The 45,000-nt window shown below is 47.4% G+C and carries 40 protein-coding genes and 3 tRNA genes; 12 read left to right on the top strand and 31 right to left on the bottom strand.

Annotation, left to right across the window (positions count from 1 at the left end):
* The 8 genes from WB308_RS00225 to tlyA form a co-directional block, all read right to left on the bottom strand.
* On the bottom strand, window positions 1-424 hold a 424-nt coding region (locus tag WB308_RS00225), incomplete at its 3' end, for an NAD-binding protein (protein ID WP_424187801.1).
* Entirely contained in the window at window positions 421-1,980 is a 1,560-nt protein-coding gene (locus WB308_RS00220; protein WP_424187799.1) for an ion transporter, read from the bottom strand. The genes WB308_RS00225 and WB308_RS00220, both read right to left, overlap by 4 nt.
* Window positions 1,981-1,988: 8 nt before the next feature.
* The gene (gene gatB / locus WB308_RS00215) at window positions 1,989-3,416 is read right to left on the bottom strand and encodes an Asp-tRNA(Asn)/Glu-tRNA(Gln) amidotransferase subunit GatB (RefSeq protein WP_424187797.1); all 1,428 of its coding nucleotides are present in this window, start codon (window positions 3,414-3,416) and stop codon (window positions 1,989-1,991) included.
* 12 nt (window positions 3,417-3,428) lie between these two features.
* Window positions 3,429-3,983 carry a thiamine phosphate synthase gene (locus tag WB308_RS00210; protein WP_424187795.1) on the bottom strand — a complete coding sequence of 185 codons (555 nt, stop codon included), beginning with the start codon at window positions 3,981-3,983 and terminating at the stop codon, window positions 3,429-3,431.
* On the bottom strand, window positions 3,980-4,258 hold the full coding sequence (locus WB308_RS00205) for a hypothetical protein (protein WP_424187793.1): 279 nt from the start codon (window positions 4,256-4,258) through the stop codon (window positions 3,980-3,982). Before WB308_RS00205 ends, WB308_RS00210 begins: the two co-directional genes overlap by 4 nt.
* Window positions 4,259-4,267: 9 nt before the next feature.
* Window positions 4,268-4,945, bottom strand: a complete 678-nt coding sequence (locus WB308_RS00200) for a F0F1 ATP synthase subunit A (RefSeq protein ID WP_424187791.1) — start codon at window positions 4,943-4,945, stop codon at window positions 4,268-4,270.
* Between the two features lie 59 nt (window positions 4,946-5,004).
* Window positions 5,005-5,832 carry a bifunctional riboflavin kinase/FAD synthetase gene (locus WB308_RS00195; RefSeq protein WP_424187789.1) on the bottom strand — a complete coding sequence of 276 codons (828 nt, stop codon included), beginning with the start codon at window positions 5,830-5,832 and terminating at the stop codon, window positions 5,005-5,007.
* The gene (tlyA, locus tag WB308_RS00190; RefSeq protein WP_424187787.1) at window positions 5,813-6,523 is read right to left on the bottom strand and encodes a 23S rRNA (cytidine-2'-O)-methyltransferase TlyA; all 711 of its coding nucleotides are present in this window, start codon (window positions 6,521-6,523) and stop codon (window positions 5,813-5,815) included. The genes WB308_RS00195 and tlyA overlap by 20 nt, the downstream gene beginning before the upstream one ends.
* 74 nt (window positions 6,524-6,597) lie before the next feature.
* Here tlyA and WB308_RS00185 point away from each other — a divergent pair, with 74 nt between their 5' ends.
* The gene (locus tag WB308_RS00185; RefSeq protein WP_424187785.1) at window positions 6,598-7,791 is read left to right on the top strand and encodes an NAD(P)/FAD-dependent oxidoreductase; all 1,194 of its coding nucleotides are present in this window, start codon (window positions 6,598-6,600) and stop codon (window positions 7,789-7,791) included.
* Here WB308_RS00185 and ligA read toward each other — a convergent pair.
* From ligA to WB308_RS00160, 5 genes are all read right to left on the bottom strand, one after another.
* Entirely contained in the window at window positions 7,717-9,834 is a 2,118-nt protein-coding gene (ligA, locus tag WB308_RS00180) for an NAD-dependent DNA ligase LigA (protein WP_424187783.1), read from the bottom strand. The genes WB308_RS00185 and ligA overlap by 75 nt on opposite strands.
* 101 nt (window positions 9,835-9,935) lie before the next feature.
* The gene (locus tag WB308_RS00175) at window positions 9,936-11,591 is read right to left on the bottom strand and encodes a diguanylate cyclase domain-containing protein (RefSeq protein WP_424187781.1); all 1,656 of its coding nucleotides are present in this window, start codon (window positions 11,589-11,591) and stop codon (window positions 9,936-9,938) included.
* Between the two features lie 118 nt (window positions 11,592-11,709).
* Window positions 11,710-12,138, bottom strand: a complete 429-nt coding sequence (locus WB308_RS00170; RefSeq protein WP_424187779.1) for a hypothetical protein — start codon at window positions 12,136-12,138, stop codon at window positions 11,710-11,712.
* A gap of 217 nt (window positions 12,139-12,355) precedes the next feature.
* Window positions 12,356-12,646: a type II toxin-antitoxin system RelE/ParE family toxin gene (locus WB308_RS00165; RefSeq protein ID WP_424187777.1), complete on the bottom strand. Its 291-nt coding sequence runs from the start codon at window positions 12,644-12,646 to the stop codon at window positions 12,356-12,358.
* Complete coding sequence (locus WB308_RS00160; protein WP_424187775.1) at window positions 12,636-12,941, bottom strand: hypothetical protein; 306 nt, start codon at window positions 12,939-12,941, stop codon at window positions 12,636-12,638. The genes WB308_RS00165 and WB308_RS00160 overlap by 11 nt, the downstream gene beginning before the upstream one ends.
* 628 nt (window positions 12,942-13,569) lie before the next feature.
* Between WB308_RS00160 and WB308_RS00155 the strand changes: the two genes are divergently transcribed.
* Entirely contained in the window at window positions 13,570-15,270 is a 1,701-nt protein-coding gene (locus tag WB308_RS00155) for a protein adenylyltransferase SelO (protein ID WP_424187773.1), read from the top strand.
* A gap of 393 nt (window positions 15,271-15,663) precedes the next feature.
* Here WB308_RS00155 and WB308_RS00150 read toward each other — a convergent pair whose 3' ends face one another.
* From WB308_RS00150 to WB308_RS00110, 9 genes are all read right to left on the bottom strand, one after another.
* Window positions 15,664-16,164, bottom strand: a complete 501-nt coding sequence (locus WB308_RS00150; RefSeq protein WP_424187771.1) for a hypothetical protein — start codon at window positions 16,162-16,164, stop codon at window positions 15,664-15,666.
* Window positions 16,165-16,426: 262 nt separating this feature from the next.
* Window positions 16,427-18,646 (bottom strand): endonuclease MutS2, encoded by a 2,220-nt coding sequence (locus WB308_RS00145; RefSeq protein WP_424187769.1) that lies wholly within the window; start codon window positions 18,644-18,646, stop codon window positions 16,427-16,429.
* Window positions 18,643-18,972, bottom strand: a complete 330-nt coding sequence (locus WB308_RS00140; protein WP_424187767.1) for a hypothetical protein — start codon at window positions 18,970-18,972, stop codon at window positions 18,643-18,645. Before WB308_RS00140 ends, WB308_RS00145 begins: the two co-directional genes overlap by 4 nt.
* A 3-nt stretch (window positions 18,973-18,975) precedes the next feature.
* Window positions 18,976-20,286, bottom strand: coding sequence for a UDP-N-acetylmuramate--L-alanine ligase (gene murC / locus WB308_RS00135; RefSeq protein WP_424187765.1), 1,311 nt, complete (start codon window positions 20,284-20,286; stop codon window positions 18,976-18,978).
* Window positions 20,283-20,747, bottom strand: a complete 465-nt coding sequence (locus WB308_RS00130) for a hypothetical protein (protein ID WP_424187763.1) — start codon at window positions 20,745-20,747, stop codon at window positions 20,283-20,285. The genes murC and WB308_RS00130 overlap by 4 nt, the downstream gene beginning before the upstream one ends.
* Window positions 20,735-21,880 carry a succinyldiaminopimelate transaminase gene (locus WB308_RS00125; RefSeq protein WP_424187761.1) on the bottom strand — a complete coding sequence of 382 codons (1,146 nt, stop codon included), beginning with the start codon at window positions 21,878-21,880 and terminating at the stop codon, window positions 20,735-20,737. The genes WB308_RS00130 and WB308_RS00125 overlap by 13 nt, the downstream gene beginning before the upstream one ends.
* Before the next feature lie 84 nt (window positions 21,881-21,964).
* Window positions 21,965-22,666, bottom strand: a complete 702-nt coding sequence (locus WB308_RS00120; RefSeq protein WP_424187759.1) for a nucleotidyl transferase AbiEii/AbiGii toxin family protein — start codon at window positions 22,664-22,666, stop codon at window positions 21,965-21,967.
* Window positions 22,659-23,042: a helix-turn-helix domain-containing protein gene (locus tag WB308_RS00115; protein WP_424187757.1), complete on the bottom strand. Its 384-nt coding sequence runs from the start codon at window positions 23,040-23,042 to the stop codon at window positions 22,659-22,661. Before WB308_RS00115 ends, WB308_RS00120 begins: the two co-directional genes overlap by 8 nt.
* A 68-nt stretch (window positions 23,043-23,110) precedes the next feature.
* A complete protein-coding gene (locus WB308_RS00110) occupies window positions 23,111-23,905 on the bottom strand; it encodes a polysaccharide deacetylase family protein (protein WP_424187755.1) in 795 nt (264 codons plus the stop codon).
* A 149-nt stretch (window positions 23,906-24,054) separates the two neighbouring features.
* Here WB308_RS00110 and WB308_RS00105 point away from each other — a divergent pair, with 149 nt between their 5' ends.
* From WB308_RS00105 to WB308_RS00080, 6 genes are all read left to right on the top strand, one after another.
* Entirely contained in the window at window positions 24,055-24,516 is a 462-nt protein-coding gene (locus tag WB308_RS00105) for a MarR family winged helix-turn-helix transcriptional regulator (RefSeq protein WP_424187753.1), read from the top strand.
* Complete coding sequence (locus WB308_RS00100) at window positions 24,513-25,643, top strand: efflux RND transporter periplasmic adaptor subunit (RefSeq protein WP_424187751.1); 1,131 nt, start codon at window positions 24,513-24,515, stop codon at window positions 25,641-25,643. The genes WB308_RS00105 and WB308_RS00100 overlap by 4 nt, the downstream gene beginning before the upstream one ends.
* Before the next feature lie 2 nt (window positions 25,644-25,645).
* Window positions 25,646-28,777 carry an efflux RND transporter permease subunit gene (locus WB308_RS00095; RefSeq protein ID WP_424187749.1) on the top strand — a complete coding sequence of 1,044 codons (3,132 nt, stop codon included), beginning with the start codon at window positions 25,646-25,648 and terminating at the stop codon, window positions 28,775-28,777.
* Window positions 28,770-30,209 carry an efflux transporter outer membrane subunit gene (locus WB308_RS00090; RefSeq protein ID WP_424187747.1) on the top strand — a complete coding sequence of 480 codons (1,440 nt, stop codon included), beginning with the start codon at window positions 28,770-28,772 and terminating at the stop codon, window positions 30,207-30,209. Before WB308_RS00095 ends, WB308_RS00090 begins: the two co-directional genes overlap by 8 nt.
* Window positions 30,210-30,525: 316 nt before the next feature.
* Window positions 30,526-30,786, top strand: coding sequence for a hypothetical protein (locus tag WB308_RS00085; RefSeq protein WP_424187745.1), 261 nt, complete (start codon window positions 30,526-30,528; stop codon window positions 30,784-30,786).
* Window positions 30,787-30,903: 117 nt separating this feature from the next.
* Window positions 30,904-31,437, top strand: a complete 534-nt coding sequence (locus WB308_RS00080; RefSeq protein ID WP_424187743.1) for a c-type cytochrome — start codon at window positions 30,904-30,906, stop codon at window positions 31,435-31,437.
* Here WB308_RS00080 and WB308_RS00075 read toward each other — a convergent pair.
* From WB308_RS00075 to ileS, 9 genes are all read right to left on the bottom strand, one after another.
* On the bottom strand, window positions 31,434-32,111 hold the full coding sequence (locus tag WB308_RS00075) for a HesA/MoeB/ThiF family protein (RefSeq protein WP_424187741.1): 678 nt from the start codon (window positions 32,109-32,111) through the stop codon (window positions 31,434-31,436). The two genes, WB308_RS00080 and WB308_RS00075, sit on opposite strands and share 4 nt — an antisense overlap.
* 75 nt (window positions 32,112-32,186) lie before the next feature.
* Entirely contained in the window at window positions 32,187-34,139 is a 1,953-nt protein-coding gene (locus tag WB308_RS00070) for a sensor histidine kinase (RefSeq protein WP_424187739.1), read from the bottom strand.
* A gap of 2 nt (window positions 34,140-34,141) precedes the next feature.
* A complete protein-coding gene (locus tag WB308_RS00065; protein ID WP_424187737.1) occupies window positions 34,142-34,933 on the bottom strand; it encodes a carbon-nitrogen hydrolase family protein in 792 nt (263 codons plus the stop codon).
* Window positions 34,933-35,127 (bottom strand): exodeoxyribonuclease VII small subunit, encoded by a 195-nt coding sequence (gene xseB / locus WB308_RS00060; RefSeq protein WP_424187735.1) that lies wholly within the window; start codon window positions 35,125-35,127, stop codon window positions 34,933-34,935. The genes WB308_RS00065 and xseB overlap by 1 nt, the downstream gene beginning before the upstream one ends.
* Window positions 35,124-36,221 (bottom strand): homoserine O-acetyltransferase MetX, encoded by a 1,098-nt coding sequence (gene metX, locus WB308_RS00055; RefSeq protein WP_424187733.1) that lies wholly within the window; start codon window positions 36,219-36,221, stop codon window positions 35,124-35,126. The genes xseB and metX overlap by 4 nt, the downstream gene beginning before the upstream one ends.
* Window positions 36,222-36,229: 8 nt before the next feature.
* Window positions 36,230-37,495 carry an O-acetylhomoserine aminocarboxypropyltransferase/cysteine synthase family protein gene (locus tag WB308_RS00050; protein WP_424187731.1) on the bottom strand — a complete coding sequence of 422 codons (1,266 nt, stop codon included), beginning with the start codon at window positions 37,493-37,495 and terminating at the stop codon, window positions 36,230-36,232.
* A 172-nt stretch (window positions 37,496-37,667) separates the two neighbouring features.
* Window positions 37,668-39,113, bottom strand: coding sequence for an IMP dehydrogenase (gene guaB, locus WB308_RS00045; protein WP_424187729.1), 1,446 nt, complete (start codon window positions 39,111-39,113; stop codon window positions 37,668-37,670).
* Window positions 39,114-39,116: 3 nt separating this feature from the next.
* Window positions 39,117-40,457, bottom strand: a complete 1,341-nt coding sequence (gene gatA / locus WB308_RS00040; protein ID WP_424187727.1) for an Asp-tRNA(Asn)/Glu-tRNA(Gln) amidotransferase subunit GatA — start codon at window positions 40,455-40,457, stop codon at window positions 39,117-39,119.
* A 171-nt stretch (window positions 40,458-40,628) separates the two neighbouring features.
* Entirely contained in the window at window positions 40,629-43,385 is a 2,757-nt protein-coding gene (ileS, locus tag WB308_RS00035) for an isoleucine--tRNA ligase (RefSeq protein ID WP_424187725.1), read from the bottom strand.
* A 98-nt stretch (window positions 43,386-43,483) separates the two neighbouring features.
* On the opposite strand from ileS, the gene WB308_RS00030 reads away from it, so the two are divergent.
* From WB308_RS00030 to WB308_RS00015, 4 genes are all read left to right on the top strand, one after another.
* Complete coding sequence (locus WB308_RS00030) at window positions 43,484-44,575, top strand: CinA family protein (protein ID WP_424187723.1); 1,092 nt, start codon at window positions 43,484-43,486, stop codon at window positions 44,573-44,575.
* Window positions 44,576-44,712: 137 nt separating this feature from the next.
* Window positions 44,713-44,788, top strand: a tRNA-Lys gene (locus WB308_RS00025).
* Window positions 44,789-44,801: 13 nt separating this feature from the next.
* Window positions 44,802-44,877: transfer RNA gene (locus tag WB308_RS00020), tRNA-Glu, on the top strand.
* 46 nt (window positions 44,878-44,923) lie between these two features.
* Window positions 44,924-44,999: transfer RNA gene (locus tag WB308_RS00015), tRNA-Val, on the top strand.
* Window position 45,000: the final 1 nt, after the last annotated feature.

Genomic DNA, 45,000 nt, shown 5'->3' with positions numbered 1-45,000 from the left:
CTTCCGTTACCGTCGGTTTTTCGAGAATTTCGGTGATGACATTGGCGGTGATTTGCAAAATAGGCATCACCTTGTTGGCCCCGGCACTTTTCATTTTTGCCGCACTCTCGTGATCCCCCGCCAATGCGATAATCGGAAGATCCTCGAAAATGGAACGAAGCGATATCGTTAAAAATACATTCTCCGCATCATTCTCCAAAGCACAAAAAACAATCAGACTCTCCGTATCAAACCGTTCTTGAATCATGTTCCAATCTTCACTCAGATCAAACAGCTCTGCTTCAAATCCTGCTTCCTGCGCTGCGTGTTGTTCCGTTTCACTCAACACAAACACAACGAACGACCCATATTCAGGGGCGATCTGAAAAGCGATCTGCTTAGCGTATTCGTTAAAACCGAACACTATGGCACTTTTGTAACTCATCGTTTCCTCTTTTTGCGCATCAGTGCTTTGAATTCATCAATCAAGGAACGTGTCCCCACGACAATCGCCACATCTCCCGCTTCAATCGCAAGTGTATTGGAAGGGTTAAAGAAAAACGACTTACCCGTTTGTTTATAGACCCCCAAAAGAATAAGCCGTTTGTGAAAAAGGGGGAGTTTGGCACTCTCAAAAAGTCGTGTGGCCATGAGCGCATCCAAAATAACCTCTTCGATAAAAACACCGCTGTTTTCAGATCTGAGGGCATGAATGACCTCAAATGCTACCGGTCTGCCGCTCACCTCTTTAGACATCAGTCCAATCAGCTCTTGGGTATAGACGATCTCATTGATCCCGGCTAGAGCGAGTTTGCGACGGTTTTCATGATGGAGCAATATCGACAGTAACGGGACGTGCTTGGTGATTTCTCGGATCGTCAATGCCGTATAAACATTCAAGACATCGCTCTCTTCGAGCAAGATTGCGGCAATCACCTGAGATTCGAAATCGATCCTGAGCGCATGATAGGAGTGCAACGAGGCAGGGTCATACGCGAGTGCAAGAAATCCCTCTTTTTGTGCTTCGAGCACCCTCTCCTTGTTGCTCTCTAAGATGACCACCTTTTTATCATTTATCTGAAAACGGTGCGCTACCTGATGGGCTAAAGGGCCGTATCCGCAAATCAAATAAAACTGATCGATCTTGGATACGTCATCGATCAGTTTGTCCTCTTTGATTTCATCCAGCTTTTCGGTAAATGCCGATACCACGATCGAAGTGGCAAACGAAATGACGGCGATCCCCGCTACGATAATCACCATTGCTACCGTTCGCCCCTCGGTCGTTACGGGGACAAAATCACCGTATCCGACCGTAAAAATCGTCACCACCGACCAATACACCGCATCAAAGAGGGTATTGATCGGTGACGCGGGATTGTTTGCTTCCATCACGTAAATCAGGACGGAAGAGACGGCGATGATGACGCTGGCAAATACCCCGAGGGTCAAAATTTCAAATTTTTTGGAAGCGAGAATCGAAACGAACTGCGTCAGACTTTTCGCATACCGGAAAAGCTTAAATACCCGGAAGAGGATAAACACACGCAATAATCGCATTTCGTGGAAAAACGGCATGATGGCCAGCAGATCAATGATGGCCGCGGGAGAGAAGACAAATTCCGATTTGGTCACAATAATACGCTGTACGACGTGTAAAAGTTTAAACGGGCGCTGCAAAAACAGATCGTGCTCGTACTGCTCGATAATCGCTTTCGAATTATCGCTATATACCCACAATCGCACAAGATATTCCGCTAAAAAAATCAAAGAGATGACGTAGTTGTTGAAAAAAAGCCATTCCTGGCTGACGTCATATTTAACATGACGGATCAAAATATAAACACTGATGACAATCAGCATGATCATCGTGTAATCAAAAAACTTTTTGTAAGGGTACGCAGAGTTTTCGAGAAGGTTATAGAAAAATTTCTTGATATGCCGATAACGCGCGGACGCGTGGAGATAAAAAGCGATCCCGACGATCAACCGGCCTATCACACTAACTCTTATTGCGCTAATTTGGTTTGGAGAATTTCATTCAGTGTATTCGGATTCGCTGAACCTTTAGAGGCTTTCATCGCCTGACCGACGAAGAAACCGAACAGTTTATCTTTCCCCGACTTGTACTCGGCTACTTTATCGGCATTGGCATGCAAAATCTCATCGATCAACGCTTCGAGTGCACCGGTATCACTCACCTGTTTGAGCCCCAGTTTTTCGATCACATCGTCAATATCGCCGCCGTTTTCGAGGAGGTAATCAAGCACCTCTTTCGCCGCTTTACCACTGATAACGCTCTCTTCGATTCTTTTCACAAGAGTTCCGAGCATCACAGCACTGATCGACGAAGATGAAGGAGTTACTCCGCCGCTCAAACGCCCTTGGAGTTCAACGGTGAGCCATGTCACCGCGTTTTTCGCACTGATCCCCTGCTCCAACATTTCTTCAAAATAGTGTGCTGTCTCCAATTCTGCAGTAATAACCGACGCATTATAGTCGTTGATTCCAAATTCGTTTACGAAACGCTCTTTTTTCGCATCGGGGAGTTCGGGGATATTGCAGACATCGGCATACATCGCATCATCGACGATCACTTTAAGCAAATCCGGCTCCGGGAAATAGCGATAATCGGCTGCTTCCTCTTTACCACGCATGGAGCGGGTCTCTTGTTTCACTTGGTCAAACAAGCGGGTCTCTTGAACGATTTCACTCTCATAGGTACCGTCTTCCCACGCTTCCTTCTGACGTGCTACTTCCAGCTCGATTGCCCGTTGGATAAAGCGGAAGCTGTTGATGTTTTTGATCTCGACACGGGTGTAGAGTTTCTCATCTCCCTTAGGTCGGATAGAGACGTTAACGTCGACACGGAACGATCCCTCTTGCATATTGGCGTCACTGATGTCGATGTAACGGACAATGGAGTGAAGTTTTTTGAGATACAAAATCGCCTCTTCAGCGGAACGCATATCGGGTTCGGATACGATTTCGAGCAGCGGCGTACCCGCACGATTTAGATCGACTTTAGAGATCGACCCCTCGTGGATATTTTTCCCCGCATCGGCTTCGATATGGGCGCGGTTGATACGGATCGTTTTGTGGCTTCCGTCTTCGAAATCGATGGTCAGTTTCCCGTGTTCGACAACCGGGGTGTAGAGCTGAGTGATTTGGTACGCACTCGGGCTGTCGGGATAAAAATAACTCTTGCGATCAAAGAAGCTGGTGCGGTTAATCGTCGCCCCTACCGCCGTACCGAACATCCCCGCTTTACGGACCGCCTCTTTATTCAGAACCGGAAGTGCCCCTGGAAGTGCCAAACAGGTCGGACACGTGTTGGTGTTTTGGGTGTGGTTAAAGCTGGTAGGGCATGAGCAAAATAGTTTAGACTGGGTATTGAGCTGGACGTGAACTTCCAAACCGATAATGGTTTCAAACATAACGAAAATTCCTTAAGGGATAAAATATCTAATCGATGCAAAGCCGTATGCACCCGTAGTGGATACAGCATTTATCTGCTCGCAGGCAGTAATACCGCCCAACGCAAAAATAGGTACTCTTATTTTATCCACTATTTCTTTTAAATCCTCTAAACCCTTGGGTTCACCTTTGGCAGGGGAGAAAAAAATCGGGCTGTAGGTGATCGCATCGGCACCGAGTTCTTGTGCTTTGAGTGCTTCATCGTGAGTATGGGTACTGATAACGACATATAACCCCTGTTTTTTCGCCTCAGCTATCTCGTCAAACTGCGTCCCGGTGAGATGCACCCCATCAGCTCCTAATCCTTTAGCAAGAGTATAATCGCCGTGTAAGAGTACTTTTGAAATACCATAACTTCGACATACTCGGATAAAGCTCTGTGCGAGAATCGGATAATCGGATGTTTGTTTGTCTCTAAATAGGGCAAAATCGGGGATAGTCTTGGACAATACGGCATTTAACGACGATTCCAGCGAATCGCGACTGCTGCCGTAAAATGAAGGGTCGGTGATCAGATAACTTTTCACGTGTCCGTTGATGGTGCTTTTACTGTATCTCGAATCTCTTCGAGAAGTTGATTTTGTTTTGCAATCATATCGTTGCGATCGCGCGCCATAGACATCGTCTCTAAGACCAACAGCAAAAACAGCGCCAAAAAGATAAAGAGGAAAGTGAACATCAAAGCGGGGACAATACCGAGGAAAACGAAAGATTGAAAAGTGACCCATGCGCCTACAATGACGAAAGCCCATGAGACACCGCCAAGGAAGCTTAAAAGTGCGTCGAACGTACTTCGCTTCATGGGACGTTCTTAGTGGTCGTCGTGAAGAAGAACCGCACCACCAAGGTAAACGTAGGTGAGCATCATGAAAATGAACGCTTGCAAGAATGCCATAAAGGTAAGAAGTGCAAATGGGATCATCGGGAGCAACCACGGAGCCAACATCAAGATGACCATCAAGAACATATCATCCCCTTTAACGTTACCGAACAATCGGAAGCTCAAAGAGATAACACGAGAGATATGCGATACGATCTCGATCGGGAACATCAACCATGCCAACCACCATACAGGACCCATAAAGTGCTTGAAGTAGCTGATGATACCGTTACGACGGATACCTTCGAAGTTATAATATACGAAAACAACCAATGCTAACGCAAGGGTGAAATCCAAAAATGCACTCGGTGCTTCAAAACCGGGAATAATCCCGATAATGTTTGCGATACCGACGAAAAGACCGATAGTCGCTACCAGAGGAAGATAACGACGTGCTTCCGCTTTACCCATAACGTCAGCACCCATTGCGAGTACGCCGCTCAAGTATGCTTCCATAACGTTTTGCGCCCCTGATGGAACCAAACGTAGATTTGAAGTCGCCATTTTCGCAATCACGAGTACAATAGCCGCTGTGAGCAGCATGTGCGTGAGGAAAATAAAGCTGTGGTCATGGCTGTAAAGGCCAAAGAAGGTAAACAACTCACCCATATGAAGCGTTCCTTTGCATAGAAAATTAGCGGGATTTTACCCTATAGCAGATTAAATTCCTATAAACTCAAATGAAGGAGTTCCCGCCGTGCGTTTAAAATATCATCATCGATTGCCTTTTTAAGCGCTTCGAGAGACTCAAACTTTTGATTTTTGCGTAAAAATTTGACAAAGCTGATCGATCCCCTCTCACAACTGCCGATGTTTTCACCCAAAATATGACTCTCCACGGCGTAACTTCCGTCCGTGGTTACCCGATGTCCGACAAAGACGACGGAAGGGTGAAAATGTTCCTCCGCATCCAGACGGGTGAGAGCCGCATAAACCCCTTCATAGGGGAGCAGATACCCAGGACATTCGAGATTGATCGTGGGGACGAGATCCGTTTTACCGATCCCCTGCCCTTTGATAACGGAGCCTTTAATCGTGTAATTGTGTCCCAGAAAACGATTTGCTCCGCTTAGATCACCGATTTGTATTTTAGAACGGATTTTATGGGAATGGACGGAATCGTTTTCGATGCATACCTGATCGATCACTTTTATTTCCCCCTCAAACAGTTCTCCCAAATTGGCGTGAGAGTAGCGGCGGTTTTTCCCAAAATGGAAATCGTATCCCACGACAATTTTACGCAGATGGGGAAACCGCTCTCGCAGCATGGCCACAAATGCTTCCCCTTCCAAATGGCGGATATCATCAAGTGCATAGTAAACAATAGGATAGTGGGTGTAATGTTCACGTTCGCTTCCGGGGGTCAGGTTGGCATATCCCGTCTCGATGACGACAATCGCCCCGTTTTCCCCTAACGCATCAAACAACCGCTGATGACCGACGTGCATCCCGTCAAACCCACCGATAGCGATGGCATTAACCTTTGACAAAGCCATAGCAGGTCTCCTGATTTCCCTCTTTGCCGCTGATATGGGCAACCTCTTTGGCTACCAGCTTCCATCCCAAAAGCGCACAGGTGTCCTCAAATCGGATCATCGCTTTTCCTATCGCTTTATCATCTTTGACAACGCCGTTTTTATCTCTCTTCACTTCACGCCCCACCTGAAACTGCGGTTTAAAAAGGAGGATAATGTAACGTGATGCCAGAGCATCAATCGATTCGAGAATCAGCTCAAGAGGTATAAACGCCACATCGCATGTGACCAAATCAAAAGACTCCTCACTGTTAAACGTACGGATATCGGTATTTTCATGGACACTGACACGCGGGTCGCTCCGCAAGGAAGGGTGGAGCTGATCGCTTCCCACATCGACACACGTGACACTCGCAACACCGTTTTCCAAAAGGATTTGGGTAAATCCCCCGGTGCTCGAACCGATGTCAAGGGCCCGAAGCCCTTTGATGTTCCATTCGGTATAGGGGAGGAATCCTTTGAGTTTAATGGCGGCGCGGCTCACGTACATCTCGGTATCGGCTACCTCGACCACCATCCCCTCGACGACGTCCAAGGAAACTTTATCGACAATTTTTCCATCCACACTTACTGCATTTTCTTTTATGAGCTGCTGCGCTTTATTACGGCTCTCAACCAACCCATTTTCTACCAAATAGCTGTCTAATCTCATTTATTTCCTATCTCTGTTAAAAGTAAAATTATATCCTTTTCCGCTACCATTGCACAAAAATTTCAGGGGCATTTGTGAAAGCAACACACGTAGTCGTGATCGGCGGAGGATACGGCGGGATTCGTGCCGTCGAACATCTATCAAAGCATACGAACATCACCGTAACCCTGATCGACCAGAATGCATACCATTATATGCAGGCTGAAGTATACGATTTTATCGCCAACAAGGTGGATATGTCCCATGTGATGATCGACCTTCCCTCTTTATGCAAAAGTTTCAGAATGGTAGATTTTCTCTGTGATGAAGTGAGCGGTGTCGATACGGCGTCCCATACCGTTTCTACCCCAACCCAAACGATCCCTTACGATTATCTCATCATCGCGACCGGAAGCCGAACCTATTTTCCCGATTTTATCCCCGGTCTTCGCGACTATGCTCACGGCGTCAAAAGCATATCGGCTGCTTTGGATTTCAAACAACAGTTTGAACGGGCCCTTCTAAACCGTATCGAAGCCCAAACGGACACCTGCGATGTTGAACCTTTTAATATCATCATCGGCGGAGCCGGGCTTTCGGGTGTAGAGATCGCTGCAGAGATGGCGGCGTATGCAAACCGTTTTTATCAAAACGGCAATTTCGGATGCCGCGGGATCGATGTTTACCTCATCGATGCGTATGAGACGATCCTCTTTGGTATGGATCCGTTTTTGATCGAAAGCGCACATGAAAGACTCATCAACCTGGGTGTCCACGTCTGGCATAACAACCGTATCAGCGAAGTGCGCGAAAAAGAGATTCTTCTCGACAACGGCAAACACCTTAGTTTTGAGTTCATGATCTTTACGGGTGGGATCGCCGCATCGACCCTCACCCAATATCTGGGGTTTGAAACCAATGCCAAAGGGCATTTGATCGTTGATGAGATGCTGAACATCCCTGCACACGAGAATATCTACGCTATCGGCGACATTGCCCAGGCACTCACTAAAGAAGGAAAATTCATCCCTCCGACCGCCCAGCTTGCCGAACGGGGTGCCGAACATGCCGTAGACAACATCCTGCGCTCACTCAACAAAAAATCGAAACGGCCGTTTCATTTTAAAAACCAGGGGGTAATGATCGCCCTCGGAGGCGAATACGGAGCCGGACTGCTCCCCGGAGGGATTAAGGTCAAAGGGTATGTCGCCTATTTAATCAAAAAGACTATTTTTGGGCTCTATTCTAACCCCTTGCGCCGTCGAAGCGCTATCGGAAAGAGAAGATAATTCTTTAGCTGGATTCCCGCCTTCGCGGGAATGACGATCTCCGTCATACCCGAAGGGCACGAGAACCTTTTTAAGGTCCTCGGACTTGATCCGGGGATCCATCTTTTCTCTAAATTCAGACTCGGTGAGCAACGTCACCCCCAGTTCTACCGCTTTATCGTATTTGCTCCCCGCATCCTCGCCGTACACGACATAATCGGTTTTTTTGGAAACGGACGAGGCAACTTTCGCCCCCAACCCTTCAAGAATTTCTTTGATCTGATCACGCGGCACAGACATCGATCCCGTGATCACGACACTTTTCCCTTTAAACGGGTTCTCTACCGCTTCCACTTTGATCGGAGCGACGGGATTTAAAATCGTCCGTAATTTCTCGATCTTATCTCCATTGACACGGGAAAATTCGAGGATCGATTCGACCATCTCACCCCCGAATCCTTCCAACGCCAAAATTGCTTCGCGGCTTGCCGTATCAAATGCCGTACCGAATGCACCGCACAATGTTTTAGAGGCTACTTCTCCGATATGCTCGATCCCCAACGCATTGATAAAACGCCAGCAATCGCACCCTTTAACTGCGGCAATCGCATCGATCAAATTACGGCTCTTTTTCTCTTTGAACCCTTCTAACGAGAGGAGCTTATCCATCGTAAGGCTAAAGAGGTCACTCACCTCATGCACCATCCCCGCACTGTGGAGCGCTTCGACGATCTTGTCTCCCAATCCGTCGATGTTGAGGCATTGTTTGGAGGCGAAATAGATGATCGAGTTCACCACTCGCGCTTCACACCCCATGTTTTGGCATTTGATCAACGCTCCCTCATCCAAAAGCTCGCTTCCGCACACGGGGCAATGGATCGGGCGCGGGATGATCTGCTCGCTCCCCGTCCGCTCGGTTGTGATCACCTTGACGATTTTAGGGATAACGTCGCCGCTTCGAAGAATGATGACTTTATCCCCGATGCGGATGTCTTTACGCTCTATCTCATCGAAATTATGAAGTGTTGAGCGCTCTACCGTTACCCCCTCGATATCAACCGGCTCGACGATCGCCACGGGGGTAACGACGCCGCTGCGCCCCACCTGCAGTATGACCTCTTTCAGAGTTGTCAGCTTCTCGATCGCGGGGAATTTGTATGCCGCTGCCCAGCGGGGGTTTTTCACCGTATAACCCAGTTCGTCCTGAACACTGATCGCATCGACCTTGATCACCATCCCGTCCAGCAGCATCGCGAAATTATCCCTCTCAACGCGCATCTCATGGTAAAAGCTCTCGATTTGATCCGCACTCTCACACAAATGGGTCATATGGGGATTTCGGAATCCCAGCGCATAGACCCACTCCATCCGCTCGGAGAGGTTTTTGATCTCCAGCGTATTGGCTCCGATACCGTAAGGCATAAAGACCAAACGGCGCGACGCCGTGATACGGGTATCGAGCTGACGGAGGCTCCCCGCCGCCGCATTACGCGGGTTGGCAAAAAGGCTTTCTCCATTTTTTAAGCGTTCTTCGTTAATCTTCTCAAAATCCTCTTTGAAGATCACCACTTCCCCCCGAATCTCGATCCGCCCCGTATAGTCGATACGAAGAGGGATCGACTGGATCGTTTTGGCGTTTTGAGTGACATCTTCCCCTTCGACACCGTCTCCGCGCGTGATCGCCTGTACAAGAGCCCCGTTATCGTAGATCAGGTTCAAACTCGCCCCGTCAAACTTCGGTTCACAGTAAAAGCGGACATCCCCGTACCCTTTGGTGATACGGTTTACCCACGTCTCCAACTCATCTCGGCTAAAAAGATCTTCGAGGCTCCACATACGACTCAGATGCTGCGCCTTGTCAAACTTGTCCTGAGGGACATCCCCTACCCGCTGTGTCGGTGAATCGGAGATGATCTCATCGGGGTGTTCAGCCTCATACGCCACGACATGGTGATAAAGGATATCGTACTCCTCGTCGGTCGTGATCGGATCGTCGAGGACATAGTAGTGATACGAGTATTTTTGGAGTTGTTTTACGGCGTTTTGGTATTCGGTTTGCGTCATTTAAATTCTCATCTTTAATCGTCTATACAAATATTTTTATGATTTTACGCAAAACTAGATAAATATGTCTTTCTGCTATTCATGGCGTAGTATTTGTGAAATTATTCAGGCAAGAAAAAACTAATCTTATTTCTGCCCGACTCTTTGGCGGCATACATTGCCGTGTCGGCATTCTTGATTAAATCAACGGAGCTACTTGCGTCGGCGGGGAAGATAGCAATGCCAACGGATGCTCCTACATGGAACACGTCACCGAGAATTTCCATAGGCTCATTTATCGAGCTGACAATGAGGTTGGCGATAGACGTAATTTCGTCTTTTCCTTTGGGATTGTTTAGGACAACGATGAACTCGTCACCGCCCACGCGGGCCACGGTATCTGACTCTCGCACCAGTGCCAGGAGCCTTTTCGCTACTTCCTTTAACAGGGTGTCCCCGACGTCGTGACCAAACTGGTCATTTACGAGCTTGAATCCGTCAAGATCAATAAACATCAGCGCCAGATTGCATTGTTCACGATTGGAATTGATAAGTCTTTGGTTTATCCGATCCATCAGCAAAGTACGATTCGGCAAGTCGGTCAAGGCATCATGAAAAGCCAAGTGCTTTATGTGTTCATCTTTACGCCAAAAAGCAGTAATGTCGCTGAATACCGATACATAGCGTATAGGTTTGCCGTCCGCATCGCGAACCATGCTGATGGTCATACGTTCCAGATAAAGGTCCCCGTCTTTACGTCGGTTCCATATCTCGCCGTTCCATCGCCCCTTCGTTGCTATCTGCGTCCACATGGAGGTATAAAATGCCCGGTCGTGCCGGTTAGATTGAAGAATCCGGGGGTTATGTCCGACAGCCTCCTCGGCCGTATAGCCGGTTATCTCGGTGAAAGCCGGATTGACCGACAAAATAATTCCATCGGCATCGGTGATCAGGACACCATCGAGCGTGTTCTTAAAGACGCATGCGGCCAGTTCGAGTTTCGCCTCGGTTTCTTTGAGAAGGGTCACCTCGCTGGACTGAATCGCAAATCCTTTGACCGTACCATCAGCATCGAAATCGGGGATATAGTGCCCGATGATATGACCTACCTTTCCACTGGCTTTGTTCAGAGTCCGCTCAAAACGCTGTTGTTCGCCGGCCAGGACTCGGTGAATATGGGGCTGATTCAGGGCAAACAGGTGTTCGCCTGCCAAATCTCGGAACGTGATACCGACAATCTCCTCGGGCGACTTTCCGAACCATTCACGATAAGCATTGTTAGCATAGCGGCAGTGTAACTCCCTGTCCCAATAGCCGATCATATTAGGTAGGTTATCAACGATGGATCGGATGAATTGCTCACGTTCGGTACTGCTCTTCGATACGAATTCAGCCTGCTTGAGTGCTTTCTGAGTACGATGCACGGCTTCGACAAGATAGGCGATCAAACTGGAAGTGAGGGTGAAAATAGCCATTTCCAGAAGGTCAAAGCGATTCTCAATAAAAGGGTGCGCAGCAAATAACGGCCACAGAAATGTGACCGTAAAACAGGCAAGCACGGTTGCCAGTAACCCGGTGTAAAATCCCGCATACAGGGCAACAACAATCACCGTAGGATAAAATGTCAGCCAGGCGAGTTCCGACCCTAACACTTGTAGCGGCCATACCCTCAAGCCGGCGGCCAAGCTTACCAGTACGAGTGCCGCGAGAAAATGTTTGAGGTGTTGTGAGGCCGTTGCTTTATTTAGCCACTGACCTTTTTTCGTTATGACCTTCATGTTTTATCTTTGGACATAGTCTTTCGAGCTCCGATACTACTCTATGGCTACCATTTGGCTAATTTGTTCTCGCTTTTTCTAATTAACGTTTAACATGAGCAATCAAAAAGCTTATTTTTTAATCTCTTTCATGCTTATTGCCATGACCTTTGTTCCCATGATCATCACCCCTGCCTTTGCCCTGGTTATCATGCCCGCGGTCACGGTGTTTTTCTTGATAACGCGGAACATACTCACGTTCGTACCAGTCATCATGCACAAATAAGACCCGCTCGCCGCAGGCGTTATATTCATGACAGTGCTTCTTCCAATTTTTGGCGTGGCCCGGCGGGACACGCAGATAGACTGGCGGGCGATTCATCGGTATCCCCCGCTCAACGATTATCGGTTGGTGGTAAAGCACCCTTGGTTGCGGGAAGTCGCCAATGTCAAGTCGGCCATAAAAGCCGGGCTGGCCGATACTAACCGAAACACCTACATCGGCAGCAAGTGCCTGAGCAGTGAGAGTGGCAGCGGCAATTACCGCTGGTATGAGAAAACGCTTCATCATGACCCCTTTTTATGTAATATCTTTTTTACTATAACATAAAATTACATATTTTCATATATTTTGCTAGATCATCCGTCTTTCCGGCATCCTTGGAAGCAAAAGTGCGGGAGTCTCGCGAGCGATTTGCCGGAAAGTCGAGGTTTATTTGGTAACAATCTTTTCTTTCCAACGGATAGATACTTCACTCATGATGTGACCTGATATTCAGTTTGTGTCATTGTTCACTCTCATCTTTGTAATCTTCATATTTTGTCAGTGCAAACACTTTTATCTCATCATCTTTGATTTTATAAATGATTGTATACCCTTTAAAAATCAAATCACGGATATTGTCATCGTTATAATGAATCGAGCGACGGCAACGATAGGGAAAATCGCTGAGGCTGTAACACTCACGTAAAACCTCTCGACGAAACGTATGCGCCGCACTTCTTTTATCCTCGGCAATCTTTTCCAAAACAAACTGAAGTTTGGCGATAAAAGAGGGGAGAATTCTAACGTTCATACGAGTCAATAGTCCGTTCGAGATAAGCATCTACTTCTTCGATAGAATAGCTCCGTGAACTGTCGATACTCTCATGCGATTTTTGAAGATACTCTTTTTCGCTCATTGTGTTCCAATAGCGATAATCACGGAGTTGTTCATATTCGAGTGCGCTGAGGACTACTGCTTCGGGTTTGTTGTTTCGCAGTACGCAGATTTTATCGACTTCGTGGTTTGCGAGTTTGGAGAGGACTGCACCGAAATTTTTTGCGACATCGGTCGAACTCATCAGTTCGCTTGGTTTATAGGCTACCATCGTAATCTCCCGTGTAATCTTACGGAATATTATACACAAAAAGAATATATCCTTTTCTTTTTAGTAAAGAAAAGAACGAAAAGAAAAGCGCCCTCACCCCAGAACGCTGGCGGTACGCTTCACCCTACGGCGAGCGACCTTGCTCTGGGTATGGTGTGAGGGCAAAACTATTAGATAGCAATGATTTTCGCGGAATGCGAAAATAGATAAAATCAAAAATCTCCGCGATCCAATACCTAGAGCCGGCTCTTTTCAAAGAAACATTTTGCTTCGCAAAAGCGGTTCCCTTGTTTTGGTACTTTTCTGGCTAAATGTCAAGCAACATTTAAAAATGAGCATCGGGGCCTTTTTGGTCGTCTTTCCGCTGATACGCTATCGGATCAGGATGAGGATTCCGGTTCGGTATTGGATCGTCTGATTCACCTGAGCCCCTAATCTTGTACAAAATAATTAGATTCTTTTGCTGTCTCTTGTTTGACTTTCCACCTATATAATTCGACTTATTTACTGATGTAACACACTTTTTTGGCAAAGCCCATAAAGTGGCAGGGACAAATGTCCCTACAACCCCCTAAAGCTACCCATATCTGTCGGATATGGCAGAAAAAATTTGATTGAGGTGAACGCGATGGATGACACTTCTGCACCTGTAAAAACCCTGAGCGATCTGGCAAACTTGGCAGATTATTCGCTCACAGACACCCTTACCCCGGATCCTGAGGCGACGCGTGATGGTATCGACCACGCTCCGCGGCAAGTCTTCTCCGGGCACTATGTCCCCGTGAACCCTACCCCCATCAAAGACCCCCGCTACATAGCCCACAGTCAGACTTTTTTTAAAGAACTGGGCTTCGATGACACCCTGGCGACCTCTGAGGATTTCATGCGGATGTTTTCAGGCGATGCTTCAGAGCTTCCGAAGCCTTTACGCACTCATGGCTGGGCGACGGGCTATGCCCTCTCCATCTACGGCACCGAATACTACCAGCAGTGTCCCTTTCAGACCGGCAACGGTTACGGTGATGGGCGTGCCATCTCCATCCTCGAGGCCAATATCAACGGCCAGCGCTGGGAAATGCAGCTAAAAGGGGGCGGAAGAACCCCTTACTGCCGCGGAGCCGACGGACGTGCGGTACTGCGTTCAAGTATACGAGAGTTTTTGGCACAAGAGCATATGTACGCACTCGGCGTACCGACTTCACGTTCATTGACGCTCTACACCTCGAAATCCGAGACCGTAAAACGCCCATGGTTTAATCAAGGTTCCTATTCCCGAGACCCCGAAGTGATGATCGAAGAAGATGTCGCGATCACTACACGGGTGGCTCCTTCGTTTCTTCGGGTGGGTCAGATCGAGCTATTCGGCCGCCGCGCCCGCAAACAGGAACACCCCAAAGCCCTCGAAGAGCTGGAACAGATCGTACTGCACCTGATTGAGCGCGAATACAGCGACGTCATCGAGCCTCTTTTACCGCTGGAAGAAAAAGTGCTCTTGCTTGCTATTCACTTCCGCAGCCGCCTCACCTCACTGGTGGCCAACTGGATCCGCGTAGGCTACTGCCAGGGCAATTTCAACAGCGATAACACTGCCGTAGGCGGATTTACCCTCGATTACGGCCCGTTTGGCTTTATCGATATGTTTGACCCGAAATATCAGCCTTGGACGGGTGGCGGAGTCCACTTCTCATTTCTCAATCAGCCTCAGGCGGCGGAGCGCAATTTCCATATGTTTTACTCGGCACTCAAACCGCTGGTAGCCTCCAACCCCGATGTTGCGGCTCAGCTTGATGCCATCCGACAGGGCTTTGATAAAGTAATGGATGAAAAAATGGAAAAAATGTGGGCGGCAAAACTGGGTCTTCGCACCTTTGATGAACCGCTCTTCCGAGAGCTCTTTATGCTGATGGTGCAAACGCATGTCGATTATACGATCTTCTTTCGTGAACTCTCGTCATTACCGAAGGAGATCAGCCCTCTTCAAAAAAGTTTCTATGATGAGACATTTCTCACTGAAGAGCTTCTCAAACGATGGACAGAGTGGCTGGAAAAATGGAAATCGCTCATCGATGCCGCTACCTCAGAAGAGCGCGCGAGCCTCTCAGAGCAGATGAAACGGGTTAATCCGAAATATACACTCAGAGAGTGGTTCCTCGTCCCCGCCTATCAGCAGGCCGAAAATGGAGACTATACGCTGATCCATGAACTGCAGGAGGTGATGACTCATCCCTACGATGAGCAGTCGATCGAAATCGAGGAGAAATACTACAGAGCAAAGCCCGCCCATTTTTTTGACATCGCCGGTATATCCCATGTGAGCTGTTCGTCGTAACGGCGAATCAATAAGTGTCAAGTTTATAGAGGGCATTCCAAACCCTTCATACTTTTCTGTTTAGCCAGAAAAGTACCAAAAGAGCATACCGCGATCCATGAACGCTCGCTCCTCCCGACACGACTGCCTTCGGAGCGGCTCTAGGTAATGGATCACGGGAATTTTTTATGTAAATATTTTCGCGTCCCGCGAAAACAATCGGCAAACAGTCTTTCCGGCATCCTTGAAAGCCGCATGTGGAGGCAGCAGTGCCGGGAACATGCGAGCGATTTGCCGGAAAGACGAGGTTTTTTGGGTTACTTTTTTTGCCGGAACAAAAAAAGTGACGAAGGCTTTAATCAGAGAAAAGTCTGCATTCCCAACGAGGACATTGGGAATAAGGAAAAACCATGTTCAGTTTTCTAAAGCTTCATCAATAAGTGATTCATCCATTAATGAATCTAATTTATTCGTTATAGCACTGATTTTACTGGAAAGTTCAACAAATACTTTTCTTTGCCTCTCATCATTGATTGGTAAAATCGATTTACGCCGTTTTTCTAGAGATTCCAAAGATGCAGTAAGTGAATTTATTCGTGCAGTTTTTACCATTGCATCTGCCTGTTTAGCTAACGCCTTTTCAGATCTTTCTTGGGCATTAGCAGACTTCTGCAGTTCTTGCCTTGTCAATGACAATTCAGTTCTCTGCAACGACAATTCCGTTCTTTGAAGTAAAATAGCGTAGATTACTCCCAAAAAAGCGAATCCAGAAAAAAGAGCATTTACTGCACCAAACATATCTCCAAACGTACCACGTTCTTCAAAACTTCTATCACCTAAAAGCAGCCAACTCAAACTCCAAAATGTTATGACTATAATACTTGCACCCAAAATGATTTTTGAATCTTTATTCATACTTTCCTCTTAAAATATTCCTCGCTACTATTCTCATAGAATAGGAGCTACATAGTATTCATTTGGTTTCTCTCTTCTTGAACTGGAGACAAGCGAGAAAATACATATCCACATTAAATAGAAACAACATATTTTTAAATATTTTACAATAGATATAAGGAAATTTACAAAAGATTATTTAGAACAAATTAGAAGATAACGGAAAATTCAGTTCCCGTCTATACGGGAATGATGAAAGGCTGCAAAGGTATGATGAGAGATATTAAAGCCTCACCACTTTCGCTCCGAATCCCCCCATATGCGCAGGCGCATCGCTAAAGCTTTTGACACTCGGATGGCCTTTGAGAAACTCTTTGACCGCATACGAAAGTTTCCCCGTCCCGATCCCGTGATAGATCAACACCTCGTCAAATCCCTGCAGCAGTGCGTCAGAGAGGAACTTATCCATTCTCTCGCACGCCTCTTCCCCTCGAAGTCCGTGAAGATCAAGTTTGAGACCGCTTTTTTGCTCCACCTGCATCGTATGGGTGGTTTTGGGCTTTTTCGGGAGATTTCCGCTCGGTTTGAGATCAAGGAGTTTGACTCGTAACCGCATCCCCTCCACCTCGATCATCGCATCTTTGGCTCCGACACTCACTATCGTTCCGCGCTGGTTACGATATTTGACCGCCTGCCCTACTTCGTATTTTATCGGTTCGGGTTCGGCGATTTTAGGAACTTCGACTTTAGGGAGTTTCGCCTGCGCACGGTTTAGCTGTCTATGGATGGCCGCCATATCATGCCCTCGCGCCGCCTCTTTGGCTTCGCGGATCGCTTCGTCATAGCCGGAGCGAAGTTTTGCTTTCTCTGCATCGAGTTCTGTCCGTAGGTGTTCCCGCGCCTCTTTGAGCGCTGCTTCCTGCGATTTGAGCGATTCGAGTTTCTCGTCCACCTCGCGGTTTTTACGTTTGAGTTCACGTTCCAGTTCGCTCCCCCGCTCGATGAGGACACTCAGTTTTTCGTGGTTTTCGCCGTAGAGCGATTTGGCGCGGGTGATGATGGCGGGGTTGATCCCATAGCGTGACGCCGTCTCAAAGGCATAGCTCTTACCGATCACCCCCTGCAAAAACTCATAGGTCGGGAGACGTCGTTCTTCGTCATACAACGCCGCCATCAGCTCCACGTCGTCACGATCGGCCATCAGTGCGGCGAGACGTTTGTGGTGGGTGGTGACGATGATCTTTTGACCCCGTTTGATCAGCTCATCGAGGACGATGGCAAAGAGTGCCGCCGCCTCGTCGCTATCGGTTCCCAACTCGATCTCATCGACCCCGACGAGGGCGCTTTTGTGCTCGAAGAGATGGCTAAATTGCACCATCCGCCCCGCAAAGGTGGAGATGTCGTTGCTCACACTTTGGGGATCATCGATCACCGCTTCGATCCGCTTGAAACTCCCGATCCGTGATTTGTGGGGGTTGATCTTCATCGGGATGAGATATTTCGCCATCAGAGACGCTGAGAGGAGCGATTTGAGGAGCATCGTTTTACCCCCCGCATTCACCCCCGTAATCATCAGGAGGTTGGAGCGAAAATCAACACTGATCGGTTTGGGTTTATGGATGGCGGGATGAGAGAACTCTTCGAGGACGATATCGGTGTTGTTTTGAGGTTTTAGGATCGCAAAATCACGGGCACGGGCAAATAACACCCGCGCCTGATAATGGTCAAATCGGTCGAACTCGCGATCACAAAATCCGATAAAGGGGACGAGATTGGAGAGCTTCGCGCTGAACCGCTTCGCGTACTCATAAAGCTTGGTTTCCCGCTCTTGCAATACATAACGCAACTGCTCTTTGGAGCGGAGCACCGAATCGGGGGCAACGTAGAAAAATCCCGCCCCCGTCCGTCCGACGACGGAGCCTTTGAGGACGTGGTTGAACCCGCCGCGCACCAAAAGGGTCTCTTCGTCGTTAATATAGTGGATCTGGGTATCGACGAGATAAGGGGTCAGTTTTTGGGTATGAAAGAGGCGCTTGATGGAGTCGTTGATCTCCGTTTTGATCGCTTTGATCCGCTGCGCGATTTTATGGAGCTCTTCGTCACGCGATTCGATAAAGTTCCCCTCATGATCGAAATACTCCTCGATCTCGGCAAACGGTTCAGGGATGATGATCGTCCCCATCCATTCGCCGATAAGCCCTGCGAAGTTGTGGTTGCGCATCAGACGAAAATAGCGGACAACTTTTAGAAGTTCGTGGATCTCTTCGAACCGCAAAACCCCCTGCTTTTTGAGATGATTACTGATCGTTTCGAACCCTACACTTTTGGGCGGGGCTTTGAATTCCAGTGCATCGAGGGCTTGTATATAGCGGAAATGACGTTCCTGATCTCCGGGGATAGCGATGTTTTGTTCACGTGAAAAAAAGTGCTCGAGTGAGGAAATATGGGGAAGAAGATCGAGTTTGCCGAAAAGTTCGGAAAGGTTAGCAGAGAGTCGGCTCATTGACACTCACGGGCATTAATGATTTGCTGATAATGTTTTGTCCCCCGATTGCCGACAAAACTCTGGGTTCCCACACTGTATCCGAAGGTGGTGCTGTTGACCTCTATCCCCTGACACACCAGTGTTTCTCCCCTCTCATACTTCAGCTCGATTGCACTCACTTTTGCACGCTCACGATCACTTTGGATGTTGTAGGCTATTGCCGCCGCAATAACGAGCGTTACCACGAGCGATATCATCCCTTTTTGTTTTCCGTTAAGCTCCGTAAAATAGTGCATCAACGCAAACACAAGGGCGACGATTCCAAACCAAAAGAGGTAACCCATAACTTATTTGGTCCCTCTGAGCTGATAGGTCAAATCTCCCGCCCCGAATCCGACGATGAGATCGTGATCATAGGTTTTGACGACCGCATCACCGATCATCGTTTCAATCGTATCGCCCGCACGGTGGAGTTTGTCGCTCATTGTGAGATCATAATGGCCGAAGCGCCCTATAAAATCGATCTCACGCGCCTCTTCGCTCGCCGCCCACACCGGAAGGATAACAAGTTCGGCACACCCTTCGAAACACTCGACGAACGCATCGAGGTTATCGATCGTTCGCGAATATTTATGCGGCTGCCAGATCGCAATGATCCGTTTGAACCCTTTGAGTTCCGCATAGATTTTGAGCGATTCCATCGTCGCTTTGATCTCGGTCGGATGGTGAGCGTAGTCGTCGATGATGACGCGGTCTGAGCCTTTAAAAATCACGTCAAAACGTTTCTTGATCCCTTTGAAATGGAGGATATTAGCACGAATGGCCGCGATGCTCATCGTCTGAGCCGCCGCTAAAATCGCCAAGCTCGCATCCATGGCGATATGCTCGCCGAATCCCCACACTTCGAATTCTCCCATGTTTTTGAGGGTGAAGCGGGTATAGGGCTCATCATCGATCAGGGTATAGCGGATATTGGTGATATCCTGGCTCGGGTACAGACGGATGGCTTCACACTCAAGCGTCGCCATAAACGGATCTTCCGCATTGATGACACGGATCGGTGCCATCTCGACGAAACGGCGGTAGGCGTTATGAAACTCGTCGATATTGTAGTGGTAATACTCCATGTGCTCCGGCTCGGCGTTGGTGACGATCGAGCAGTAGGGGTTGGAGTTCAAAAAGCTTCCGTCGCTTTCATCCGCTTCGAAAAGCATCACGTCGGTACTCCCGTCGTAGCGGACGTTGGAGCCGAAATCTTTGGACTCCGCACCGATGATCGCGCTTCCACTCATGATCGAGGCCAAAATCGCCGTCGTCGTACTTTTACCATGGGCTCCGCATACTGCGTACACTTTTTTCTCTTTGAGGATACGCAACAGTGCATCACGGCGATGGAGGACTTCGATCCCTCTGTTTTTGGCTTCGACTACTTCGACATTCGTATCACGGATAATCGCCGAGTGAATCACCAAATCACACCCCTCAGGGATATTTGCCGCATCGTGTCCAATAAAAACTTTGATCCCCCGATCGATAAGACGCTGCGTGATATGGGTTGCTTTCATATCCGAACCGCTCACCTCATGGCCGCTGAAACGCATATATTTGGCGAGTCCTGAAATGCCGATTCCGCCGATCCCGATAAAGTGGATTTTCATTGTGAAATTTCCTTTTTGAAAAAACTGATATAAAATTTTCCGCCCTCTTGGGTCGCGACCATATCAACATACTCGTCGATAAAATCATCAAACGGGATTTTTGCGTCACACCCTGCACGATGAACGCTCATCGCCGCACTAAACGCCTCATCATTACTGATCCCGCCGAGTACTTCGAACAATGCACTCGCATCGGTAGCTGAGCCCGCACTGTAATGTTCGATCGCGTACTCATATAAAGCTCTGAGCGTTGCGAAATCCTGTACTTCGTTCATGTCAAGCTTTTCCATATTTTCAAGGGTATTGGTGAGCCGTTCCAATGCCAAATCGAGGATATTGGCATAATAGGCCATCAAGGTATCTTCATCAAACGTCTCATGTGCCTGTGCTTCGAGGACGTATAAAGAGGCGATATCCCCCTCGCTCTGCGCTTGGAAAATTTTATCTTTTAATTCTTGCATGACAGTGCCTCCTTTAGGCGGTTAAGTGCTTCGATCGTACGTATTGTCTCCTCAACGAGGGCGATGCGGATATAACCGATACCGGGATTTTCCCCTGACGCATCGTCACGTGCCAGAAATTCCCCCGGCAATACCTTGACGTTGTAGTCGCGATAGAGTCGTTTTGTAAATTCGAGAGCGTTAGGAACTTTTAGCCAGAGGTAAAACGTCGCATCAGAGGTTGCAATCCCCAAAATCTCCTGCGCCGCTTTGAAATTCTCTGCATAGACGGAGCGGGCACACTCGACATGTACCTCATCCGCCCATGCCATTGCTGAAGCCGCTTGCAAAGGTAGAGGCGAAGCGCATCCGACATAGGTTCGGTACTGCGCGTACCCTTTTAAAATCTCAGCATCCCCCGCGATAAATCCGCTGCGAAGTCCCGGTGCAGAAGAGCGTTTGGAGATCGAGTTGATGACGAGGACGTTTTTAAACGCCGTATTACCGACGTAAACCGAGGCTTCGAGGAGCGAAGGGACCTTTTCGGCCGTATAAATCTCGCTGTAGCACTCGTCGTTGATAAGGCAGAAATCGTGTTTGAGGGCGAGTTTTACCCATTCCCCCAACTCTTCGAGGCTCAATACGGAGGCTGTCGGGTTGTTCGGGAAATTCAAAATCACGAGGTCGCATTCAGCGAGTTCCGCTTCGTTGATGATCGGTTTGAAGCCGTTTTGCTCCGTCAGATTCAGATGAATGACACGTGCGCGCGACGCGATCGCCGCACCCTCGTAAATCTGATAAAACGGGTTGGTATAGGCCATGACAGGGTTTTGTTTGTCAAACAAATAGTATTGAGGGAAATTAAAAAGCACTTCCCGTGTTCCGAAAGAACTGATAAGCTCGTTTGGCTGGAGCTTCACCCCAAAGCGGCGTTCGACAAATCCTCTCATCGCCTCATTGAGATACGCTTCGCCCGCCGTTTTCGGATAACGGCGAAGCTCTTCGGAGTGCTTACAAATCGATTTTTGGATAAAAGCGGGAGTCTCAAACTGCGGTTCCCCGATGGTCAAAGCGATCGGAGAATAGGCACTATTAGGGGTGATTCCCTCTAAAAGAGAAGTGAGTTTTTCAAATGGGTACGGTTCAAAATGCAAAGGACGGTCTTTGTAATGGAATTTAATAGATATATTATAGCGATTTAAGACTGTAAATTGATTATGGTTTACGGCAACCGATCCTTAAAAATTTTCAATCAACCTTGAACACTCTTCCAAAATCATATCGGGAGCCGTTTCCGCTATAGTTTGATATTCGTCAAAAGGCTCCACAATCTCCGTTTCATACCCGTATTTTTCCCTATTTAAGCTATTTATCGCACTTTGCAATGTTTTGATATTTTCAATACTCACCGCACCTTTTTCTACTATAGAAACCAAAATATTCGGCTCTTTTGAAAGCGCAACCGCAATATCGATAATATCTCTCGTTTTGTTTTGAGCATTTCGAAAAACAATCTTTTTTGCAATGATGTCCGAGATACTTTCGACATAAATATCAACCGAAAAAAGCTCCCGCGACGAATCGATCAAAGGAGGCTCGATAAAATCTGCCGCAACGAGAATATCGACTTTGATATTATTATTGGATAAGAGACCGACATGGTGAGCTTGATCGATATACTCACTGGCATTAAAATGGCGTGATTCCTCAATCCATGTTTTCGGACTCAAATAGTTCAAAACTTGCTGATCGATAGCAAACAAATCGATATCAAAACTTTTACGGTGTTGGAAATGATAGATAGCGAGAGCCGTTCCTCCTCCGAAGCGTAAGAGGGAGCTGTTTTGATTTGGTAGATACCCGAATCGCTCTTCGATCAACCATCTGAATGCGTTAATCTGCTCTCCGTAATGTTCTCGGATAAAATCAATATTATCCATTTAAAATTTTACTGAGACTTTTCTTCGGAATGCGATAGTAGGTTGCAAACGACATAATCTCTTCGTGAGTGGCTTCCGTTTTGATCACATCGAGCGCGTACTTTTCAACCGATGTTTCAGGTTTATTTCCCGAAAGAAGCTTTTTAATATCCGAAGCCTTGAGATGTTTTTTGGTATTTCCGATAGAGCAATTCACCGTTGCCAGTAGCATTTTCGGTGCTTGTTTTTTCGTCGCATCTTTTATAAATTGTAGTGCAGCCTCTTTGGGCATTGCAGTGAGGATCGCCGCAAGATTTTTCTTTTCAGGATTTTTTTTCCAATCATGCAAGGTCGAAGGAGGTACACCGAGCAAGGATGCAATCTCTTTGGTTTTCATGATGCTCTCCTTTTTGATATTTTACAAATTATACGAATATCGGATAAAATTGTCAAATATTTAGAAGATTAATACTTCACGACCTCTTGTTTATCTTTCGGCATCCGATCTTCCGTACCGTTCACCATCCCCTCGAACGCTTTGATATCGTGTTTACTGACCACCATATAGCGGCCCAACGCCATCGCATTATCCCCCGATGAGGCGTGTTGTCGATCGATCGTAAACGCCGCCGCGTATCCCCATTTTTTGGCATCAACGAGAAGAGCGTCATCATAAATTCCAAACACCCATGCAAGGTATTTGATCTCGTGTCCCATACGCTCTTCGAGTTTTTTCTTCGCGCCGCCGAGCTGTTTATCGACGAACCTGGCGTACTCTTCGCTCGTGAGTTTTTTCTTCTCTTTTTTGAAATTCGGATGCCAGTAGGTGTGCGACTCGACACGGAACAGTTTCGTCGTCTCTAATTCACGGAGCTGTTCCCAGTTCATCGCGTACTTAGCATTCGAGATCGCACTCGGATAGATAAAGAGGGTGACGGGGATGCGGTATTTTTTGACGACGGGAGCCATGTCGCTGTAGACGCTTTTGTGTCCGTCATCGACGGTGATGACGACCGATTTGGCGGGAATCGATTTCACCTCTCCCCGAAGATACGCGGCGGCAGTATCAAGGGGGATCACGGTATACCCGTTGGCTTTGAGCCACGCGAGCTGTTCAGTAAACGCGGAGGTTTTAATCGTCATCGAATCGGCCACCTCGGTGCCGAAACGGTGGTAACACAAAATGGGAACTTTTTTCTCAATCGCTGCTCCCCACACAACGCTCATCACAAACACCCAAACCGACACAAAACGAAACATTCAAACCGCCCAGTAGAAATTAATCGGATTATAGCGCAGCCATGCAACTCCTGCGTTCATATTATTAACAAATTATTCTTGACATATCAGCCGTATATGACTAGAATTCGCCCAATTAGTTGCATAATCAACTATTTCAGGAGTTACTTATGAACCGATGCGAATGCCCGACCGAAGAATCGTTAGGGTGTCTTACCAATCTTTCCGCTATGGCCGCACGAAACTATCTTACCCGTCAACTCGCGTTGCACGGAATCGATATGACGATTGAGCAGTTTAAAGTTATGGTCGTTTTGTGGAAAGAAGGGGTATCCACCCAGCAAACCATCGCCGATTTTGTCGGCAAAGACAAAGCCAGTGTCACCCGTCTGATCGCCGGACTGGAAAAACGCTCTCTGATCGGACGTGCTACCGATAAAAACGATAAACGGTGCAACCTCGTCACCCTTACACCGCAGGGTGTCTCGTTGGAAAAACCGACGATGGAAGTTTTAGATGAAGCAACACGCTATCTCCACCGAGGTATCGATCCCGATGAACTCGCCATTACGCTGCGTGTTTTGAAGCAGATGTGCCAAACGTTAAATTACACACAAAAGGAATCCGAATGAATCGCCTCTCTACCCTCGCCCTCTCTTCTGTTTTGCTCATCGTACTCAGCGGATGCGAACGCCCAAAAGCCAAAGGGATGGAAAAGCCCCCTGAAGGCCCCGTCCCCGTTACTACTACCGAAGTAAAAACGGGCAATTTCCCGGCCCTTTTACAAGCAACGGGGCAAACACAGGCTTTCAATACCGTACAAGTTTTCGCACGGGTAAACGGATACCTCCAAAAACGCTCTTATACCGAAGGTTCAGCCGTAAACAAAGGAGATACGTTATTCGTTATCGATCCAAGCGATTTAAAAAACTCTCTTGAGAGTGCCAAAGCTTCTTATGAACTGGCATCCGCGAATCACACCAATGCCAAAGCGGTGCTGAAACGTATCAAACCCCTTGCCGATGCCAATGCCGCAAGTCAGCAGGATCTCGACACCGCAACGGCCAATGAACGCAACACCGCCGCCGCACTTATGGCGGCTAAAGCATCGCTGGAGCAAGCCAAACTGAACCTCAGCTATACCAACGTCAAATCCCCTATCAGCGGGTTTGTCGATAAATCGAAAATCGATGTCGGTACGTATGTCGCGAGCGGGGCAAACGGGTTGCTCACAACCGTGTATCAAACCGATCCGATGTACGTCAATTTTACCTTTACCGAAAATGAAAAACTTGCCCGACAAAATGCGATTGCCAGCGGTAAACTCACCACCCCGAAAGACGGTAAATACGAAATTGAACTTACCCTCAGTGACGGGACAACGTTAGCACGCAAAGGCTCTATCAACTTCATCGCACCGTTCGTCGATTCGACCACCGGCAACATTACCTACCGTGCCGTGATTGATAACAGTGACCATAAACTTCTCCCCGGTCAGTTCGTCCAGGTCAAAGTCAAAGGGATGGAGTGGAAAAATGCCCTCTACGTTCCCCAAAAAACCCTTCTCACGGGGGATAAAGGGAAATTTGTCTACGGCATCGAAGCCAACAACACCGTCACTCCAAAGCCGGTTATAGCGGGAGAGTGGGTCGGTGAAAATATCCTGATCGAGAGCGGTGTCAATGCCGGAGATAAAATCGCCGCAGACGGCCTGCCTAAACTCAAACCGGGAGCGGAAATCATTCCGAATGCGAAATAACTATGTTTAGTAAATATTTCATCAATCGCCCCGTTTTATCGGCTGTTATTGCGATGATCATCATGCTGCTCGGATTTGTGGCGATTAAAACGCTGCCGATCTCGCAGCTGCCGAATCTCACCCCCCCTACCGTTGTCGTCACGGCGCAGTATCCGGGTGCCGATGCCCAAACCATCGCGAACAATATCCTCACCCCGCTGGAGTCTCAAATCTCCGGTGCGGACGGACTCATGTACATGTCTTCCAAAGCGGCAGCCCTTCCGGGAAGCGCTACGATCACCTGTACCTTTAACATCGGGGTCAATCAGGATATGGCGGCAGTCGATGTTCAAAACCGTATCAACTCGGTTTTGGCACAGCTTCCCCAAACGACCCGTGATCTGGGGGTAACCGTCCAGAAAAAAACTTCCGATATTTTGCTCATTGTGGCGATCACCTCTCCTGATGGAAGCTACGATGCGACGGGGATCAGTAACTACATCTCCGCCAACCTCCTCGATGAAATCAAAAAAATCCCCGGAGCGGGAAGAAGCCAAATCTTTGGTCAACGCGACTACGCGATGCGAGTATGGCTAAACCCTGATAAAATGGCCTCACTGGGGGTCAGCACTTCTGAAATTTCTGCGGCAATCAAAGATCAAAATCTCCAAGTCTCCCCGGGACGTTTAGGGCAAGCGCCGACGGCGGATGAGCAAATGTGGACGATGCAACTCACCTCCAAAGGGCGTTTTTCTACCCCCGAAGAGTTCCAGAATATCATTATCCGCTCCAAAACCGACGGCTCGATGATCCGTCTGCGCGATGTTGCCCGTGTGGAACTGGGAAGCCAAAACTACGAATTTTTCGGACGGGTGAACGGTAAACCAGCCGCCATGATCGGGATTTTTGCCGATACCAACGCCAATGCCCTCGATACCTCCGCCGCCGTCGCCGAAAAAATGGAGAAACTTTCCAAAAAATTCCCGAAAGGGATTGCGTACGATATTCCTTACGACACGACCGACTTCGTCAAAATTTCGATCGAAGAGGTTGTCTTTACCCTCCTTGCCTCCATCGTTTTGGTCAGCTTGGTAATTTACCTCTTTTTGCAAAGCTCCCGCGCGGCAATGATCCCGATCCTCTCGATCCCGATCTCTCTGACGGGTGCTTTTATCGGTATGTATCTGTTGGGATATTCGATCAATACTCTCACCCTCTTTGGGCTGGTGCTCGCCATCGGGATTGTCGTCGATGATGCGATCGTCGTTATCGAAAATATGGAGCGGATACTACAGAGTGAAAAGCTCTCACCGCGTGAAGCGGCGATCAAAGCGATGACTCAGATTTCCGGTCCCGTCGTCGCCATCGTCCTCGTTATGTGTGCCGTCTTTATCCCCGCAACCTTTTTGGGCGGGATGACGGGTCAGCTCTACAAACAATTCGCCGCGACAATCGCGATCTCTGTCGTCTTTTCGGGCTTTATGGCACTCACCTTTGCCCCTGCTATCGGTGCATTGATCCTCAAACACCATGAGAAAGAACCGGCCCGCTTTTTCCGCTGGTTTAACCGCAAATTCGGGGCAATGACCGATAATTATGTCCGCCGATCCGGTTTTATGATCCGTAAATCGTTCATTTTCTTGGTCATCTATCTCTCAACCTACTTTTTCATCGGATTTTTTCACAAGACACTTCCGAGCGCCTTTTTGCCGATGGAAGATCAGGGATTCTTTATCACTAGTGTCAACCTTCCCGAAGGTGCCACCGCCAACCGTACCTTAGAAGTCGTTAAGCAGGTAGAAGCCATTTTAGGGAAACAAGAGGGGATTTACAAATACACAGCCATTACAGGGCTTAACATCCTCACCTTTTCCCAAGAACCGAACTCTGCCGTTATCTTTACCCGGCTCAAACCATGGTCTGAACGCCCAACCAAAGAGTTGGCCGTTTTTGGTATCCTCAACTCGCTTGGACCGAAACTGGGATCCATCAAAGAGGCTAAAGTATTTGCGATGCCTCCGCCGCCGATTCGCGGGATGGGACCTTCCGATATGTTCAGTCTGCGCCTTCTCCAATATGGAGACAACGATTTTAACAAACTCGCCGATGCAACCAATGCGTTCGTCGCCGATTTACGCACCGAACCAAGTATCAAAAATCCGATGACGACGATGAACACGAACACCCCGACACTGTCTATTGAAGTAAATCGTGAGAAAGCAAAGATGCTGGGACTCTCCATCAGCGATGTATTCCAAACGCTCCAATCGACGATCGGAACGATGTACGTTAATCAGTTCGATAAAAACGGTAAAACCTACTGGGTGCAGATCCAGGCCGATTCACCGTACCGCGCTACACCGGAGGATATCGGACGTGCATGGGTTCGCTCGTCCAGCGGTCAGCTCGTCCCCCTCTCTTCGGTTGTAACGGCTAAAATGTCGAGCGCACCGTCGAGCATCGAGCACTTTAACGGCGTCCTTTGCAGCACCGTTATGGGTTCACCCTCCCCTGGATACAGTTCGGGTGATCTGATAAAAATTTTGGAAGCCAAAGGGGACACCGTACTCCCCTCCACCGTAAGTTACGACTGGGAAGGGCTATATCTCCAAGAGAAGCTCGTCGGTTCCAAAGCACTCATGATCATGGCGTTCGCGTTAGTGATGGTTTATCTGATCCTTGCCGCACTCTATGAGCGTTGGACATTACCGATCTCGATCATGTTAGCCGTGCCGTATGGGATTATGGGGGCCTATACGGTCGTATGGCTGATTCCGTTTCTCAATAACAACGTTTTCTTTCAAATCGGATTGCTCACCCTCATCGCCCTCTCGGCAAAAAATGCGATTTTGGTCGTCGAATTTGCCGAAGAACAGCGGCAGATGGGAAAAAGTATCTATGATTCAGCGATGGAAGCGGCACGATTGCGTTACCGTCCGATGATGATGACCTCTTTCGCCTTTTTGGCGGGGATGCTGCCGCTCATCTTTAGTTCCGGAGCCGGTTCCTCCGGCCGCTTCTCGATCGGGGTTGCGATGTTTGGGGGGATGCTCGCAGCAACCTTTATCGAACGTTACTTTATCCCGTATCTCTATTACTGGGTGGCAACCGCCCAAGAAAAATTCGCCCCTGCCAAAGGAGCCGATCATGAATAACACAACCCTGAATCTCGCCCTCCTCTCCTCCCTCCTTTTTGGGGGGTGCGCAATCGGGCCCGATTATGTCCGCCCCGATGTTGCCGTACCGGAAACCTTTGTCCATCAGGATACCAATAAAACGGCAGAGATGCACCTTAATAAAGAGTGGTGGAAAAGTTTCCAAGACCCGTCTTTAAATCGTGCAGTGGATGAGGCGCTGGCGGCGAACTACGACCTGCAAGCGTCTCGGGCTTCCGTCGAAGCAGTGCTGGGGAAATTTGATCAGGCCAAATCGTATCTTTATCCCCAAATCAATGCTAACGCTTCATTGGACCGCAAAGGGGTGGAGAATGCCTCTACCGGCGGTTATATGTTGCGCGAAGGGGTTACCTCCACCTATGCCGGATCGCTCTCATTAGCCACTTATGAGATCGATCTGTTTGGAAAAGTGCGCCGTGCCAATGAAGCGGCCCGTGCGGCCCTCCTCTCCAGCGAATACGCGTCACAAACACTCAGGCTCTCCATTGCTTCCAACGTTGCCGCTTCCTATATGAAGCTTGCTTCGCTTCAGGGGCAAATCGATTTGGCCAAAGAAAACGTCGTCTTATGCGGCGACATTGTCAAGTTCCATGAGATCAAATACAAACACGGCGTTATCGCCGAAACGGCTTTATTACAATCGTTATCCGAATTGGAAAGTGCCAAAGCAACCCTATCGGGGCTCGAAGCCTCTAAAATAGCGGAAGAGGCAATCTATAATCTCCTCTTAGGCCGCAATCCCGTATCGGTTAAAACATCGGCATTGAATTCCATTACCCTTCCGGATATTCCTGCCGCATTGCCGGCTAACATCCTGCACCAACGTCCGGATATTGCAGCGGCAGAACAAAATCTGATTGCCGCTAACGCACAAATAGGCGTGGCCCGCGCCGCTTATTTCCCAAGCATCAAACTAACAGGGATGTTAGGGATACAAAGTCTGGAACTCAGCAATTTTCTCACCAACCCGGCACGCCTATGGGAGATTGCCCCCTCCATCAGTGTCCCTCTCTTCTCTGCCGGACGGATTGAGGGGGAAATCAAGAGCGCCGAAGCCGATCGGAACCAAACCCTCGCTACATATAAAAAAAGTATCGTCAACGCATTTAACGATACGAATAACGCCCTCGGACAAACTGTAAAAACAAAAGAGCAAGTGAACTATCAAAACGGACGCTCCCAAGCCATCCAAAAAGCGCTGATGCAGAGCAAACTCCGCTACAACGTCGGAACCATTACCTACAGCGATATGCTCATCGTACAGCAGCAATGGCTTCAAGCAGCTCAGCAGCTCCTGGTTGCCAAACAAAATAGCCTCATTGCCACCGTCTCACTTTACAAAGCGCTAGGAGGTGGATGGAGCGAAGAACAAACACCTCCGCTACCGAACCTCCTTCCCTCAGGACGATAATCCAATCGTATCCCTAAAACTATCGCGCATGGCGATAGTTTTTACACGCAATGGTCCCCTTTTCTTCATCGCTTAAATGACTCCCAAAAGACAATCATTAGTAAACAAAGAGAAAAAATGGAAAAAATTCAAAAAAATAATGGAAATATGTCACCGTTTTACCACACATTTTTCGAAATTTGATAAAAATGTTATCTTCACAAAAGCCCCATAATAGGGGATTTTAAAAAATACTTTCAAATTAATCGAAAAATGCTTGACAAGTATGGGGGGTGTAGTGGTATACTTCCGCCATATTTTTTTAAGGAGCCTTACCATGATGAAAATCATTTCTGCGTTGCTTTTGGCTGCAATGTTTATCGGATGCAGCGAGTCTGCTACTACTGAAGCACCTGCTGCTACTGAAGAAGCTGCTGTAGCTACTGAAGAAGCTGCTGTAGCTACTGAAGAAGCTGCTGCTACTACTGAAGCTGCTGCTGCTACTACTGAAGAAGCTGCTGTTGCTACTGAAGCTGCTGCTACTGCTACTGAAGCTGCTGCTACTGCAACTGAAGCTGCTGCTACTCCTGCTAAATAAGTTCAACTTATTCTGCATATTTCGCACTTCGGTGCGAAATTATTTTTCTCTCTTCTTTAAAAAAAAATCAAACTAACTTATCGTAAACTGTCCTAATCTTAATTAGGAGTATTCTTTATGAAAATCATTCTACCCGTCCTCTGTTCCCTCCTTCTCATCGGATGCAGTGATTCCACACCGGATCAGACACCTCCATCCCCGACCGTCGTTACATCCATTGCCGAACCGACCGTGCAAAAAGAAGCACCTAGCACAGAAACAGCACCTGCAGCACCAAGTAGCGTTACCGCAACAGCTTTGGAGAAAGAAGCGAGTAAACCGGCGGTCACAAAAGAAACAACAGCACCCGTTGCCAAAAAAGAAGTAGTACCGGAACCGGCTCCCAAAAAAGCAGTCACTTCCGCATCGGTGGACGGCGGAGCGTTGTTCAGTCAAAAATGTGCTTCGTGTCATGGAGCGAAAGCTGAAAAAGCGGCATTGGGAAAATCAGCCATTATTGCTGACTTTAGCGAACAGCAAGTAAAAGATGCCCTTAAAGGGTACCAAGCGGGAACCTACGGCAAAGAGATGAAAGCCTTAATGCAAGGCCAAGCCAAAGGGCTCAATGATGGACAAATCGACGCATTGTCCAAACATATCGCAGCCCTTTAAGCTTCACTCTTCGGTAACGCAAACTTCTGCGTTACCAACTCCCCTTCCGCATTAAAAAAGAGATAATACAAGGTGTCTGTCTTGACACTGAGCCCTGCCAAATAACGCAATGCCAAATTTGCTTGAAGCGATGCGATATGCATAACAATCGGAGCGGCGATCCCTGCCGGCGTTTTTTGGGTGATTTTAAAAAGCTCGCTAAACGATGCCTCTTTAAAAAAACAGACTTGTCCGTTAAATGCCTCTACCGAACCGTATACCCATGGCAAGTTTTTGCTTTTGGCATACGTATTAATTTCTCCTCGTGAGGGGAGATTGTCCGTTGCATCGATAATCAGATCCACCTCGATATTTTTTTGGATAAACTCTTCAAAACGGCATACATGAGAAGTCGCTTTCACAAACGGACAGCGTGCATGAATCAGTTCCACCGCGACATCCGACTTGAACTTCCCTTCATCTCCCATTTTAAATGCGATTTGACGATGAATATTATGCAAACTCACCGTATCAAAATCAATCATATGTATCTCGCCGATTCCCGATGCCCCCAGAGCAAAAGCGAGTGACGAACCCAGCCCTCCGCTTCCGATAATGGCTATCCGCTTGTGTTGAAGGAGCATTTGCGTCTCTTCTCCCCATAATTGTACCTGACGATGGAAATAGTGCATCATAACCATACTCCTAAAATTGACAGATCAACTCTATCATCGTTTTAATTAAATTAGACTCTATCCCAAGAGATCAACTCAGCTTTCATCCTGATCTATCGGTATAATGATGATAAAGCGGGCTCCGCCTGGGATATTTTGAACCGATATGGTCCCCCCGAAACTCTCTTCAATGATAGACTTTGACATATGCAGCCCCAATCCGCTCCCTTTTTCAGGATCTTTCGTCGTAAAATAGATATCAAAGATTTTTGCAATCAAATAAGGATCTATCCCCCCTGCATTATCCTCAACAAAGATGTGGATATGATGCTCAATCTCTTCGACGCCAATCGATATCGTACCATTAGCGATTTTTTGTTCTACAAGTGCATCATGTGCATTTTTGATGAGATTCATCAGTACCTGAATCATCTCATTTTTTGCCAAGACGACTTGGGTTGTAGGTCGCAGATCAAGTCTGATTTTAATCTTCGCATATTTCAAAAAGACTTCCGAGAGACGCAAAGCATCCTGAACCAGGCTAGCGACATCTTCAAGCTCTTTGGTTTTATCGGTTTTATAGTAATTGCGGAAATCATCGATCGTTTTAGACATATACTGCAAATGCTCATCGATCTGTTCATGGGTTTTATCAAAACACGCATCGTCACACTTGCCCAGCTTGTAGTTGACATAATGATGCTGATTAAGCAAAGCCAGCGTATTAAGCGGCTGACGCCATTGATGGGCGATCTGTTCAATCATCTCACCCATTGCAGCCAGACGGGATTGCTGAACAATCAATCGGTCTTTTTCACGAGCTTCAGACAAGGCATCTCGGACCTTTTCACTCAATGTCTCATTGAGCCGGTTAAGTTTATCGATGTACTCACCTTGCAGCAGGTGAACACGATCCGCCAAAGCCCAGGAGAGGAAAATCATCTCAACGGCCGATCCGATCTGCTGGACATGATTCACTCCGTAAAAACCGGTGATCAAATCGAATTTATTCAGCGCGAATATGATCGTTCCGATAAAAAAGGAGCTCCACCCCACCACATAAAAACGTGCCGGACGATACCCCTGACGCATTATGACAATGCCGGTAGCAAGAAGAACCATGGGAATCAAAGAAACCAAAGCGGTGTTATACATAATAATCGCAGAATATGGGACAATCAATGCCACAATACTCAACGTAAAGCTCAGAACCATCAAAAGCTTGATAAAACGGTCAACCTTGGGAAGATAGCTGGCGGTCGTTAAAAAGTTACGGCTGAAATAAAGGGCCGAAAACCCCGAAAAAGAGATTAAAGCCGCCGATATCTGTTCGATGTCTCCATAATAATTTTGCCACAGGTATTCGCGTCCAATACCGTCAAAAGAGAGCTGCCATGCGACGAATGTTGTAAGAAAAAGGATATAACGGAGATAATTGGAATCTTTGGTATACATGAAAATCAAAGCATTGTAGAGAAAAATAATGAGGAAAATTCCATAATAAATACCGATACGCAAATTACCGCTTTCTACATCGGAAAGAATTTGGGCCGTTGTACTGATGGAGAGGGGAACTTGCATCGAACTTTGGGTTTTGACGCGAAGCAGCAAAGTAGAATGGCTATCTTTCTCAAGGGCAAGGTCCGTGAGAAAGTTGCGCATGGGATATTCGCGGTCTTGTCGTGCGACAGACGTCCCTAAACGTTTGTATTCGATCAAATGGCCGTTTCCATCCAGGTGATAGAGGTCAATCTCATTCAATAACGGATAGGCGATCATCAACCAACGTTGTACGGAATCATTTTGGACGATCGTGGAAACGTTTATCTTAAACCAAAAGACCGAAGAGGTGAATCCGAAGTTGATTCTCTCCTTGGGATAGCATTGAAAAGATTTTTGACTGGCTTCCTGCCAACTTAACGTCCCTGCCGCATCTTCATAATAATAGATATGGCCTTTAAGAGAAGGGGATTCATCACGCTGAATGGAACTGCTTTGAGCGAAAAGGGCAGCAGCAAGAGAGAGTAACCATAACAGCCGAAGGATCATGATCAGCGCCGTTTTTTGAGTGCTTCTTTAAATCCCCACCCTTTACGTGATTCGGTAAGACTTTTTCGATCCAAATCTACGATGAGCAGCTCTTCGGTGTTACCCAGATCGGCTTCAATCTCCCCATCCGGAGAGACAACCATCGAATCACCGTAGAATTTCCATGCGTGTTTTTCGTCGAAATATTCTCCGACCCGATTGGCACGAAGAATATAGCAATTATGGGTAAAAGCTCGGGTTTTAATGAGTTCCCGCCACCGGTTATGCGATTCAAAGGTAGAGGCACTCGGGATTAAAACGGCATCGACCATTTTTGAGCTCACCGCATCCCACAAGGGATCAAAATGAGTCTCAAACCCGCCCATTACCGCAAATTTGAACCCCTCACATGCGAAAATCATCGGCGGTTTAACCGCTTCGATGGGGTTATTAAAAAATTTTTCTTCATTCCAATGAGGATAGTTGATCAAAAATTGCTGGGGATAATAGGTGACGCTTCGCCCATTGATTTTTGCAATCATCTTTGTACACTCTTTTTTCTTCACCGTAACGATAGGAGCGACAAAAGTAAGATCGTATTTGAGTGCCAGCGATTTAAGGGTTTCGATTTGATGGATACTTTGTTCGGCTATCATGTTGACAGGTGTCTGAATCAGCTCTTTAAAAAAAGGGTTCAGGAGATATTCACCCATCAAAACGAGTTTAACCCCCTTCTGGCTTGCTACACGGGCATAATTTTCAAGCTTATTGCTCCCCATACCGATGGAGGGAAGCTGGAGTATGGCGACACGCATTATTGCTCCTGATTTTTGATGATTTGAATCTGCAACTGTGCGTTTTGCAGCATCGTTTCGGCGATGCGCAGCTCTTTCATCCCCTCCTCAAACGCCTTGACGCTCTCATTCATCGGCAATGCGGGATCCATTAATTTCTCCAAAATCGCTTTGGCATTGGCGATCTTGGTTTCAAAACTCTCATCCGTATTCATAGTGCCTCCCGTACATAATTCTCAATTTTATCGATTTCAACTAAAAACGCATCATGACCGTAGTCACTTTTCACCTCGAAATAATCGCTGTTCGTTTTTCCCAATGTTCTCATCGTGTTGTGGATACTCTCCATCTCAGAGGGGAGAAAGAGAATATCTTTTTCAAATCCGATCAGATATAGCTCGGCATTGATTTTCCCCAAAGCCTCTTCAAGGGAGTCAAATCCCCGTGACAGATCGTAAATATTGATTGCTTTGGTAATGTAAAGATACGACAAAGGGTCAAACCACTTGGTAAAGTTGTACCCGTTGTACTCCAGATACGACTCAATCTGAAATTTCCCGAATAACTCATACAACCCGTCATTGCTCTTGTATTCCCGCCCAAACTTTCGTTCCATAGACTGATGGGATAAAAAGCTGATATGCCCTGCCATTCGGCCAATTGCCATACCGCTGAGACCGTTTTCACGGATAACTTCGGGATCATAATAGCCGTTTTTAAATTCGGGGTCTTTCAAAATCGCCTCTTGCGCCACTTTGTTAAACGCAATTGCCCACGGCTGTGTTGCCGCGGTCGTTGCCATCGCAATGATTTTTTTGGCAAAGTTGGGGAAAAAGACGCCGAATGCGAGTGCTTGCATCCCCCCCATCGATCCGCCGATTACCGCGTGTACCTGATGGATGCCCAATCGGTCAAACAAAATTCTCTGCGCTTTGACCATATCCAAAATCGTGATGACGGGAAATTTATAGCGATAGGGTTCGTTATACGGATAGCGGGGGGACATCGGTCCGGTGGAACCGAAACAGCTCCCTAAAACATTGGTACAGATCACGAAAAATTTGTCGGTATCGACCGCTTTTCCCTGACCGATAAGTCCATCCCACCATCCGCTCTTATTGTCCCCCTCATACGTACCCGCCGCATGATGAGACCCTGTAAGGGCATGACAAATCACAATCACATTATCCCGCGCTTCGTTGAGTTCCCCATACGTCTCATAAACGATATCGTACGGCTCTAAGATACGTCCGCTCTCCAGATAGAGAGGGTTGGTAAAGTGTTCACTGTGAATGTGCAGATTTAACATGGAACCCTTTACGCGCTCAGTGCCTGAATTAAATCATCGATCAAGTCCGACGATGCTTCGAGGCCGATACTGAGACGAATAAGCCCTGAGGGTACGCCGCACGCAATCAATTCTTCATTGGAAAGCTGCTGATGGGTCGTCGATGCCGGATGGGTGATGATCGATTTGGAATCCCCGATGTTCACGACAAGGGAAAAAAGCTTTGTCGCGTCAACAATCTGTTTCGCCTGCTCAAAACTCTCCACCTCAAAGCTGAGTAATCCGCTCGACATACCGTTTTCAAAGTAGCGTTGCGCATTCGCATAGTTGCTATTGCTTTGAAGTCCCGGATAATTCACTTTTTTGACCATCGGATGCGATTCTAAAAATTCGGCTACCGCAAGCGCATTGCGGGAGTGTTCTCGCATACGCAGCGAAAGCGTTTCGATCCCCTGAATAAAGAGCCACGCGTTAAACGGTGATACGACCGCTCCCAAATCGCGTAAGAGTGACAAACGTGCACGTAAACAAAACAGCGGCAACGGCACGTCAACATATACCAAACCGTGATAACTCTCATCGGCTTCGTTAAACTGCGGATAACGAGTATTTCCTTTGATAAAATCGACTAAACCGTGGCGTTCGACCATGATTCCGCCGATGGCAAGCCCTTGGCCTGTCGTGTATTTGCTCGCACTGTGAACCACCACATCGACCCCATGCTCTAACGGTCGGCAGAGTACCGGAGTTGCAACCGTATTATCCACGATGGTCAGAATGCCGTGTTTTTTTGCAATTGCGGTAATCGCACTGATATCAGCCACATCGATGCTCGGATTCGTTAAGGTCTCAAAAAAGATCGCTTTGGTTTTGTCATCGACCAACGCTTCGATCTCGGAAGGATTTTGAACGTCAAAATAGCGGGCCTGAATGCCGAAACGTTTCAGGGTATACGATGCTTGGGTCAATGTTCCGCCGTAAAGCTGACGGGCACAGATGATATTGTCCCCCGCTTCGGCCGCATTGGCGATCGCATAAAAAATCGCTGCCATGCCGCTCGACGTCGCCAAACCTGCCGCCCCCCCTTCCAGGGTTGCAAAACGTTTTTCAAATACATCGGTCGTCGGATTATTCAAGCGGGTATAAATATTCCCCAACTCTTTAAGAGCGAACAAATTTGCCGCATGTTCAACATCTCGAAACTCATAGGCAGTAGTTTGGTAGATGGGCACCGCCATCGTACTTTGGGTATCTTTGTCGTATCCGGCGTGTAGCGCTTCGGTTTGGAGTTGCATGGTTTCCTCTTTATATTAATACACTAACCTTACGCACTTCTGCAAAAAGAGTGTAGAGATACCTCCTAAAATTCTCAAAAACGTTAGTTTTTGTAGCTTTAGGGGATTGCAAAGGACTTTAGTCCTTGCCACTAAAACGGATGAATTCGTTTTAGTGCATAATATCAAATGTTTACACGTGGTAATTCGGTGCTTCCTGGGTGATGATAACATCATGAACATGTGACTCTTTGAGCCCTGCACTGGTGATCTCGACAAATTCGGCGTTATCCCAAAACGCTTCGATACTCTCAGATCCGCAATATCCCATTGAAGAGCGCAGCCCCCCCATCATTTGATGCACTACCGCCGCGATGCTTCCACGAAACGGCACACGCCCCTCGATCCCCTCAGGAACGAGTTTATCCGCTGCCGTCCCTTCTTGGAAATAACGGTCGGTTGACCCTTTGGTCATCGCACCGATCGAACCCATACCGCGATACGATTTATATTGGCGCCCTTGATACATAATGGTATCACCCGGTGATTCTTCGGTTCCGGCAAGGAGTGATCCAGCCATAATAACGCTCGCTCCAACGGCGAGAGCTTTGGCAATATCACCTGAGTATCGAATACCGCCGTCCGCGATGATCGGCACTCCGTGTTGACGTCCTACCGCCGCACACTCATCGATCGCTGAGATTTGTGGAACACCGACACCGGCAACGATACGGGTTGTACAGATAGATCCTGGCCCAATCCCCACTTTAACTCCGTCAGCACCCGCTTCAATAAGTGCCAATGTCGCTTCACCCGTTGCAACGTTTCCGGCGATGATATCGACGACCATCTCTTTTTTGATTGCTTTTACGGTATCTAAAATCCCTTTGGAATGGCCATGTGCTGAATCCAAAACGAGAACGTCAACACCCGCATCAACAAGGGCTTTCGCACGATCCAACTGTCCGACACCGATTGCCGCACCGACACGAAGACGACCGAAATCATCTTTATTGGCATGAGGATATTCGATACGCTTTTTAATGTCTTTGATTGTAACTAACCCTTTAAGCAACCCATTATCATCAATAATCGGAAGTTTTTCGATTTTATTGACATGCATCATTTGCTCAGCTTCAGCCAATGTAATCCCTGCTTTTGCCGTTACAAGAGGCATAGGGGTCATGACAACACTCGCTAGTTTGCTCAAATCTTTTTCAAAACGCATATCGCGATTCGTCAAAATTCCCAAAAGCTTATTATGTGCATCTACAACAGGAACACCTGAAATTTTAAACTCATTCATGAGCGCTTCAGCATCTTCGAGTGTAGCATTTGGATGGACAAAAATCGGATCAATGATAATACCGCTTTCGGATTTTTTAACTTTTTTGACCTGCTTGACTTGGGTTTCGATATCCATATTTTTATGGATGATCCCGATACCGCCCAAATGAGCCATTGCAATCGCCGCACGGTATTCGGTAACCGTATCCATTGCCGCAGAGACCATCGGAATATTGAGGGGAATATTACGGGTCAACATCGTTTTTAAGCTCACCTCTTTCGGGAGAACCTCAGAGTATTTTGGGATGAGCAATACATCTTCAAATGTGAGGGCGCGTTTACGAATATTCATCAATTATCCTTTTAGTTGAGTTTCGAGGCTAAGTGCCCCGTTAAATAAAGTTTGCTCCGCATAGGGAGCCGCAATCAGTTGAAGTCCTACAGGCATTCCGTTGTCCGCTGTATCCACCGGAATCGATATTGCAGGAAGTCCCGCCAGATTAACCGAAATGGTATAAATATCGCTCAAATACATCTCAAGCGGGTCACTGAGGGCACCGAACTCATACGCCGTACGGGGAGCAACCGGAGTCAGAATCAAATCGACCTCTTCAAAAATCTTATTATACTCTTCCTGGATAAGACGGCGTACTTTTTGTGCTTTGACATAATACGCATCATAATACCCGGATGAGAGGACAAAGTTACCGAGCATAATACGGCGTTGTACTTCGGCACCGAATCCACTGGATCGGGTTTGAAGGAAGGTGTCTTTGAGATTTTCCCCTTCAACGCGGTTACCGTAGCGGATACCGTCATATCGGGCAAGGTTCGTCGTCGCTTCGGCCGTTGCCGTGATATAATAGGCCGAAATATCGTATTTCGGGTCCATCAACGATTTTTCAACGATCGTATGTCCCCCGTTTTTAAGGGCTTCGACCGCTTTGGCATACGCTTTTCGGACATCCTCGTGAGCATCTTTGACATAATCGGGGACAATCGCGATTCTAAGTTTGGCATTTCCGTCAAGCTTATCGCTTACCGTCCCGTCATTGCGATCCGCAGAAGTCGAGTCTTTGGGGTCATAGCCTTGGATAATATCGTACAAAATAGCCGCATCTTCGACATTTTGGGTCATCGGTCCGATTTGATCGAGTGAACTCGCATAGGCACCCAAACCGTAACGGCTAACACGTCCATAGGTCGGTTTCATCCCGACGATTCCGCAAAATGCCGCCGGCTGACGGATCGATCCGCCCGTATCGCTTCCGAGCGCCGCAACGGCAAGCCCTGCCGCTACTGCCGCAGCCGAACCGCCTGAACTTCCCCCCGGAACGCAGTTGTGGTTAAGGGGATTAAGGGTTTTGCCGTAACAACTGCTCTCGGTGGTTGACCCCATCGCGAACTCATCCATATTGGTACGCCCAAACGGTGACATATTAGCAGCAAGCAATTTCTCGATAACCGTCGCATTGTACGGAGCGACATATCCTTTGAGGATATTCGATCCCGACGTTACCGACCATCCGGTCACTTGGATATTGTCTTTGATCGCGATAGGGATCCCCTCACCGACGTTGAGAACATCAATGTAGGCATTCAGTTCCGGATTCGCGGCGATTTTGGCTTTCAACTCTTCTTTGAGTGAGCTAAGTTCTTCTTTTGAGAGCTTTAACGCCTCTTTGAGTGTTATCATACACTTTCCTTTCTATCTAATTCATACGCTAACGCTGAGTTCACTTCGACAGTGAACCCTTTTTTTGTTTTGTTTTTCTGACCATCATAATGCCCAAGGCGATAACAACAAAAATAACCCCGACCGTTTCGATAACAAAACTCAAAGGGAGAGGTTGTGTGAGATCGATCATTACGCAACGACCTGTGCACAACGCGGACACAAGGTCTCTTCATCTTCACTGTGGTATTTCCAGCAGCGAGGGCATTTGGCTTTGGAAGCGAGGGCAATATTAAACTTATCCCCCTCGATCTCAAACGTCCCTAAAATATTGTTCAGTTCACAGGCACACCATTTAGAGATGACCAAATACTCTTCGATATCGGCTTTTTTCATTGCTTTTGCGGCCGTTGATGTTGTCGAGATGACGAGTTCAAGAGTATTTTTGATCACTTTCTCTTTTTTCAATCCATCCACAATCTCATTGAATTTTTCACGGATCACTTTCATCGTTGCATCATCCCAACTGCTCTCAACCGGATCGATAGAGGCATACGTAACATCGAAAATATCGTTTGCCTCTCCCTTTAAAATCGCAGGGGCATTCTCGAAAATTTCATCAGCCGTATAGGTCAAGATCGGAGCAATAAGCCCCAGCATCGATTTTGCGATAATCGCCATAGCGCTCTGCGTCGAACGGCGTTCTGCAGAATTGGCACCGTCACAGTACATACGGTCTTTGGTAATGTCGATATAGACACCGCTGAGTTCATTGACGATGAAATAATTCAGACCGCTCATCCCATGGACAAAATTATATTCGCCGAAAAGGCGGTGGGTCTCGTCAAATACCTCTTTTGCTTTGCTTACGATCCATTTATCGATCTCTCCCATTTCGCTGTACGGTGCGATAGTCTCAAGCCCGTCGAGATTCGCCAACATAATGCGGAAAGTGTTACGTAATTTACGGTATTGATCTGCCGTCTGTTTGAGAATGTTTCCGGAAATTTTCAAATCCCCCTGATAGTCGCTCATCGCGACCCATAGACGTAAAATCTCTGAGCCGTACTCTTTGAGCACCGATTCGGGAGCGACGACGTTCCCTTTCGATTTGGACATCTTCTCACCCTTCTCATCGACGGTGAAACCGTGAGTCAGAAGCGCTTTGTAGGGAGCGATATGTTCCACTGCCGTACTCAAAAACAAAGAGGACTGAAACCATCCGCGATGCTGATCGGACCCTTCGATGTAGAGATCTGCCGGATAGGTTCCCGCATCGTAGTTGCGTGATTTCAGAACCGCATTCCACGTCGAACCGCTGTCAAACCATACATCGAGAATATCGGAAACTTTTTCGAGTTCGTCGGCTTTATATCCCGATCCCGGATAGAGGAGCTCTTCGATAGACATCGAGTACCATGCATCGGTGCTGTGCATCTCAAAAATCATTGCAATAAAATTGAGGACTTTTTCATCAAGAATGACTTCACCCGTCGCTTTGACTCGAAAAAATGCAATCGGAACTCCCCAGTCACGCTGCCGTGAAATACACCAGTCGGGGCGGTTTTCAACCATAGAACCTAAACGGTTACGCCCGCTCTCAGGATAAAACGCCGTTTTGGCTACTTCAGCCTGCGCGATTTCACGAAGGGTTTTAGACTCACCCTCAGGGGTTCCATCGACACTGATAAACCATTGCTTCGTCGCACGGTAAATAAGCGGAGTATGACTTCTCCAGCAATGCGGATAGGAGTGCCGAAATTTAGACACTTTAAGCGCTTTGTCACCAAGCAATTCGATAATCGGTTCATTGCATTTAAAGATGTGTTTACCGACGAACTCTTCAGGGTTCGGAAGGAGTTTTTCACGGACGACTGTATTATCATAACAACCCGTTTCATCGACCGGCATTACAACTTCGAGGTTGTAGCGAAGCCCGATACGATAGTCATCTTCCCCGTGCCCAGGTGCGGTGTGAACACATCCCGATCCGTTCTCCATTAAAACGTGTTCACCCAAAACCAAGTGTGAACCACGACCGTTGAGAGGGTTGATCGCATAGAGGTTTTCGAATTTTTTAGCTTCAATTTTTTGCACGACGGTGCCGTTAAAAACACCCTCTTCGATAAGTGCATTGTACCGTTTTTCAGCGACAATATAGCCATCCGAAGTACGAACATAGATTTCATCAGGATTGAGCGAAATCCCCGTATTAGCAGGTAGTGTCCACGGTGTCGTCGTCCAGATGACGATGGCGGCATTCCCCTCGATCCCTGCACGTACTTTGGCTTCGTCACTGAGTTCAAACGCGACATAAATCGAGTAGTCCTCTTTATCTTCGTACTCGACTTCCGCTTCGGCAAGTGCGGTACGCTCTGCCCAGCTCCAGTAAACCGGTTTTGAACGCTCGATCAACAACCCTTTTTTCGCCACAGCGCAAAGGGTACGGTAGATGTTCGCTTCAAATTTGGAATCCATCGTCAAATACGGGTTATCCCAATCGGCGATAACACCCAGTTTTTTGAACTCTTCACGCTGAATATCGACAAACTCTGACGCGTGATCGCGGCACATTTGACGTACTTCTGCGGTGCTTAAAGCCTCTTTTTTCTGTTTTCCACCCAGTTTTTTCTCAACTTGCTGCTCGATCGGCAGCCCGTGACAATCCCAGCCAGGGGTAAAACGGACCGATTTCCCGTTGAAATAGTGGTATTTGACAATAATATCTTTGAGCACTTTGTTAAGAGCATGACCGATATGGGTGTGACCGTTGGCATACGGAGGGCCATCATGCAGCGTAAAGCTCTCTGAGCCTTTACGATTGGCTTTCATTTTGCCGTAAACATCGTTGGCAATCCACGCAGCATACCGTGTAGGTTCGTTTTGAACCAAATTTCCGCGCATCGGAAATTCGGTCTGAGGTAGAAGGAGGGTCTCTTTATAATCCATCTGTTACCTTATAGAAAAAGTAGTGCATTATAGCTTTAAGGTGATTAAATTTTGCTGTCACTATGCTATACTATCCTAAATTTATAGATGGAAAAACCATGAAACGTGATGTTATTTTCGTAGGAAATCGGCTGATTTTAAATGAAGCGTATGAGCGTTATATCCTTCGGAGTATCAAAAACAGCCTCGCTTCAATCGATTCAATCAGCTATTTCGAGGAATCGGACAAAGGGCTGTTTTTACACCTCGAAGAGCTGTTAAAAAACGAATCCAAACTCATTATCATCACCACCAAAAGTACGTTCACGATTGTCGGAAAACTTCTCAGCACCGTCACCTCGGATAATCAAATTTTGAAAGAACAGATGCTGATCCCCTCTCGGGCCAGCATTCTCGAAAACGGCAGCTATTTGCTCAGCCATAACCATTCTGACATTAACGTCCTTTTGGCAACGGAGGGAAAAGCACTCCCCCCTATCCTTATCGATGATGAATCGCGGCAGGCCGTTATCCACCTTTTTAACGAAGAGCTTATCAGTGCCCAAACCCTCCTCGAACCGTTAGCCCAGAACTTCGATGTGAAACTCGAATTCAGCGAATTGGTCGAGGGGTGGCTTAAAATCCGTATCCATACCCGCCGCCATGGAAATCTTTCCCAATTTATTGCATCCGCACGCGGGCTAATGCATCATAAAGTAATTGCCGCAGCCAACATCGCTGCATTTATTATTGAACGGCTAACGCACCACAAAAAAAAGCTCTCGTTTGCCGAAAGCTGCAGCGGAGGCTCGCTCGCCCATTTTTTCACCTCTCAAAGCGGCGCATCCAATATTTATGAGGGCTCCCTGATCACCTATTCCAACACCCTTAAAGCCAACTGGCTCGCCGTCGATGATGATTCCATCGAAGCGTATGGGGCCGTCAGTGCCGAAGTCGTAGTACAGATGTCTGAGGGTTCTATGAATGTCAGCTATGCTGATTATACAATGGCAATCAGCGGTGTTGCCGGCCCAACCGGCGGGACGGAAACCAAGCCGATCGGTACCGTGTACATCAGCGCACGCTCCAAAACTGCCGTTCATACCGAACGATTCCATTTCGAGGGAGATCGCGATTATATTCAAGAACAAAGTGTTTTAATGGCCGTTAAAATGCTTCTGAATATTGATCGTGAGATGTTTTTTAGTTAAAAAAAACACAGCACCATTCCCCCCTTCTCGGGAAAACCAAAACCTTTTTCATAACATCTCTCATTTATCCTTGACAAAACGACATCTTTCCCCTATAATTTCGCCCTCACAATCGCCGAGTTTCGATGGTTGAAGAGGTCTCGTTAGCTCAGCCGGTAGAGCATCTCACTTTTAATGAGGGGGCCGATGGTTCGAATCCATCACGAGACACCATGTACGGTTCAGTGACCCTTTCGTCTAGTGGCCAAGGACACTATCACTTCATGGTAGGAACAGAGGTTCAAATCCTTTAGGGGTCGCCATTTGTTCGAATGTTTTTACGAATGAGATGTTTTTTCATCTTAATTTGGGAGTTTAGCTCAGTTGGTAGAGCGCTACCCTTACAAGGTAGATGTCACAAGTTCGAGTCTTGTAATTCCCACCAT

Origin of the sequence: Sulfuricurvum sp. (assembly GCF_049587615.1) — a bacterium.
Lineage (GTDB): Bacteria > Campylobacterota > Campylobacteria > Campylobacterales > Sulfurimonadaceae > Sulfuricurvum.
This window is presented reverse-complemented; position numbering and strand designations above follow the sequence as displayed.

Coding starts and splice junctions, on each gene's coding strand:
- gatB (WP_424187797.1), bottom strand. CDS start 3,416: ATGTTTGAAACCATTATCGGTTTGGAAGTTCACGTCCAGCTCAATACC.
- WB308_RS00205 (WP_424187793.1), bottom strand. CDS start 4,258: ATGAAGCGAAGTACGTTCGACGCACTTTTAAGCTTCCTTGGCGGTGTC.
- WB308_RS00200 (WP_424187791.1), bottom strand. CDS start 4,945: ATGGGTGAGTTGTTTACCTTCTTTGGCCTTTACAGCCATGACCACAGC.
- WB308_RS00195 (WP_424187789.1), bottom strand. CDS start 5,832: ATGGCTTTGTCAAAGGTTAATGCCATCGCTATCGGTGGGTTTGACGGG.
- tlyA (WP_424187787.1), bottom strand. CDS start 6,523: ATGAGATTAGACAGCTATTTGGTAGAAAATGGGTTGGTTGAGAGCCGT.
- ligA (WP_424187783.1), bottom strand. CDS start 9,834: ATGACGCAAACCGAATACCAAAACGCCGTAAAACAACTCCAAAAATAC.
- WB308_RS00175 (WP_424187781.1), bottom strand. CDS start 11,591: ATGAAGGTCATAACGAAAAAAGGTCAGTGGCTAAATAAAGCAACGGCC.
- WB308_RS00170 (WP_424187779.1), bottom strand. CDS start 12,138: ATGAAGCGTTTTCTCATACCAGCGGTAATTGCCGCTGCCACTCTCACT.
- WB308_RS00165 (WP_424187777.1), bottom strand. CDS start 12,646: ATGAACGTTAGAATTCTCCCCTCTTTTATCGCCAAACTTCAGTTTGTT.
- WB308_RS00160 (WP_424187775.1), bottom strand. CDS start 12,941: ATGGTAGCCTATAAACCAAGCGAACTGATGAGTTCGACCGATGTCGCA.
- WB308_RS00155 (WP_424187773.1), top strand. CDS start 13,570: ATGGATGACACTTCTGCACCTGTAAAAACCCTGAGCGATCTGGCAAAC.
- WB308_RS00150 (WP_424187771.1), bottom strand. CDS start 16,164: ATGAATAAAGATTCAAAAATCATTTTGGGTGCAAGTATTATAGTCATA.
- WB308_RS00145 (WP_424187769.1), bottom strand. CDS start 18,646: ATGAGCCGACTCTCTGCTAACCTTTCCGAACTTTTCGGCAAACTCGAT.
- WB308_RS00140 (WP_424187767.1), bottom strand. CDS start 18,972: ATGGGTTACCTCTTTTGGTTTGGAATCGTCGCCCTTGTGTTTGCGTTG.
- murC (WP_424187765.1), bottom strand. CDS start 20,286: ATGAAAATCCACTTTATCGGGATCGGCGGAATCGGCATTTCAGGACTC.
- WB308_RS00130 (WP_424187763.1), bottom strand. CDS start 20,747: ATGCAAGAATTAAAAGATAAAATTTTCCAAGCGCAGAGCGAGGGGGAT.
- WB308_RS00120 (WP_424187759.1), bottom strand. CDS start 22,666: ATGGATAATATTGATTTTATCCGAGAACATTACGGAGAGCAGATTAAC.
- WB308_RS00115 (WP_424187757.1), bottom strand. CDS start 23,042: ATGAAAACCAAAGAGATTGCATCCTTGCTCGGTGTACCTCCTTCGACC.
- WB308_RS00110 (WP_424187755.1), bottom strand. CDS start 23,905: ATGTTTCGTTTTGTGTCGGTTTGGGTGTTTGTGATGAGCGTTGTGTGG.
- WB308_RS00105 (WP_424187753.1), top strand. CDS start 24,055: ATGAACCGATGCGAATGCCCGACCGAAGAATCGTTAGGGTGTCTTACC.
- WB308_RS00100 (WP_424187751.1), top strand. CDS start 24,513: ATGAATCGCCTCTCTACCCTCGCCCTCTCTTCTGTTTTGCTCATCGTA.
- WB308_RS00095 (WP_424187749.1), top strand. CDS start 25,646: ATGTTTAGTAAATATTTCATCAATCGCCCCGTTTTATCGGCTGTTATT.
- WB308_RS00090 (WP_424187747.1), top strand. CDS start 28,770: ATGAATAACACAACCCTGAATCTCGCCCTCCTCTCCTCCCTCCTTTTT.
- WB308_RS00085 (WP_424187745.1), top strand. CDS start 30,526: ATGATGAAAATCATTTCTGCGTTGCTTTTGGCTGCAATGTTTATCGGA.
- WB308_RS00080 (WP_424187743.1), top strand. CDS start 30,904: ATGAAAATCATTCTACCCGTCCTCTGTTCCCTCCTTCTCATCGGATGC.
- WB308_RS00075 (WP_424187741.1), bottom strand. CDS start 32,111: ATGATGCACTATTTCCATCGTCAGGTACAATTATGGGGAGAAGAGACG.
- WB308_RS00070 (WP_424187739.1), bottom strand. CDS start 34,139: ATGATCCTTCGGCTGTTATGGTTACTCTCTCTTGCTGCTGCCCTTTTC.
- WB308_RS00065 (WP_424187737.1), bottom strand. CDS start 34,933: ATGCGTGTCGCCATACTCCAGCTTCCCTCCATCGGTATGGGGAGCAAT.
- xseB (WP_424187735.1), bottom strand. CDS start 35,127: ATGAATACGGATGAGAGTTTTGAAACCAAGATCGCCAATGCCAAAGCG.
- metX (WP_424187733.1), bottom strand. CDS start 36,221: ATGTTAAATCTGCACATTCACAGTGAACACTTTACCAACCCTCTCTAT.
- WB308_RS00050 (WP_424187731.1), bottom strand. CDS start 37,495: ATGCAACTCCAAACCGAAGCGCTACACGCCGGATACGACAAAGATACC.
- guaB (WP_424187729.1), bottom strand. CDS start 39,113: ATGAATATTCGTAAACGCGCCCTCACATTTGAAGATGTATTGCTCATC.
- gatA (WP_424187727.1), bottom strand. CDS start 40,457: ATGATAACACTCAAAGAGGCGTTAAAGCTCTCAAAAGAAGAACTTAGC.
- ileS (WP_424187725.1), bottom strand. CDS start 43,385: ATGGATTATAAAGAGACCCTCCTTCTACCTCAGACCGAATTTCCGATG.
- WB308_RS00030 (WP_424187723.1), top strand. CDS start 43,484: ATGAAACGTGATGTTATTTTCGTAGGAAATCGGCTGATTTTAAATGAA.